Origin of the sequence: Streptomyces sp. NPDC057010, assembly GCF_042673805.1 — a bacterium.
In the GTDB taxonomy this organism is placed as follows: Bacteria; Actinomycetota; Actinomycetes; order Streptomycetales; family Streptomycetaceae; genus Streptomyces.
Genome location: NZ_JBHUSC010000011.1, coordinates 81405 through 139075, shown reverse-complemented (window position 1 = coordinate 139075; position 57671 = coordinate 81405). Strand labels below are relative to the sequence as shown.

At 72.0% G+C, this 57671-nt stretch carries 43 protein-coding genes (1 of these 43 only partly in view); 21 read left to right on the top strand and 22 right to left on the bottom strand.

The genetic code is table 11. The features are described from left to right. On the top strand, positions 1-201 hold the end of the coding sequence (locus ACFTXQ_RS14165) for a tRNA-dependent cyclodipeptide synthase (RefSeq protein ID WP_382640052.1). Its footprint begins 588 nt before the window's first position; 201 of the gene's 789 nt are visible here — the last part of the coding sequence; its start codon lies beyond the left edge, outside the window; it ends in the stop codon at positions 199-201. Next, entirely contained in the window at positions 182-1420 is a 1239-nt protein-coding gene (locus tag ACFTXQ_RS14160) for a cytochrome P450 (protein WP_382640049.1), read from the top strand. Before ACFTXQ_RS14165 ends, ACFTXQ_RS14160 begins: the two co-directional genes overlap by 20 nt. Before the next feature lie 64 nt (positions 1421-1484). On the opposite strand, the gene ACFTXQ_RS14155 is transcribed toward ACFTXQ_RS14160, so the two are convergent. The 6 genes from ACFTXQ_RS14155 to ACFTXQ_RS14130 all read right to left on the bottom strand — a co-directional run bounded on the left by ACFTXQ_RS14155 (position 1485) and on the right by ACFTXQ_RS14130 (position 8103). Further along, a complete protein-coding gene (locus ACFTXQ_RS14155) occupies positions 1485-2672 on the bottom strand; it encodes a YncE family protein (protein WP_382640047.1) in 1188 nt (395 codons plus the stop codon). Next, complete coding sequence (locus tag ACFTXQ_RS14150) at positions 2669-3466, bottom strand: polysaccharide deacetylase family protein (RefSeq protein ID WP_382640045.1); 798 nt, start codon at positions 3464-3466, stop codon at positions 2669-2671. Before ACFTXQ_RS14150 ends, ACFTXQ_RS14155 begins: the two co-directional genes overlap by 4 nt. 394 nt (positions 3467-3860) lie before the next feature. Then, complete coding sequence (locus ACFTXQ_RS14145; protein ID WP_382640042.1) at positions 3861-4373, bottom strand: ATP-binding protein; 513 nt, start codon at positions 4371-4373, stop codon at positions 3861-3863. Between the two features lie 273 nt (positions 4374-4646). Then, positions 4647-5414 carry an enoyl-CoA hydratase/isomerase family protein gene (locus ACFTXQ_RS14140; protein ID WP_382640040.1) on the bottom strand — a complete coding sequence of 256 codons (768 nt, stop codon included), beginning with the start codon at positions 5412-5414 and terminating at the stop codon, positions 4647-4649. 87 nt (positions 5415-5501) lie between these two features. Continuing rightward, positions 5502-6746 (bottom strand): Ig-like domain-containing protein, encoded by a 1245-nt coding sequence (locus ACFTXQ_RS14135; RefSeq protein ID WP_382640038.1) that lies wholly within the window; start codon positions 6744-6746, stop codon positions 5502-5504. A 136-nt stretch (positions 6747-6882) separates the two neighbouring features. Then, on the bottom strand, positions 6883-8103 hold the full coding sequence (locus ACFTXQ_RS14130; RefSeq protein WP_382640135.1) for an Ig-like domain-containing protein: 1221 nt from the start codon (positions 8101-8103) through the stop codon (positions 6883-6885). 273 nt (positions 8104-8376) lie between these two features. Here ACFTXQ_RS14130 and glgX point away from each other — a divergent pair, with 273 nt between their 5' ends. Then, the gene (gene glgX / locus ACFTXQ_RS14125) at positions 8377-10680 is read left to right on the top strand and encodes a glycogen debranching protein GlgX (protein ID WP_382640132.1); all 2304 of its coding nucleotides are present in this window, start codon (positions 8377-8379) and stop codon (positions 10678-10680) included. 52 nt (positions 10681-10732) lie between these two features. Next, complete coding sequence (locus tag ACFTXQ_RS14120; protein ID WP_382640035.1) at positions 10733-11455, top strand: CDP-alcohol phosphatidyltransferase family protein; 723 nt, start codon at positions 10733-10735, stop codon at positions 11453-11455. Here the strand turns inward: ACFTXQ_RS14120 and ACFTXQ_RS14115 are convergent. Next, positions 11436-11939: an adenylyltransferase/cytidyltransferase family protein gene (locus ACFTXQ_RS14115; protein WP_382640032.1), complete on the bottom strand. Its 504-nt coding sequence runs from the start codon at positions 11937-11939 to the stop codon at positions 11436-11438. The two genes, ACFTXQ_RS14120 and ACFTXQ_RS14115, sit on opposite strands and share 20 nt — an antisense overlap. Positions 11940-12110: 171 nt before the next feature. On the opposite strand from ACFTXQ_RS14115, the gene ACFTXQ_RS14110 reads away from it, so the two are divergent. From ACFTXQ_RS14110 to ACFTXQ_RS14100, 3 genes are read left to right on the top strand one after another with little or no spacing between them, the layout of a single operon-like run. Next, a complete protein-coding gene (locus tag ACFTXQ_RS14110; protein ID WP_382640130.1) occupies positions 12111-13316 on the top strand; it encodes a glycosyltransferase family 4 protein in 1206 nt (401 codons plus the stop codon). Then, positions 13313-15070, top strand: a complete 1758-nt coding sequence (locus ACFTXQ_RS14105; RefSeq protein WP_382640029.1) for a lipopolysaccharide biosynthesis protein — start codon at positions 13313-13315, stop codon at positions 15068-15070. The genes ACFTXQ_RS14110 and ACFTXQ_RS14105 overlap by 4 nt, the downstream gene beginning before the upstream one ends. Then, a complete protein-coding gene (locus ACFTXQ_RS14100; RefSeq protein ID WP_382640027.1) occupies positions 15067-16302 on the top strand; it encodes a hypothetical protein in 1236 nt (411 codons plus the stop codon). The genes ACFTXQ_RS14105 and ACFTXQ_RS14100 overlap by 4 nt, the downstream gene beginning before the upstream one ends. A gap of 116 nt (positions 16303-16418) precedes the next feature. Here ACFTXQ_RS14100 and ACFTXQ_RS14095 read toward each other — a convergent pair whose 3' ends face one another. Further along, positions 16419-17894, bottom strand: a complete 1476-nt coding sequence (locus tag ACFTXQ_RS14095) for a hypothetical protein (protein ID WP_382640127.1) — start codon at positions 17892-17894, stop codon at positions 16419-16421. Between the two features lie 145 nt (positions 17895-18039). Between ACFTXQ_RS14095 and ACFTXQ_RS14090 the strand changes: the two genes are divergently transcribed. Both ACFTXQ_RS14090 and ACFTXQ_RS14085 read left to right on the top strand, forming a co-directional pair. Continuing rightward, positions 18040-18579, top strand: coding sequence for a WcaF family extracellular polysaccharide biosynthesis acetyltransferase (locus ACFTXQ_RS14090; protein WP_382640025.1), 540 nt, complete (start codon positions 18040-18042; stop codon positions 18577-18579). Between the two features lie 8 nt (positions 18580-18587). Next, a complete protein-coding gene (locus tag ACFTXQ_RS14085) occupies positions 18588-19706 on the top strand; it encodes a glycosyltransferase (protein WP_382640124.1) in 1119 nt (372 codons plus the stop codon). Between the two features lie 19 nt (positions 19707-19725). Here the strand turns inward: ACFTXQ_RS14085 and ACFTXQ_RS14080 are convergent, their stop codons facing one another. The 4 genes from ACFTXQ_RS14080 to gmd all read right to left on the bottom strand — a co-directional run bounded on the left by ACFTXQ_RS14080 (position 19726) and on the right by gmd (position 24819). After that, positions 19726-19938, bottom strand: coding sequence for a DUF6458 family protein (locus ACFTXQ_RS14080; RefSeq protein WP_382640022.1), 213 nt, complete (start codon positions 19936-19938; stop codon positions 19726-19728). A gap of 131 nt (positions 19939-20069) precedes the next feature. Continuing rightward, complete coding sequence (locus ACFTXQ_RS14075) at positions 20070-20747, bottom strand: hypothetical protein (protein ID WP_382640019.1); 678 nt, start codon at positions 20745-20747, stop codon at positions 20070-20072. Between the two features lie 101 nt (positions 20748-20848). Beyond that, on the bottom strand, positions 20849-23632 hold the full coding sequence (locus tag ACFTXQ_RS14070; RefSeq protein ID WP_382640017.1) for a LamG-like jellyroll fold domain-containing protein: 2784 nt from the start codon (positions 23630-23632) through the stop codon (positions 20849-20851). 173 nt (positions 23633-23805) lie between these two features. Further along, entirely contained in the window at positions 23806-24819 is a 1014-nt protein-coding gene (gene gmd / locus ACFTXQ_RS14065; RefSeq protein ID WP_382640015.1) for a GDP-mannose 4,6-dehydratase, read from the bottom strand. Between the two features lie 382 nt (positions 24820-25201). On the opposite strand from gmd, the gene ACFTXQ_RS14060 reads away from it, so the two are divergent. Continuing rightward, positions 25202-26149 carry a GDP-L-fucose synthase family protein gene (locus tag ACFTXQ_RS14060; RefSeq protein WP_382640012.1) on the top strand — a complete coding sequence of 316 codons (948 nt, stop codon included), beginning with the start codon at positions 25202-25204 and terminating at the stop codon, positions 26147-26149. Between the two features lie 20 nt (positions 26150-26169). Here ACFTXQ_RS14060 and ACFTXQ_RS14055 read toward each other — a convergent pair whose 3' ends face one another. Next, positions 26170-27645, bottom strand: a complete 1476-nt coding sequence (locus ACFTXQ_RS14055) for a sugar transferase (RefSeq protein ID WP_382640010.1) — start codon at positions 27643-27645, stop codon at positions 26170-26172. Positions 27646-28026: 381 nt separating this feature from the next. Between ACFTXQ_RS14055 and ACFTXQ_RS14050 the strand changes: the two genes are divergently transcribed. Then, the gene (locus tag ACFTXQ_RS14050) at positions 28027-30294 is read left to right on the top strand and encodes a M4 family metallopeptidase (RefSeq protein WP_382640007.1); all 2268 of its coding nucleotides are present in this window, start codon (positions 28027-28029) and stop codon (positions 30292-30294) included. Between the two features lie 250 nt (positions 30295-30544). After that, a complete protein-coding gene (locus tag ACFTXQ_RS14045; RefSeq protein ID WP_382640004.1) occupies positions 30545-32002 on the top strand; it encodes a nitronate monooxygenase in 1458 nt (485 codons plus the stop codon). Between the two features lie 71 nt (positions 32003-32073). Here the strand turns inward: ACFTXQ_RS14045 and ACFTXQ_RS14040 are convergent, their stop codons facing one another. Beyond that, positions 32074-32886: a hypothetical protein gene (locus ACFTXQ_RS14040; RefSeq protein WP_382640001.1), complete on the bottom strand. Its 813-nt coding sequence runs from the start codon at positions 32884-32886 to the stop codon at positions 32074-32076. A 156-nt stretch (positions 32887-33042) separates the two neighbouring features. Next, the gene (locus ACFTXQ_RS14035) at positions 33043-34575 is read right to left on the bottom strand and encodes an MFS transporter (RefSeq protein WP_382639999.1); all 1533 of its coding nucleotides are present in this window, start codon (positions 34573-34575) and stop codon (positions 33043-33045) included. 128 nt (positions 34576-34703) lie between these two features. On the opposite strand from ACFTXQ_RS14035, the gene ACFTXQ_RS14030 reads away from it, so the two are divergent. Then, positions 34704-35705 carry an Lrp/AsnC family transcriptional regulator gene (locus ACFTXQ_RS14030; RefSeq protein ID WP_382639996.1) on the top strand — a complete coding sequence of 334 codons (1002 nt, stop codon included), beginning with the start codon at positions 34704-34706 and terminating at the stop codon, positions 35703-35705. A gap of 175 nt (positions 35706-35880) precedes the next feature. On the opposite strand, the gene glgP is transcribed toward ACFTXQ_RS14030, so the two are convergent. Then, complete coding sequence (glgP, locus tag ACFTXQ_RS14025) at positions 35881-38523, bottom strand: alpha-glucan family phosphorylase (protein WP_382639993.1); 2643 nt, start codon at positions 38521-38523, stop codon at positions 35881-35883. Between the two features lie 711 nt (positions 38524-39234). Between glgP and ACFTXQ_RS14020 the strand changes: the two genes are divergently transcribed. The 4 genes from ACFTXQ_RS14020 (at position 39235) to glgB (ending at position 46826) form a co-directional block, all read left to right on the top strand. After that, positions 39235-41229, top strand: a complete 1995-nt coding sequence (locus ACFTXQ_RS14020) for a maltotransferase domain-containing protein (RefSeq protein WP_382639990.1) — start codon at positions 39235-39237, stop codon at positions 41227-41229. After that, positions 41226-42935: a maltose alpha-D-glucosyltransferase gene (gene treS, locus ACFTXQ_RS14015; RefSeq protein ID WP_382639987.1), complete on the top strand. Its 1710-nt coding sequence runs from the start codon at positions 41226-41228 to the stop codon at positions 42933-42935. Before ACFTXQ_RS14020 ends, treS begins: the two co-directional genes overlap by 4 nt. Before the next feature lie 151 nt (positions 42936-43086). Further along, positions 43087-44538 (top strand): maltokinase, encoded by a 1452-nt coding sequence (locus tag ACFTXQ_RS14010; RefSeq protein WP_382639984.1) that lies wholly within the window; start codon positions 43087-43089, stop codon positions 44536-44538. Next, the gene (glgB, locus tag ACFTXQ_RS14005) at positions 44535-46826 is read left to right on the top strand and encodes a 1,4-alpha-glucan branching enzyme (protein WP_382639981.1); all 2292 of its coding nucleotides are present in this window, start codon (positions 44535-44537) and stop codon (positions 46824-46826) included. The genes ACFTXQ_RS14010 and glgB overlap by 4 nt, the downstream gene beginning before the upstream one ends. Here glgB and trxA read toward each other — a convergent pair. Both trxA and ACFTXQ_RS13995 read right to left on the bottom strand, forming a co-directional pair. Then, positions 46816-47163 (bottom strand): thioredoxin, encoded by a 348-nt coding sequence (gene trxA / locus ACFTXQ_RS14000; protein ID WP_382639978.1) that lies wholly within the window; start codon positions 47161-47163, stop codon positions 46816-46818. The two genes, glgB and trxA, sit on opposite strands and share 11 nt — an antisense overlap. Before the next feature lie 32 nt (positions 47164-47195). Then, positions 47196-47588, bottom strand: a complete 393-nt coding sequence (locus tag ACFTXQ_RS13995) for a MerR family transcriptional regulator (protein WP_382639976.1) — start codon at positions 47586-47588, stop codon at positions 47196-47198. A 321-nt stretch (positions 47589-47909) separates the two neighbouring features. Here ACFTXQ_RS13995 and ACFTXQ_RS13990 point away from each other — a divergent pair, with 321 nt between their 5' ends. Next, positions 47910-48533, top strand: coding sequence for a helix-turn-helix domain-containing protein (locus tag ACFTXQ_RS13990; protein WP_382639973.1), 624 nt, complete (start codon positions 47910-47912; stop codon positions 48531-48533). A 136-nt stretch (positions 48534-48669) separates the two neighbouring features. Here ACFTXQ_RS13990 and ACFTXQ_RS13985 read toward each other — a convergent pair whose 3' ends face one another. Then, positions 48670-49695, bottom strand: coding sequence for an ATP-dependent 6-phosphofructokinase (locus tag ACFTXQ_RS13985; protein ID WP_382639970.1), 1026 nt, complete (start codon positions 49693-49695; stop codon positions 48670-48672). A gap of 284 nt (positions 49696-49979) precedes the next feature. On the opposite strand from ACFTXQ_RS13985, the gene pta reads away from it, so the two are divergent. The 3 genes from pta (at position 49980) to pyk (ending at position 54834) form a co-directional block, all read left to right on the top strand. Continuing rightward, complete coding sequence (gene pta / locus ACFTXQ_RS13980; RefSeq protein ID WP_382639967.1) at positions 49980-52064, top strand: phosphate acetyltransferase; 2085 nt, start codon at positions 49980-49982, stop codon at positions 52062-52064. A 62-nt stretch (positions 52065-52126) separates the two neighbouring features. Next, on the top strand, positions 52127-53341 hold the full coding sequence (locus ACFTXQ_RS13975) for an acetate kinase (RefSeq protein WP_382639964.1): 1215 nt from the start codon (positions 52127-52129) through the stop codon (positions 53339-53341). Between the two features lie 62 nt (positions 53342-53403). Next, positions 53404-54834 (top strand): pyruvate kinase, encoded by a 1431-nt coding sequence (gene pyk / locus ACFTXQ_RS13970; RefSeq protein WP_382639961.1) that lies wholly within the window; start codon positions 53404-53406, stop codon positions 54832-54834. An 89-nt stretch (positions 54835-54923) separates the two neighbouring features. On the opposite strand, the gene ACFTXQ_RS13965 is transcribed toward pyk, so the two are convergent. The 3 genes from ACFTXQ_RS13965 to ACFTXQ_RS13955 all read right to left on the bottom strand — a co-directional run bounded on the left by ACFTXQ_RS13965 (position 54924) and on the right by ACFTXQ_RS13955 (position 57575). Beyond that, positions 54924-55490 carry a hypothetical protein gene (locus ACFTXQ_RS13965; RefSeq protein WP_382639958.1) on the bottom strand — a complete coding sequence of 189 codons (567 nt, stop codon included), beginning with the start codon at positions 55488-55490 and terminating at the stop codon, positions 54924-54926. 248 nt (positions 55491-55738) lie between these two features. Then, entirely contained in the window at positions 55739-57010 is a 1272-nt protein-coding gene (locus ACFTXQ_RS13960; protein WP_382639955.1) for a hypothetical protein, read from the bottom strand. Beyond that, complete coding sequence (locus ACFTXQ_RS13955; RefSeq protein ID WP_382639953.1) at positions 57000-57575, bottom strand: DUF6114 domain-containing protein; 576 nt, start codon at positions 57573-57575, stop codon at positions 57000-57002. The genes ACFTXQ_RS13960 and ACFTXQ_RS13955 overlap by 11 nt, the downstream gene beginning before the upstream one ends. Between the last annotated feature and the right edge of the window lie 96 nt (positions 57576-57671).

The window sequence follows — 57671 nt, the reverse complement described above, 5'->3', positions numbered from 1 at the left end:
GCCTACCACGTCAAGATGCCGCTGACGGACGTCCTCTACGCGCGCGGCGGGGGCCTGCGCGCGACCCGCAACCAGGCGTACGCCGTCGTCCGGCCCGAGGCCGCGGACCGGCCCGGGAGCGGCACCCGCACCACGAACACCGTGAACCACGTGAACCACGCACCGACCGAAGGGATCGTCGATGAGCGTCGAGCAGCTTGAGGGCCGGGGGACGCAGGAGCAGCCCCTCCTCGACTTCCCGCTCTCGCGGCGCGGTGACGTGCTCCCGGAGGAGTGCACGTGGCTCCGCGAGAAGGCCCCGGTCGCCAAGGTCCGCACCCTCACCGGTGACCCGGCCTGGCTGGTGAGCAGCTACGCGCTGGCCAAGCAGGTGCTGGAGGACGAGCGGTTCAGCCTCAAGGACACGGCGAACGCCGGCGTCCCGCGCCAGTACGCGCTGACGATCCCGCCCGAGGTCGTCAACAACATGGGCAACATCAACAGCGCGGGCCTGCGCAACGCCGTGATGAAGGCGCTCAACCCCCGCCAGAAGGGGCTCCAGGACTGGCTGCGCGCCACGGCCGGCGAGCTCATCGACCGGCTCGTGGCCGAGGGGGGCCCGGCCGACCTCCGGGCGGGCTTCGCCGACCCCTTCTCGGCGGCGCTGCACTGCCAGGTGCTCGGAGTCCCCTTCGAGGACTGGCGCCGGCTGATGTCGGGGCTGGACGTCGCATTCATGACCGCACGCGAGCCGTTCGCCGACTCGGCCCTCAACTGGTACAAGGACGTCGGCTACTTCGTCGAACAGCTGGGCGCCCAGCTCGCCCGGCCCGCCGAGGAGCGTACGGGGCTCCTCGGAAAGTTCGCCGAGCTGAAGGAGGCGGACCCGGAGTCCGCGCACCTGACCGACGAGATGTTCGCGACCGTCGCCGTCTCGCTCTTCGGGGCGGGCGCGGTGTCCACGTCGGCCTTCCTCACCCTCGCGGTCCTCGCGCTGCTGCAGAAGCCCGAGCTCATCGGGTACCTGCGCAAGCACCCCGAGCGCATGGGCAAGGCGGTCGACGAGCTGCTGCGCTGGAACCTGTCGGTCGGCGACGGCCTGCCGCGCATCGCGCTGGCGGACGTGCAGGTCGGCGACGTGCTGGTGAAGGAGGGCGAGCTCGTTCTCGTGCTCCTGGAGGGGGCCAACTTCGACCCGGAGGCCTTCGAGAACCCGGACGTGCTCGACCTGGAGCGGGAGAGCAGGAACGCCAATCTGGCCTTCGGCGCGGGCCGGCACTTCTGCCCGGCCTCCGCGCTGGGCCGCGCGCACGCCGAGATCGCCCTGGAGGTGCTGGTGGAGCGCCTGGCCGGGCTCCGCCTCGCCGTTCCCGCGGAGAACCTCGTGTGGCGTACGGGCTTCATCAAGCGGCTGCCGGAACGGCTCCCGGTCGCCTGGTGATGACACGACGGTGCCCCGGGAGCTGTGCGAGCTCCCGGGGCACCGCCGTGCTCAGCGGCCGTGCTCAGCGGAAGATGCCGGTGTGGCCGAGCGAGTAGCGGCCGGGCTGCGGGTACACGGCGAGCCCGTGCGGGCCGCCGCCCACCGGGATCCGGGCGAGCTGCTTGCCGGTGGTGGTGTCGATCGCGTAGACCTCGGAGTTGTAGCGGCCCGAGAGCCACAGCACCTTGCCGTCGGCGGAGACGCCGCCCATGTCGGGGCTGCCGCCGTCGGGCAGCTCCCACTTCTTGGTCAGCTTGTTCTGCGGGAAGTCGAAGACGGAGATGCTGCCCTCGCCCCGGTTGGAGACGTACATCTCCTTGGAGTCGCGGCTCACGTAGAGGCCGTGGCAGCCCTTGCCGGTGGGCAGCAGCTTGGGGGTCTCGAACTTGTCCCCGCTGAGCACCCACATGCCGTCGGCCATCATGTCCGCGACGTAGAAGGTCTTTCCGTCCGGGGAGACCTTGACGTCCTGCGGCATGGCGCCCTCGAACGGCAGTTTCTGCTGACCGATGACCTCCATCTTCTCCGTGTCGACCTTGAGCAGTTCGCCGGAGAACTCGCAACTCACGATGAAGTACCGGCCGTCGGCGGAGAAGTCCGCGTGATTGACGCCGTAACAGGTCACGGGGACGGTTTTCACTCGGTCCATAGTGTGCGGATCGCGGAAGACCAGCTCTTTGTCCATGGAGGCCATGACGACCGCGTACTTCCCGTTCGGGGTGAAGTACAGGTTGTACGGGTCGTGCACCTCGACGGCCGGTCCGGCCTCGCCGGTGGCCGGGTTGATCGGGGTGAGCGTGTGGCCGCGGTTGTTGTTGACCCACAGGGTCTTCATGTCCCAGGAGGGGACCACGTGCTGGGGCTGGACGCCGACCGGGATCGTGTCGATGACCTGGTAGGTCGCCGGGTCGATGACGGACACCGTGTTGGAGTTGGTGTTGGGCACGTAGACGCGCGAGGGGAAGTCCTTGACCACCGGGGAGAGCTTGTTCGGGCGGTCCGCCGCGTAGACGTCGTGGGGGTCGAGGAGCGGGGGCATGCCGGCCAGACCCGGCGGGGCGGCCGGAACGGCCTTGGCGGGCTTGGCCGGGCCCTTGGTGCCGAGCGCCTCGGCGGGTCCCTTGTCGGCCGATCCGCAGCCGGCCAGGGCGGCGAGGACCAGACCGGCCAGCAGCACGGTGGCCTTCCGGGGAAGGCGGGTGGTCTTCATGGCGTCAGCAGCTCCGTGGTGGTCACCGCGCGCAGCTTGCGGCGCGCGAGTTCTTCGAGGAGGGGTGGCATCGCGTCGACCGTGTCCGCGTAGCCGAAATGCAGGCTCACCACCGATCCGCCGTGGATCGTCCCGGTGACGGTGCGGATGACGGCCGCGGCGCCGGGCGAGGTGAAGTCGAGGGAGTCCACGTCGTACGAGAGGACGTGCGGGTAGCCGGCCCGCTGGGCCAGCCTCTGGACGAGCGGGGACGCGTACTGGGTCTGCGAGGGCCGGAACCAGGTGCCGATGGATCCCGTCAGGCGCTTGAGCCGCTGGGCGCAGCCGGTGATCTCGGCGTACGCCTCCGCCTCGGGCAGGGCGTTGATCGCGAGGTGGCGCTGGGTGTGGTTGCCGAGCTCGTGGCCGCCGTCGAGGACCCGGCGGGCCATCTCCGGGTGGGCGTCGAGCCAGCTGCCGATCGCCAGTACGGTGACCCGCGCGCCCGCCCTTTCCACCTCGGCCAGCACCGCCCGGGCGATGGCGGGGTCCCCGTTGCCGTGGAAGGTGAGGGCGACCCGGGGGCGGTCGCGCGGGCCGTGGCCGATCTCGACGGGCTGGCCGGGGAAGCGGCGCGGGAGGGCCGGGGCCGCCTGCGCCGGGCGGGCCGGTTTGGCCGGACCCGGGGGCGGGGCGGTGGGCGCGGTACCGGGGCGGCCCGTTCCGCAGGCGGCGGTGAGGCCCGCCGTGGCGGCGCCTGCCACCCCGAGACCGGCCGCGCGCAGGGCCGCCCGGCGGCCTGGATGTGAGAGCACCTGCCCATTTAAGGGCCGGTAGACCCGGAAGGTAATGATTGACCCAATTCGGGACGTTCGCCGAGATGGGGGCCGAGACGAGCCTGTCCGCTATCTGATCAACGAATTACGCACAGCGGTCGCCCGTTGTTCATTGATTGTGAGGCGAGTGGCCCACCTCACCTAGGATTTAGCGCGAAACTCTTACTATTTGCACACTTATGTCCGAGTAGGGACTTTTGGCGTTTGGGGCCTCGTCTGCCATAGTCGGAACCACGGCTTCCCATTGACCCGAGCGAAGTCGCCCTGCCGAGGATCACACACCCCCTTTGATCCTCGGCACACCCATGAAGCCCCCGCACCGCCCCACCACGGCGCCCCGGGGGCTTCAGGCATTTCCGCTCCGGTTCCGGGTTCAGCCGCTCTGGCGGTCCGCGACCCGCATCTCGAACCAGGTGATCTTTCCGCGCGGCAGCAGGTCGGCGCCCCAGCGGTCGGAGAGCTTGTCGACGAGGAAGAGCCCCCGGCCGGTGGTGTCCAGCTCGTGGACCGGCATCAGACACGGCAGCCCGCGCGAGGGATCGCGCACCTCGACCCGGATCCAGCCGCGCCGCCGCAGCATCCGTAAGCCGAAGGAACGGGCGCCGGTGTGCCGGACCGCGTTGCCGACGAGCTCGGAGACCAACAGGACGGCGTGCTCGGCGATCTGCGGGGAGAGGCCCCAGAGGCGGATCACCACGCACTGGGTGAGCCTGCGCGCGGTGCCGGCCGACTCGGGCAGGGACGGCAGCGTCACTTCCGCCTCGGCCGGGTTCCCGTGCAACTCCAGCGCCTTGATGCCCTGTTCGTCCTCAAGTGCCGCCGTGAGCCGTACGGCCGAAGCGCTGCTGCGCTGCCGCGGCTGTTCCACACCCTCCAGGCCCGCCATGCACCCATCATGGACGGCCCGCCCGCCCCTCCGGGCCGTTCCGCAGGAAAACACCCTCCGGGATCAAGGATTCCGAGAGGGTGTCCTGTCATATGCGGAAGGCAACGGGAGGGTGGGTATACCGCAATTGACCTGCTGTTACGTAGCGCATCGTGACGATCACCGTGAGTCGATCACGGATCGCGCTTAAGGTTGCCTTAAGCCCTGGCTAATCCACCCGCAGGGAGGACGGGGCCCGGACGGGGCCCGGACGGGCCCCGAACGGGGCTCCCGCTAGAGGAACTTGGCCTTGCCCGGGCCCTCCTCGACGAAGCTGCGCATGCCGCGCTCGCGGTCCTCGGTGGCGAACAGGCCCGCGAACCAGTTGCGTTCGATGGTGAGGCCGGTGTCGATGTCCGCCTCCAGGCCCGCGTCCACGCACTCCTTGGCGGCGCGCAGCGCGATCGCCGGCCCCTGCGCCAGCTTCGCGGCCCAGGCGTGCGCCTGCTCGTACACCTCGGCGGCGGGGACGACCCGGTCGACCAGGCCCAGGGTGAGCGCCTCGTCGGCCTTGACCATGCGCCCGGTGAAGATCAGGTCCTTGGCCTTGGACGGGCCGATCAGCCGGGACAGCCGCTGGGTGCCGCCGGCGCCCGGGATCAGGCCGAGCAGGATCTCGGGCTGGCCGAGCTTCGCGTTGTCGGCGGCGATCCGGTAGTCGGCGCACAGCGCGAGCTCGCAACCGCCGCCCAGCGCGTAGCCGGTGACGGCCGCGACGACGGGCTTGGGGATGCGGGCCACGGCGGTGAAGGCGTCCTGCAGGGCGCGGGACCGGGCGACCATCGCCGCGTGGTCCATCACCTGCATCTCCTTGATGTCCGCGCCCGCCGCGAACACCTTCTCGCCGCCGTAGAGGATGACCGCGCGGACGTCGGCCCGGTCGGTCGCCTCCGCCGCGAGCTCGCGCAGCCGGTCCTGGGTGGCGATGTCCAGGGCGTTCATGGGCGGCCGGTCCAGGCGGATGGTGCCGACGCCTTCGGAGACTTCGAGAGAGATGGTCATACGGGGAAGGTTAGCGCCGGTTAACCGAAGGTGGCCCGGTGCTGTGGGTCACAGCACCGGGCCACCTGGGCTACGCGACGGACGGGACTACTTGATCCACTCCGCCCAGTCCATGTTCCAGCCGTTGAGGCCGTTGTCCGGGGCGATCTGCTTGTCCTTGGAGTTCTTCACGACGACCACGTCGCCGATCAGGGACTCGTCGAAGAACCAGGCGGCGGGCTGGTTGCCGTCGCCGGCGCCGCGGACGTCCTTCAGGCCGACGCAGCCGTGGCTGACGTTCTCCGAGCCGAACGTGCCGGAGGAGGCCCAGTAGTTGCCGTGGACGAAGGTGCCCGAGTTCGACAGCCGCATGGCGTGCGGGACGTCGGAGATGTCGTACTCGCCGCCGAAGCCGACGGTCGCGCCGTTCATCCGCGTGACCTTGTACTTCTCGCTGATGACCATCTGGCCGTTGTAGGTGGTCGTCGACGGGGCGCCCGCGGTGATGGGGAGGTTCTTGAGCACCTGGCCGTCGCGGACGACCTCCATGGTGTGCGCGCTCGCGTCGACGGTGGAGACCTGGGAGCGGCCGATGGTGAAGGTGACCGTACGGGTCTGCTTGCCGTAGACGCCGGGGCGGCCCTCGACCCCGTCGAGGGCGAGCTTCACGGTGACCTTGGTGCCCGCGGCCCAGTACTTCTCGGGGCGGAAGTCGAGGCGGTCGTTGCCGAACCAGTGGCCCTCGACGGGGACGGACGGCTCGGCCGTCACCGTGATGGCCTTCTCGACGGCCTCGGTGTTGGTGATGCCGCGGGTGAAGTTGATGGAGACGGGCATGCCCACGCCGACGGTCTCGCCGTCCTCGGGCGTGTAGTGCCCGACGAAGGTGTTCTGCGGGGTGAGCGTGGTGAACGTGGTGTCCTTGGCGGACTCCCGCCCGGCCTCGTCCTTGGCGACCGCGTGCACCTTGTACTCGGTGGCGGAGGCCAGGTTGCGGGCGGGCTCCCAGCTCGCGCCGTCGGCGGCGATCTTGCCCTCGACCGCGTTGCCCTTGGTGTCGGCGACGGTCACCGTGGTGAGCTTTCCGCCGGTGCTGGTCACCTTCAGGATGCCGCTGGTGGCGACCTCCTTGGACCCGTCGTCCGGCTTGACGTTGACGACGGCCTTCGACGCCTCGGTGCCCGGCTTCGCGGCACCGCCCCCGGCGTTGTCGCCGCCGCTGCCACTGCTGTTGCCTCCTCCGCCACCGCTGCACGCGGTGGTCAGCAGCAGGGCCGCCCCCAGCAGAAGGGCCGGCAGGCCGGTGCGGGCTCGGCCGCGTATCGGCTGCAGGTTCACTCGTGTTCTCCCCATGTCCCCCGCGCGCGGGCAGTCGCGCGCTTGTCGACAGGTAATCACATGGGGACACTACGAAAAAACACGGTCTTGTCACCGTTCCGTCCCAAGTGCGGGGGCCGGCCGCCGGCGCCGGCCCGGTCACGCGTGACGGTCAGGCGATGGCGGACCCGGCGACCCAGTCGGCCCAGGACATGTTCCACCCGCCCAGACCGTTGTTGGGGGCCACCGTCTTGTCCTGCGAGTTCACGACCTCCACCACGTCCCCGACCAGGGTCCGGTCGAAGAACCAGCCCGCCGGGGTGTCCGAGCCGCCGCCCTTGTCGTCGCGCAGGCCCACGCACCCGTGGCTCATGTTGCTCTTGCCGAAGGTGTCGGGGCTGAGCCAGTAGTTCCCGTGGAGGAAGGTCCCGGAGGAGGTGAGCCGCATGGCGTGCGGGACGTCGGGGATGTCGTACTCGCCGCCGAAGCCCACGGTCTGGCCGTTCATCCGGGTGACGTCGAACATCTCCATCACCACCATCTTCCCGTTGTAGGTGGTGGTCTTGGGCGCACCGGCGCTGATGGGCACGGTCGACAGCAGCTCCCCGTCCCGGCGGACCTCCATGGTGTGCGCGGTCGCGTCCACGGTGGAGATCTGGGACCGCCCGACGGTGAAGGTGACCGTCTTGGCCTGGATCCCGTACGAACCGGGCGCGCCCTCGACGTCGCGGAGGTTGACCTTCACGGTGACCTCGGTGCCTGCCTTCCAGTACTCCTTGGGCCGCAAGTCGAGCCGCTCCTTGCCGAACCAGTGACCGACGACCTGGACGGGCGGGTCGGAGGTGACGGTGATGGCCCGCTCCACCTCGGCGCGGCGCTCGATGGGCCGGCTGAAGTTGAAGGAGACGATCATGCCGGTGCCGACGGTCGAGCGGTGCTCGGGCTTGAAGTAGCCGATGAACCGCTCCTCGGGAACGTAGGTGGTGAAGGTGGTGTGCCGGGCCTGCCGGCGGTTGTGCCCGTCGAGGGCGACGGCGTCCACGGTGTACTTGGCGGCGAGGGCGAGCCGGCCGGCCGACTCGTCGGGGCTCCAACTGAGCCCGTCCTCGGCGATGGCGCCGGGGACCTTCTCCTCCTGCGCGTCCTCCACCTTGGTGACCACGACCCGCTCCAGCCGGCCCTCGGGCACGGTGACCATGAGCCGTCCGTCGGCCGGGACCCCCTTGGCGTTGTCGTCGGGGGTGATCCGGATGGCCTCGTCCGGGGAGCGGGGTTTGCCGGGGAGCTCGATCTCGACCGGCGACCGGCCCCCCTCGGTGCATCCGGCCAGGCCGCCGAGCAGGCCCGCCCACACCGCCACGGCGGCCAAGCCCGCCCCTGCCCGCCTCGTCAGAAGTGTCACGATCCCTCCAACGACGGGGGCCCTCCGGGGGAAACGTGAGCGGGACGCACGTTCCGGGGAGAACAGTCCGGGCAGAACAGTGGGAAGGACCAGACGGGGGCGGGCCCTGGCCGGGACGCCGGGGCCGCACTCGCCTCCCCCGCAGGTACCCAGGAGCCGTGGAGGCGGGCAGTGTCGAGCGCAGCCGAGCAGGAAGAGGCGGTGGAAGCCGTCGGGAACGGCGGGAACGCCGCCGGCGTGGTGCGGGGCGGCCGGGCCGCGCCCGTGCCGCAGACCGACGACCGGCCCGACGGCAGGCCGTACGGGCGGCCGGACGGGCGGCCGGACGGCAGGCCCGACGGGCAGCCGAACGGGCAGCCGAACGGCCAGGTCAGAGGGCAGGTTTTACGTGCCTCCGCGCGCCCGGGCCCACCGGTGTGGCCGGGATCCTCGCATCCCCTCGGGGCGCGCTTCCACCACGGCCCCGACGGGACGCCGGGCACCAACTTCGCGCTGTGGGCCCAGGGCGCCGAGGCGGTGGAGCTGTGCCTCTTCGACGAGGGCGGGGCGGAGACCCGCTGCTCCCTGACGGAGCTCACGCACGAGATCTGGCACGGCTTCGTGCCGGGCGTGCGCCCCGGGCAGCGCTACGGATTTCGCGTGCACGGCCGCTGGGATCCCTGGACGGGCGTGCGCCACAACCCGGCGAAGCTGCTGCTGGACCCGTACGCCCGGGCCGTGGACGGCGACTTCGCCCTGCCGCCGGAGGTCTACGGGCACGTCCGCGACTGGCCGCAGCAGTACATCGCCGACACCGTGCGCGACGACCGGGATTCGGCCCCCTTCGTCCCCAAGGGGGTCGTCGTCCACGATGACGACGACTGGGCGGACGACGTCCGGCCGAAGACCCCGTGGGCCGATTCGGTGATCTACGAGCTGCACGTGCGCGGCTTCACGATGCGCCATCCGGGTGTTCCCGAGGAGCTGCGCGGCACGTACGCGGGCCTCGCCCATCCGGCGGCGGTCGAGCACCTGGTGAAGCTGGGCGTGACGGCCGTCGAGCTGCTGCCGGTGCACCAGTTCGCGCACGAGGACCACCTGCTGCGCCGGGGCCTGCGCAACTACTGGGGCTACAACTCGATCGGCTACTTCGCCCCGCACGCGGGCTACTCGGCGAGCGGCACCGCCGGGCAGCAGGTCGGGGAGTTCAAGCGGATGGTGCGCGCCCTGCACGCGGCCGGCATCGAGGTGATCCTCGACGTGGTCTACAACCACACGGCGGAGGCCGGCGAGCTCGGCCCGACGCTGTCGCTGCGCGGGATCGACAACCGGGGGTACTACCGGCTCCAGTCGGACCAGCGCCGCTACGCCGACTACACGGGCTGCGGGAACACCCTGCACGCCGGTCGCCCGCACGTGCTGCGCCTCATCACGGACTCGCTGCGCTACTGGGTCACCGAGATGGGGGTGGACGGCTTCCGCTTCGACCTGGCGGCGGCGCTGGCCCGCTCGATGCACGACGTGGACATGCTGTCGCCGTTCCTCGCGGTCATCGCCCAGGACCCGGTGCTGCGGCGGGTCAAGCTGATCGCGGAGCCGTGGGACGTGGGCTCGGGCGGCTATCAGGTGGGGGCCTTCCCGCCGCTGTGGACGGAGTGGAACGACCGGTACCGGGACGCCGTACGGGACTTCTGGCGGGGCGCGCTGCCCGACGTACGGGATCTGGGGTACCGGCTGTCGGGGTCGAGCGACCTGTACGCGTGGGGCGGGCGGCGGCCGTACGCCTCGGTGAACTTCGTGACGGCGCACGACGGGTTCACGCTGCGGGACCTGGTCAGCTACGAGCGCAAGCACAACGAGGCGAACGGGGAGGCGGGCCGGGACGGGACCAATGACAACCGGTCGTGGAACTGCGGGGCGGAGGGCGAGAGCGACGACCCGCGGATCGGGGTGCTGCGGCGCCGTCAGCTGCGCAACCTGCTCACGACCCTCCTGCTGTCCACGGGCGTGCCGATGCTCGTGGCGGGGGACGAGTTCGGGCGCACCCAGGGCGGCAACAACAACGCGTACTGCCAGGACAACGAGACGGGCTGGGTGGACTGGCGGCTGCTGGAGGACCCGGCGTGGCGGGAGCTGTTCGCGCTGACGGCGCGGCTGATCTCGCTGCGCCAGGCCCATCCGGTGCTGCGCCGGCGGGCCTTCTTCTCGGGCCGACCCCAGGGTGCGGACGGCCTGCGGGACCTGGCCTGGTTCACCCCGGCGGGCGCGGAGATGACGGAGCGGGACTGGTACGCGCCGGCCGCCTCGCTGGGCATGTACCTGTCCGGGCGGGACATTCCGGGCCGGGACGAGCGGGGCCGGCAGGTGGTGGACGACAGTTTCCTGGCCGTGCTGCACACCGGGGACCGGCCGGTGGCGTGGCTGCTGCCGGGTGCGCCCTGGGCCGAGGCGTACGAACTCGTCCTGGACACCTCGCGGGAGGACCAGGCCACGCCCCCGGGCACCCGGCACCGGGGCGGGGAGACGCTGACGGTCCCGGCGCGCTCGGTGGTGCTGCTGCGGGTGGTGGTGTCCGCGGGCCTGCAATGATGTGGCCTTCCTGCGAACACATGAGCACACGAACACACGAACAGGGGCACGCATGGCGAGTGTCGGTACGGCGCTGCGGGAGCTGCGCGGGGCGCAGAAGTCGGCGAAGGGCGTCTCGCTCTACTCCCGGTTCGTCAACCGGCCTGCCGGGCGGTTCCTGGCCGCGGGGTCGTACGCGCTCGGGCTCACGCCGAACCAGGTGACGCTGGTCAGCGCCGCCTTCAGCTTCGCCGCCGTGGCCGCGGTCGCGCTGGCCGCGCCGTCGTGGGGGCTGGGGCTCGCCGTGTGGGCGGCGCTCGCCGTCGGGTTCGCGTTCGACTCGGCCGACGGACAGCTGGCCCGGCTGCGCGGGGGCGGCAGCCCGGCGGGCGAGTGGCTCGACCACGTCGTGGACTGCGCCAAGCTGACCGCGCTGCACACCTGCGTGCTGATCGCCTTCTACCGCTTCCCGGACGCCTACGGGACGCAGGCGCACGGCTGGCTCCTGGTGCCGCTCGGCTTCCAACTGGCGGCGGTCGTCACCTTCTTCGGCGGGCTGCTGACCGAGAAGCTCAAGCCGAAGGCGGCCCCCGGAAGCCCCGCCGCGGCGCCCTCGACCGTGCGCGCGGTGGCGCTGCTGCCCGTGGACTACGGGGTGTTCTGCGGGGTGTTCCTGCTCCTCGGCGGCGGGACGCTGTTCCGCTGGGCCTACGCCGGCTTCGGGGTGGTCGCCGCCCTGTTCCTGGTGGCGTTCCTCGCGAAGTGGTTCCGGGAGCTCAGCGCCGTTCCGCGGTGAGCGGCCCGTCCGCCGGGGCGAGCGGTTCCGCGAGCGCGTCCAGCGCCCGGCGCAGCTGGGTGCTGGACGTGTGCACGGTGTAGGGGAAGTAGACGACGTCGACCCCGTGGGCGGCGAAGTCCTTCTCCAGCTTGTCTCCCTTGGGGGTGCCCCGCCAGTCGTCGCCCTTGAAGATGACGTCGAAGCGGACCTGCCGCCAGGTCTCCACCTTGTCGGGGACCGTCTCGACGAAGGCGGCGTCGACGTACTTCACGCTGCGCACGATTTCGAGGCGTTCGACCAGCGGGATCATCGGGCGCCGGCCCTTGGCGAGCTCGGCCATCTCGTCGGAGACCACTCCGGCCACCAGGTAGTCGCACTGACTGCGGGCGTGCCGAAGGATGTTGAGGTGCCCGATGTGGAAGAGGTCGTACGCGCCCGGCGCGTAGCCGATTCTGTACGCCCGCTGCGCGCCCGTCCGCGCGGGCGCGCCAAGGTCCGACATGTCCCGCTCCGTCATCTGTTACCCCCAGCAGCCGCACCCCCCGGTGCGGCGGATTAGCAGACAATAGCGTGCACGTTCCGCACCATGCCGGTGAACGAATAGGGTGACGTGCGCATCATCCAGGGGAGAAGGGGACGCTCAGTGTCCAGATCCGGTCACCGGCGCCTGCTGCTGGTTTCCACCAATTACGCTCCGGAGCACGCGGGGATCGGGCCGTACGCCACCCAGATCGCGGAGCATTGGGCGGATCTCGGCCACGAGACCCACGTCCTCGCCGGCATGCCGCACTACCCGGCGTGGTCGCTCGAACCGGAGTACAAGGGGGCGCTCCGGCGCACGGAACAGCGCGCGGGGGTCACCGTGCACCGGCGTGCGCACACCGTGCCGCCGCGCCAGACCGCCGTGAAGCGGGCCATGTTCGAAGGATCGATTCTGCTGCACGGCGCCGTGGCCCCGCCCCGGATGCCGAAGCCGGACGCCGTCCTCGCCCAGATGCCCAGCCTGGCGGGCGGCGTGCTCGCCGCCAGGCTCGCGGCACGGTGGAAGGTCCCCTACGTCCCGGTCGTCCAGGACCTGATGGGCGCCGCCGCCGCGCAGAGCGGCATAAGCGGCGGCGACAAGGCGGCCGCGATAGCCGGCCGCGCCGAGGCGTACGCCCTCAAGCGGGCCACGCTCGTCGGCGTCATCCACGAGACCTTCGTGGACCGGGTCGTCGGCATGGGCGTGGACCCCGGCCGGATCCGCCTCGTCCCCAACTGGTCCCACGTGGCCGTGCCCACCACACCGCGCGGCGAGACCCGCCGCCACCTCGGCTGGGCCCCGGACCAGACGGTGGTCCTGCACTCCGGCAACATGGGCCTGAAGCAGGGCCTGGAGGTCCTCGTGGAGGCCGCCCGCCTGGAGCCCGAGGTCCGCTTCGTCCTCATGGGCGACGGCAGCCAGCGCTCCGCCCTCGCCGAGCTCGCGGCCGACGTGCCCAACCTAGACATCATCCCCCCTGCCGCCGACGGCGAGTTCCCCGATATCCTCGCGGCGGCGGACGTGCTCGCGGTCACGCAGCACGCGGCGGTGATGGACATGAGCGTGCCGTCCAAGCTCACCTCCTACTTCCAGGCCGGCCGGCCCGTCGTCGCCTCCGTGGCGGCGGAGGGCGGAACCGCCCAGGAGGTGGAGCGCTCGGGCGCGGGGGTGCTCGTACCGCCGGAGGACCCCGAGGCCCTACTGAAGGCCGTACGGGCCCTGGCCGAGGACCCGGAGGGCGCGGACGCGCTCGGAGCGGCCGGGCCCCGCCACGTCGCGGCCCACCTGAGCCGCGAAGCGGGCCTGGCCCGCATCGACGCACTGATGGACGAGGCACTTGGGGGTCCCCGCCCGTGATCGAGACGAACCGCCCCGCAGCGGCACCGGCCGACGACGAACCCGACCTCCTCAGAGACCAGTTCCGCCAGCTCCTGCGCTACCGCAGGCTCATCGGCGCCGGCATCGGGATCGGCCTGCTGGGCGGCGTCTACCTGGGCATCTCCACGGCCGACACCTACGTCGCGACCACCGACGTCGTCCTGCGCGCGCCCACCGACGACCCCTTCAACCCGAGCCTCGCCCCCGACAAGGCGATCAACATCGGCTCGGAGCGGCAGGTCGCGCTCAGCTCCTCCATAGCCAACGAGGCCGCGAAGAAGCTCGGTGTCGGCCCCTCCGACTTCGCCGCCCTGCGCAGCGGGCTCCAGGTCACCAACCCGCCGCAGACGATGGTGCTCCGCTTCACCTACACCGCGGACTCCCCCCAGGAGGCCGCCAAGCGCGCCAACGCCCTGACCGAGGCCTACCTGCTCAAGCGGCAGGAGGCCCTCGACGCCACCCGCGACAAGATGGTCAAGGGCTACAAGGACCAGCGCGACCCGATCGCCAAGCAGCTCGACGAGCTCACCAAGGAGATCGCCCGGATGCCGGCCGGCGCCCCGCGCGACGCCGCCACCTCCACCAAGACCGACCTCCAGAGCGAGGTCGGCGGCTACAACACCAAGATCACCAAGCTGGAGACCCTGGACATGACCCCGGGCCGGGTCACCAGCGCCGCGACCCCGCCCCACTCGCCCGACGGCCCCGGCATCCCCATGTCGCTTGCGCTCGGCGCGGCCGTGGGCCTGGCCCTCGGCCTGCTCGCCGCCTGGGTCCGGCTCGTCTTCGACCCGGCGCCGCGCTCCGAGGGCGATGTGGCGCGGGCCCTGCGCGCGCCCGTACTCGGCTACCTGCCGCGGGACAAGACGGGCGGCGGGCCGATCCTCGCGGCCGGGGAGGCCGACCCACGGCTGGCGGAGGAGTACCGCTCGGTGGCGTTCCGGCTCGCCTACGACTCCCGCTTCGCCGACCGGCGCCGGCTGCTCGTCGTCGCCCCGCGCGGCAGCAGCGAGACGGCCGCCGCGGTCGCCGTGAACCTCGGCGCCTCCTTCGCGGAGACCGGCAAGGACGTCCTGCTCATCGAGGCCGACCTGCGCACCCCGGTGCTGGCCAGCCAGCTGCCGACCGACGCCGGCGCCCGGCCCCGCTGGAGCCAGTCCGGCGGCGGCCCGGACACCGGCAAGCGCCCGGCGCAGCACGCGGACACCGAGTGGCCCGACGGGCGCCAACTGGTCGTGGACGCGGGCGAGTCCGGCGCCTTCGACCTGATCCCGGGCGAGCGGGTGCGCAACGTCGCCCGCGCGCTGACCTCCCCGCGCGCCACCCGGCTGATCTCCGAGGCCGACTCCCCCAACTCCACCGTCGTCGTGCTCGCGCCGCCCGTGCTCTCGTACGCCGACGCCCTCGCCCTCGTGGACCGCGTCGACGGCGTCCTGGTGGTGTGCGACCCGCGCGCCGTGCACCGCAGCGACCTGTCGCGGATCCGCGAACTGATCAGCGGCGCCGGCGGTACCGTGCTGGGCGCGGTGCTGCACGCGCCGCTGCCCGGCGAGAAGCGCGGCCGCGGCAAGGGCGGCCGCGGCGGTCCGGAGGCCGGCGGTCCGCCGCCGTCCGCGCCGACGCGGTCCGCGCCGCAGCCGATCCCCTACGAGGTCGCCGCGGCCGAGCAGCACATCCCGGGCGACGGTACGGACACGGTCGCGCTGCGGACCGTACGCATGGGCAGGCGGTGAGCCGGCGCGGCCTCGCGGCGGTCGCGTCGGTCCTCGACCAGGCGGCGTCCAGCGCCACGAACATCCTGGTGCTGGTGCTGGCCGCCCGGCTGTCCTCGGCGTCCGGCTTCGCCGACTTCTCGATGGTGTACGTGGCCTTCAGCGTGCTCCTCGGACTGAACATGGCCTACGTCGGCCAGAGCCTGGTCCTGGAGAAGGGCGGGGCCGAACGGCTGGGCGCGGTCTGCCGGTCGGCGGCCGCCTTCACCGGCGCGGCCTCGGCGGTGGCCGGTGCGGTGCTGGCCCTCGTGGGCCTGGTGCTCCCCGGGGCCACGGGGCGGGCCTTCCTGGCGCTGGGCCTCGTCCTGCCGTTGGTCCTGGTGCAGGACGGGCTGCGGTACTGCTTCTCCGCGCTGCGGGCCCCCGAACGGGCGCTGGCCGCCGACGGGTTGCGGCTGGTGTGCGTGGTCGCGGCGCTGGCCGTGCAGCCCGCCGGCGCGTCCGCGGGGCGGCTGGTGCTGGTCTGGGGGCTCTCCGCGCTGCCCGCGCTGGGGGCCGGGCTGTGGCTGCTGCGGCCGTACGTACGCGGTTCCCGCGCCGATCTGCGGCCGTACCTGCGGCGGGGGCACCTCGGGCAGCGGTTCGTGGTCGAGTTCGCGGTGGGCAACGGCTCCAGCCAGCTCGCCGTGCTGGGCCTGGGCGTCTTCGCGACGCCGCTCGCGGTCGGCGCACTGCGGGGTGCGACCACGTTGTCCGGCCCGCTGAACGTGCTGTTCAACTCGGCGAACTCCTTCGGGCCGCCGGTGCTCGGGCGCCTCGGCGGCAAGCGGGCCACGATCCGGGCGACGGCCCTGCTGGGCGCACTGCTGGCGGCGGTCGCCGCGGCCTGGGCCACGGCCCTCTCCCTCCTCCCGGACCACCTGGGCCGCGAACTCCTGGGCGACACCTGGACGGCGGCGTCCGCGCTGCTGCCGGCGACGGGGGCGCAGTACGCGGTGATGGGGCTCGGCACGGCCGCCCTCCTCACCCTGCGGGTGCTGGCCCCGAAGTCCACCCTCTCCCTGCAGGTGGTCTTCTCCCTCCTGTCGGTGGGGCTGCTCCTGGGCGGGTACGTGCTCGGCGGCGCCCTGGGCGCCGCCTGGGGCCTGGCGGCCGGCTCCACCCTCAAGGCCGCGGCGGCCTGGTACCGAGCCGCCCGCCTCGACGCCGCCACTCCGCAGGACGAGACCCGGCCGGCCGCCGCAGCGGCCTGACCCGCACCAAGCGGACCACAGGAGCGAAATCCAGCCCCGCCGGCGTTTGAGGCGCGGGGTCCGGGGCGGAGCCCCGGCAGCGGCGCCGCACCCGTTGCGGGGCGGTGCGGGGCGCGTCAGCGGAGGGTCGTGGCGCGGTCCTGGCGGTACGTGGCGACCAGCCAGAGGCACAGGGCGGCGATCGCGACCCGCCCCGACGCCTGGAGCAGGGGGCCCCGGAGCAGGATGAAGGAGTAGCCCGCGACCAGCGGGACCACCACCGAGATCAGGCTGCCCGGCGGCGACCGCCGAGTGGCCCGCTTCGCGTAGCGGCGGTCGACCCGCGCCGACGCGTAGCCCATCGCCAGCAGCCCGCCGCCCATCCCCAGCGGCCCGAAGTCGAGCCACAGTTCGGCCCAGATCGGGGAGGACAGGTTGGTGTTGACCGTGCCCATCCACTGCCCGACCATCACGCCCGTGTCCCTCGGCTTGCCGGGCCACACCGAGCGCGGCACCGCGAAGAGCACCGACCCGGCCAGCTGGCGCCCGTAGTAGTGGCCGGGCCCGGAGTTCGAGAAGGTGATCGTGTTCGCGAACATGCCGATCTGGTCGTAGTCCTTGAGCGCCATCGGCTCCAGGAAGGAAGTCGTCTCGACCGGCTTGTAGTTCTTCTCGTCGTAGCGGAAGCGGTCCGCGAACGGGAAGATCAGGAGGGCGACGACCACCGCCATCGACAGCGCCACCCGGTACATCGCCGCGCTCACCGGGAAGACGGTGAACAGCAGCGCGAACATGACCGTCAGGAACCAGTAGCGCGGGTTCGAGATGGGGTTGTTGACCACCAGGTTCAGCGCGGCGAGCGCCGCCCAGGTGACGATGATCGACACCTTGCGGCGGGCGAACTTCGAGGTGATCAGCCAGCGCGTGTAGAGCAGCAGCGAGAGCAGTGCCGGGACCGTGCCGAAGCCGCGCAGCAGCGCCTGGCCGGCCTGGCCGTCGCCGTTGGAGACGCCGGCCTCCTCGATGCCCGCGATGATCTCCTGGCGGCTGGAGAAGAACACGGCCGGGCCGCCGAGTTTCATGACGAAGGCGGCGCTGCACAGGAAGGAGAGCGCCGTCAGGAGCTGGAGGCGGCGCCGGTGTGCCATGACCGGCCGCGGCTCCTTCTGCGAGCCGCCCGCACGCCCGGCCGGCCGGTGACGGGCCAGCAGCACGCCGACGTCGAAGGCGGTGCAGCCGAGCAGCACCAGCCCGATCGCGGCGGTGAGGTCGGAGCGCGGTCCGACGACGGGCGTGGGGACCTGGCCGAGGACGGCCTGCGCGAGCGGGGCCACGCCCATGGCCATGTAGACGAAGAGCCAGAAGGAGCCCTGGAGCAGCTTGCGCCGGCTGGTGAGGACCATCGCGGAGAGGCGGGCGCCCGCGTACATGGTGAGCAGGAGCTGGAGCCAGAAGGCCGCGTCGCGGACGCCGGCGCCGGTCTGGACGGCGACGAACAGCGGCAGGAAGACGGTGAATCCGAGGGCGAGGGGGACGGACAGCGCCCGCGAGAGGAGGGTGCGCGGGGAGGTGACCCTGCCCCAGATCGTCTCGTCCTCGAAGGGCGACGGCACGGGCGGCTTCGCGGGCGGGACGGTGGGCTTGCGTATGTCCGTCGTCACTGCCGCCCCCACCCCATGTGCCTGGTCCGCGCGCAGTCTAGTCTGAGCGGGCCGTGCCCGGGGAGGCGCCGGTGTGGGTGCACGATGGGGGCTACAGGTGCGTGATCTTCCTTCCTTCACGCTGGCCGGATACGACAAGGGGCGCGGGCTGCTGACCCAGGCGCTCTGGTTCGCCGTGATGAACACGCTGTTCACGAGCTGGTTCTGTCCGGCGCGGCTGCGGGTCGCACTGCTGCGGGCCTTCGGGGCGGAGATCGGCGAGGGCGTGCTGATCCGGCACAGGGTGCGGGTGCTGTGGCCGTGGAAGCTGACGGTCGGGGACCACGCCTGGATCGGTGAGGGCGTCTGGGTGCTGAACCTGGAGCCGGTGACGATCGGTTCGCACGTGTGCCTCTCGCAGGAGGCCATGCTGTGCACCGGCTCGCACGACCACCGGGCCGCCGACTTCCGCTACCGCAACGCGCCGATCACCGTCGAGGACGGCGCGTGGGTGGCGGTACGGGCGACCGTGCTGGCCGGGGTGACCGTGGGCCGCTGCGCGGTCGCGGGCGCCGGGGCCGTCGTGCACAAGGACCTGCCGGAGCTGACCCTGCAGACCCAGGACGGGCGGCGCCGCCCGGTGGAGGAGCCCAAGTGAGTGCCGCTTTGCGAGTCCTGCACGCCGTCACCCTGCACTCCCCGTCGCACGCCTTCGGCGGTCCGGTCCGGGTCGCGCTGAACCTGGCCGGGGGGCTGCGGGCGCGCGGCCACCAGGCGCGGCTGCTGGCGCTGGGCGAGGGCTTCCCGGACCCGTGGCCGACCTCCGTGGAGGGCGTCCCGGCCACGCTGTTCCCGGCGCGGCGGCTGCTGCCCCTGGGCTTCAGCGGAATGACCTCTCCGGCCCTGCTGGCCTCGGCGGGCCGCCTGGTGCGGGAGGCGGACGTGGTCCACGTCCACCTCGCGCGGGACCTGGTGACCCTGCCGGTGGCCCTCGCCGCGCTGCGGGCCGGCAAGCCGCTGGTGCTGCAGACCCACGGGATGGTGGACCCGAGCGGGAAGCTGCTGGCCAAGGTGCTGGACGCGGTGGCCGTACGGCGGCTGCTGCGCGGGGCGGACGCGGTGCTGTACCTGACCCCGCACGAGCGGGAGGGCCTGGACGCGGTGGTCGGCGCCCCGCTGGCGAACGCGGTCCGCCTGGTCAACGGCACCCCGCCGCAGGAGGAGCGGCCCGCCCCGAGCGGGCCGCCGCGCATCCTGTACTCGGCGCGCCTGCAGGCCCGCAAACGGCCCGTGGATTTCGTGGACGCGGCCCCGGCGGTGCTCGCGGCGCACCCGGACGCGGAGTTCGTGGTGGCGGGCCCCGACGAGGGCGAACTGGCGGCGGTCCGCGCGCGGATCGCGGCGCTCGGCCTGACGGACCGCTTCACGGTGCCGGGGGCGCTGTCCACGGACGGGGTGCTCGCGGAGCTGCGCCGTGCGCACGTCTACGTCCTGCCGTCGGTGGACGAGCCGTTCCCGATGTCGGTCCTGGAGGCGCTGTCGGTGGGCGTCCCGTCGGTGGTGACGCACTCGAACGGGCTGGCCCGGGACATCGCCTCGGCCGGCGCCGGGCGGGCGGTCGAGCCGGGTCCCTCCGGGGTGGCGTCGGCGGTGCTGTCCCTGCTGGAGCCGGCGTCCGGCGCGGCCGCCTCGCGCGCCGCGCGCAAGCTGGCCGCGGAGTCCTTCTCGATGGACTCCGTCCTGGACACCCTGCTCCCGGTGTACGAACGCGCGCTGCGACGCTAGGCGCCGGGCCGGGCCGGGCTTACGGTTCGCGGCGGGTTTCGTCCACCACCGGGAGGGCCGCGGTGCGGCGGCGCTTGAAGACGCTCGCGTAGACCGCGAGGCCGATCGCGCCCGCCGCCATCATGATCAGGCCCACCATGTCGAGGTTGACGCTCTCCATCTCCCAGTCGCTCGCGAAGGTGAGGATGGCCCCCACCACGATCAGCGCGATGCAGCCGCCGATGCCTCCCATGTGATTCGCCTCCGCAGTCGTGGTCGTCTGACCACGCGGCTACCCGGGGAGGTCGTACGAAAACGCCGCCACCGGCCCGGTGTTCGGGCACGGTGGCGGCGTCGTCGTGGTCGTACGGGGGCGGGTGCGGGTTACGCCGGTATCCAGGCGTAGCAGCCCGACGAGGTGAACTCGGCCGTGCCCGCGGGGATCGTCGCCACGATCTTGTCGCCGGCCTTGGGCTGGGTCTCCGGGCCGGAGGCCAGGGCCGCGCCGTCCTTGCCCTTCGCCTCCCACTTGCAGGTGGTGTCCTGCGTCAGCGCCCGGTAGGAGCCCGCCGCGGGCGACTGGCGGGTGCCGTCGGGGAAGCCCTTCTCGGCCGCCGCCAGGACCGGCTGCTGGGCCGGGCACAGGAGGGTGATCGCGTCCTTCGCGCCCGGGATCTCCCCGGTGATGACCGCCCCGGTCGCCGCGTCCTTGTCGCGCTTCGCGGTGCGTTCCACGCGCTGGCAGGCGTCCTGGCCGCCCTGCAGGACGGCCGCCGGGTCCATCTTCTCCGGCACCCGCCCGCTCAGGTACTTCTTCTCCTGCGGCGTGAAGCTGCCCGTCTTCGGGGTGAGCTTCGCGTCGGGCAGGACGGGGCCCGTCGGCTTCGCCCCGGGGTCGGCCGACGGCGGCGGGGTGTCCGCCGGGTCGGGGGCGGGCGAGGCGGCCGGGGGCTTCGCCTTCGCCTCCGCGCCGGAGTCGGCCTTGCCCCCGTCCGAACTGCAGGCGGTCAGCGTCAGGGCGGCGGCCAGCAGGACAGCAGCCGCTGCGGAGCGTCGGTACATCGGATGGCTCCCGTACTTGCTTACTGGGTGGGACAGAGGTGCGGGGCCCGGCCACGTGGATCCGGGCCCCGCACGTCGTGAGGCGGTTACCGCTCGGCGTACTACTTGGCGCCGAAGGTGAGGACCAGCTGCGGGGCGCCCTCGGCCGCCGTGGACTCCGAGGACCAGATCCACAGCGGGTCGGTGCCCGTGCTCGTCAGGCCCAGGCTGTAGCTGCTGCCCAGCACCGCGGAGAGCGCGGCGGTGTCCAGGGGGACGGACTGGACCGCGGAGCCGTCCGGCACGCTCGCGAAGGAGCCGAGCGGGGTGGTGCCGAGGGTGGGCTTGGTGTTGAAGGTGGTGCCCGTGCCGCTCCAGGTACCGGTGACCGGGACCACGGACACCTTGTCGGCGGTGCCCGCGCCCGTCTGCGTGGTCGTCTTGACCTGCAGCGAGGCGGACTTCAGGACCTGGCCGGCCGGGGCGGCCGGAAGGCTGAAGCGCAGGTACGTCTCGTACGCCGAGGTGCCGCGCACCGCGAGCGAGGTGGACGTGCCGTAGGCGGTGCTCGGGGCGCCCTGGTTGATGTAGGTGTCCTCGGTCGCCTTGACCGTGGAGACCGTGTCGGTGGGGGCGCCGGCCAGGTCGAAGTGGTTCTTGACCTGGGCCGCGGTGAGGGCCGTCGGGTAGACGGCGGTCTCGTCGAGCTGCCCGGCGAAGAAGTTGCTCGTCGGGCGGTTCGGCCAGTTGGCGAGGTTGTCGCCGCCGACGTGCCAGTAGCCCGCGTAGTCCTGCGCGCTGGTCACGTTCAGCGTGCCCTTGCTCTGGCCGTCGACGTACAGGGCCATGCCGCCGGCGCCCTGGGTGCCGACCACGTGGTGCCACTTGTTGTCGTTGTACGTGTCGAGCAGACCGGTGGTGATGGTCTTGGTGGAGCCGGCGTAGACGCCGAAGACCAGACGACCGGTGTTGGTCATGTAGATCTGCCGGTCGTACGAGCCGCTGTTGCGGCTCTGGTTGCTGCCGAAGCCGATCAGCTTGCCGCCACGGACGGTGTTCGTCTTGAACCAGGTCTCGATGGTGTACGTGTTGCCGGCCGACTGGCGGCGGTCGCTGTACACCTGCTGGCTGGTGCCGTTGAAGCCCATGGCGGTGCTGGCGCCGGAGACGGCGCCGGGCGACTGGCGCAGGGCGGGGGCGTTGAGCTGGATGCCGCTCCTGTTGCCGCTGACCGAGGAGTCGGCGACGTACGGGCTGACGGTGTCGTCGTAGCGCCAGTACAGCTGGGCGCCGTCCGCGCGGACCTGGTTCGGGTACGCCTGGACCGCGGTCGGGACCGTCACCGATGCGGTGGCGGACAGGGCGCTGGTGTTGCCGGCGCCGTCGGTCGCGGTCACGCGGTAGGTGTAGGTCTGGCCCGCCTTGACGGTGGTGTCGACCCAGGAGGCCTGCGGGCGCTCCCACTCCAGCGAGTTGGCGCTCACGGAGGCGATCGGGGTGGCCGAGCCGTTGCGGTAGATGCGGTACGTCAGCTTGTCGTCGTCCGCGTCGTAGCTGGTGCGCCAGCGGACCTGGGCCTCGCCGGCCTTGACGCTGGCGGCGCTGACCACCGGGGTGGTGGGGGCGCCGCGGTCGCCGGTGGAGGCGAAGCGGGTCAGGCCCCACTGGGTCTTGCCGTTGATGAGGGTGAACTCACCGCCGACCCACATGTACTTGACGTCGTTCTTCTCGGCCACGGCCATGACGCGCGGGCCGATGCCCTCGGTGCCCTCCATGCCGTCGTTGGCCGTGGGGTGCCAGCCGAGCTTGCCCGGGCTGCGGACGAAGCCGTCCACCGGCGCGGGGGCGGCGCCTTCCCAGTTGGTCTTCTGGGCCAGCAGGAAGTTGCGCTTGCCGTCGGGGAACTCCAGCTCGGTGGAGCAGTCGTGCGCGTGCGAGGAGCTGTACAGCACGCCCTCGTACGGCAGGACGGCCTGGGTCGCGCCGAGGCAGCGGTCGCGCCACTTCTCGTTGAAGTCGCTGAGGTTCAGGCCGATACGGCCGTCGAAGACACCGCCGCCGGAGCCCTCGTTGCCCGTGTAGAAACCGGTGGCGTCGGTGGCGATGTCCTTGACGACCGAGTTCGACGGGATGTTGGTGTAGGTCTTGGTGACCGCGCCGGTGGTCGCGTTGACCACGGCCAGGGCGTGGCTGGTCTTGCCGTTGACGGTGAAGAAGTCACCGCCGAGCAGGACGTTCTTGCCGTCGGGGGTGACCTCGACCGCGCGGCCGGGCTCGTCGACGTTGGCGACGAAGGGCTTGAGCGCACCGGAGGCGGCGTCGATCGCGGCGAACCGCTCGCGGGTCTGGCCTTCGACGGTGCCGAAGTCGCCACCCGCGTACAGGGTGTCGTCGGTGACGGCGAGCGCGCGCACGGTGGCGGGGAAGCTCGGGTGGAACGCGGCCTTGGGGGTGCAGCTCGCGATGTCGATCGCCGCGAGGCTGGAGACCGGGGTGCCGTTGACGGCGCCGAAGGAACCGCCCGCGTAGAGGGTCTTCTTGTCCTTGGAAACCACCAGCGTCCGCACGGTCGCCGTGCCCTCGCCGATGGTGAAGGCCAGCTTGCAGGAAGTGGGGTTGCCCGTCGCGGCGTCGAGCGCGGCGAAGTTCACCGCTTCCTGCTCGGCACCGGCGGTGCCCTCGGGCGGGCGCACGGCGGAGAAGGTGCCGCCGGCGAAGACGGTGCCGTTCGCCTGGGCCATCGCGAAGACGACGCCGTTGGTCTGCCAGGTCGGCAGTTCGTCCGCGGTGAATGCCACCGGCGGCGTGATGGCGGACGCCTCGGGCATCAGCACCAGGCCTATACCGGTGCCGGCACCGGCCAGTGACAGGACGAGGGCGGCAGTCAGCCCTCTGGATCTACGCATGAGCCCCCCAGGGCAATCGCCCGGTTTTGATGGCTGGAACTATCCGAACAGCCATATGTACGGGCGCAGACCAGGGCTCACGCGAGGACATACGGCAGGTTTGCCCCGGTCACACCGGCAGAGAACTGCGCGAACGACCGGGACACGGCAAATCGTAGGCGAAATATAAGGCCTCAGCGGTCGATACGGACGGTCGCGCCCGCCAGTTGGTCCTCGACCTGGCGGATGTCGGCGTCGACCATGATCTGCGCCAGTTCGGCCACCAGGACCGTCGGCTTCCAGCCAAGCAGGTCATGGGCCTTGGAGGCGTCGCCGATCAGCGCGTCGACCTCGCTGGGGCGCTCGTACTTGGGGTCGTAGCGCACGTGCTCGTTCCAGTCGAGACCGGCGTGGCCGAAGGAGGCCTCGACGAACTCGCGGACGGTCGCGGCGACACCGGTGGCGACGACGTAGTCGGTGGGCTCGTCCTGCTGGAGCATCCGCCACATGGCGTCCACGTACTCGGGGGCGTAGCCCCAGTCGCGGACCGCGTCGAGGTTGCCGAGGTAGAGCTTCTCCTGGAGGCCGGCCTTGATGCGGGCGACCGCGCGGGTGATCTTGCGGGTCACGAAGGTCTCGCCGCGGCGCGGGGACTCGTGGTTGAAGAGGATCCCGTTGACGGCGAACATGTCGTACGCCTCGCGGTAGTTCACCGTGGTCCAGTACGCGAACACCTTCGCGGCGCCGTACGGGCTGCGCGGGTGGAACGGGGTCCCCTCGTTCTGCGGGGGCGGGGTGGCACCGAACATCTCGGACGACGAGGCCTGGTAGATCCGGGTGTCCACGCCACTGGCCCGAATGGCCTCCAGCAGCCGCAGCGCCCCGAGCCCGGTCACGTCGCCGGTGTACAGCGGGGCGTCGAACGACACCCGCACATGCGACTGCGCGCCGAGGTTGTAGACCTCGTCGGGCCGTATCTCACGCAGCAGGTTCACCAGGGCCACACCGTCCGACAGATCGGCGTGGTGCAGCACGAAGGAGCGGTTGGCGGTCTGCGGGTCCTGGTAGATGTGGTCGATCCGCTCCGTGTTGAAGCTGGAGGACCGCCGCACGAGCCCGTGCACCGTGTAGCCCTTGGAGAGCAGCAACTCGGCGAGGTACGAGCCGTCCTGCCCCGTCACGCCGGTGATCAGTGCCGTTTTACCCATGCGGTCCCCCTGAGGTGCGTTGTGTTCGTAGTTCTGAGCGTGCTTCCCCTGCCCGCCCGAGGACTGGATGCGTACCGTACACGGCCCCGCCGGGGCCGGGTGTGTGCCGGGGTGCCCCCGCAGGGCGCCGAACGCTGTCCCGCATCCCTGTCCGGCCGCTGGCCACGTTCGGCGCCCGAGGAGGTACCCCGGCGCGCGCCCGGCCCCGGCGGAACCGGCCCTTGGCGGCTTCGCCGCGTGGGGCTCCGCCCCACACCCCGCGCCTCAAACGCCGGCGGGGCTGGATTCGGCCAGGTGCGGCCACAAGGCCCGGGCCGGCGCCGGACCGGGAAGGTCCGGACTGCCGCCACCCCCGCGGGAGCACACTGGCATGATCGGCGGTATGACAAGTTCGCTGCCGCTCCTCCCCCCGACCGCCCGCGTCTTCGTCGCCGGCCACCGCGGCCTCGTGGGGTCCGCGGTCGCCCGCCGGCTCACCGCCGACGGCCACGAGGTGCTCACCCGCGGCCGCGCCGACCTCGACCTGCGCGACGCCGCCGCGACCGAGGCGTACCTGCGCGACGTCCGCCCGGACGCGGTCGTGCTGGCCGCCGCCAAGGTCGGCGGGATCATGGCCAACAGCACCTACCCGGTGCAGTTCCTGGAGGACAACCTCAGGATCCAGCTCAGCGTCATCGCCGGCGCGCACGCCGCCGGCGTCGGCCGCCTGCTGTTCCTCGGCTCCTCCTGCATCTACCCCAAGCTGGCCCCGCAGCCCATCAGCGAGGACGCCCTGCTGACCGGCCCGCTGGAGCCGACCAACGAGGCCTACGCCCTCGCCAAGATCGCCGGCATCGTCCAGGTCCAGTCGTACCGCAAGCAGTACGGGGCCTCGTACATCTCGGCCATGCCGACGAACCTCTACGGCCCGGGCGACAACTTCGACCTGGAGTCCTCGCACGTCCTGCCCGCCCTCATCCGCCGCTTCCACGAAGCCGCCGCCGAGGGCCGCGAGGAGGTCACCCTGTGGGGCTCGGGCACCCCGCGCCGGGAGTTCCTGCACGTGGACGACCTCGCGGCCGCCTGCGCCGTACTGCTGAGCACCTACGACGGCGACGAGCCCGTCAACATCGGCTGCGGCGAGGACCTGACCATCAGGGAACTGGCCGAGACCGTCGCCGAGGTGACCGGCTTCCGGGGCCGTCTCACCTGGGACACCTCCAAGCCGGACGGCACCCCCCGCAAGCTCCTGGACGTCGGCCGGCTCACCTCGCTCGGCTGGAAGCCCGGCATCCCGCTGCGGGACGGCATCGCCTCCACCTACCAGTGGTGGCTGGGCGAGCAGGGCTGACCGCACGGGCCCGCGGCCCCTCAGTACGCCCCGCGACCGTCGACGACGGCGCGGAGCGTACGGCCCATGACGTCGACGTCACTGGTGAACGACCAGTTGTCGACGTACTGGAGGTCCAGCTGGATCGTTTCGTCCCAGGACAGGTCCGACCGCCCGCTGATCTGCCACAGCCCCGTCATCCCGGGCCGCACGGTGAGCCGGCGCAGTTCGACCTCGTCGTACCGGGCCACCTCCTCCGGCAGCGGCGGCCGCGGGCCGACCAGCGACATGTGGCCCGTCAGTACGTTGATCAGCTGGGGCAGTTCGTCCAGCGAGGTGCGGCGCAGCAGCCGGCCCACGCGGGTCACCCGCGGGTCCCGGCGGATCTTGAACATCAGGCCGTCGTTCTCGTTGGCCCCGGAGAGCTCGGCCTTGCGCGCGTCGGCGTCGACGACCATGGTGCGGAACTTCCACATCACGAACGGGACGCCGTCGCGGCCGATGCGCCGCTGCCGGTAGAAGGCCGGGCCGCGCGAGCCGAGGCGTATGGCCAGGACGATCCCGAGGAAGAGCGGGGAGAGCAGCAGCAGCCCGACCGCGGCCCCCGCCCGGTCCAGCACCGACTTGAGCAGGGTCTGCACGCCCCGGCTGACCGGCGGCACCACCCGCAGCACGGCCAGGCCGCCCGCGGACAGGGTCTCCAGCCGCTTGACGGAGACCTCCACCAGCCCGGGGAAGACGGCCAGTTCCAGCCCGGCGTCGTGCAGGGCCCAGGCGACCCGGCGCAGCCGCTCGCCCGCGATCCGCGCGCCGGGGGCCACCAGTACCAGGTCGGCGTGGTGGCGGGCGACGGCTCCGAGCACGGCCGCGGAGTCGCCGTTCGCGGCCTCCGGCATCACCGTGTCGAGCCGGGCCGCGACCGGCACGCCGCTGACGAGGGATCCGGTGCCGACCGGAACCACGCCGACGACCACGTAGGGGTGGTCGGTGCGCGCGGCGAGGTGGGCGATGACGTCCTCGGCGGCGTCGGGCTCGCCGATCACCAGCACCCGGCTGACGGCCTGGGCCTCGCGGCGGGCGGCCGAGAGGTGACGGTAGGTCAGCTTGTGGCAGGCCACGGTGATCAGCAGGGCGGGCAGCAGGGCCCCGAGGGCGGACAGCCGGGGGGTGTCCTCCTCCGTCACCACCCGGGCGACGGCCAGGACGCCGATCAGAATCAGCCAGTCGTGGAGGACGGGCAGCACTCCGCGGGACTCGCCGAGCGCCCGCGCCGTGTAGCGCCTGCGCAGCGCCTGCACCCCGGTCCACGCCAGGGCGGCGCCCAGGGCGCAGTAGACGGGCCGGACCTGCTGCGCGGCCTCGAAGACGAGGCCCACGGGTACGCCGGCGCCGAGGATGTCGGCGGTGACGGCGGCGGGCAGGTACCAACGGGCCTTGTCACCCAGGCGCCGTGCGGGCAGAACGGACCCCTTGGCCGTTCCGGCCACTCTCTGCGCAGGAAAATGGACATGCCTCATGGGCCCCCCTGGCACGTGGTCTATGACAGCGGCGACAGCCCGGGCTTCCCCAAACCTCGGACGCCTGTCGCACCGGGAAACAGTACGACAAACACCCGTACGGTAAGTGCCGTTTGACTTTACCCGACCTCTTGTTGCTCAAGCGTTAGCAACCGGTACCAGGCGTTCCGAATGACGGGGTCCGCAGGGTGCCACACCAAGGTGAAGGGTTCGGATACCGGATACGTCTCTTCGGACAACGAACCGTTTCCGGCCAATCCTTTGACGCGGCCCTGACATCGCGCCGCGTAAGTGGCACTCTTCGACCGTTCATCGCACCAGCCCTGATCTGCCCGGAGGCCCACCCAGCCGTCCGGAACCCCCTTGCAGAAGGAGTCTGCGTTGAGTCCCACCCCCCACAGGCGTGCCACCGCGGCCGGCGCGCTCGTTGCCGCGGCAGCCATGCTCGCCGTAGGCATACAGACCGGCACCGCATCCGCCGACGCCACCGCGTCGCAGGCCCGCACGGCCGCCAAGCCCAACCCGGGCGCGGCCAACCGCGCACTCAGCGCCTCGGAGCGTGCGACGCTCCTCGCAGAGGCCAACTCCACCACCGCGCAGGCCGCCAAGGCCCTGGGTCTCGGCAGCGGCGAGAAGCTCGTCGTCCGCGACGTGGTCCAGGACGCGGACGGCACCACGCACACCACGTACGAGCGGACCTACGACGGTCTGCCCGTACTCGGCGGCGACCTGACGGTCCACGCCAAGGACGGCGTCACCAAGAGCGTCACCAAGGCCACCAACCACGAGATCAAGGTCGCCGACACCAGCGCCTCGGTCACCCCGGCGGCCGCCGAGGGCCAGGCGGTCTCCGCCGCGAACGCCGAGGGTGCGAAGGAGGCCAAGGCCTCCAAGGGTGCCCGCAAGGTGATCTGGGCGGCCGAGGGCGTTCCCGTCCTCGCCTTCGAGACCGTCGTCGGCGGGCTGCAGCACGACGGCACGCCGAGCGAGCTGCACGTGGTCACCAACGCCAAGACCGGCGCCAAGATCACCTCGTGGCAGGCCATCGAGACCGGCACCGGCAACACCATGTACAGCGGCCAGGTCACCCTCGGCAGCTCCCAGTCGGGCAGCACCTACAACCTGACCGACACCGGGCGCGGCAACCACAAGACGTACAACCTGAACCACGGCACCTCCGGCACCGGCACGCTCTTCTCCGGCCCGGACGACATCTGGGGCAACGGCACTCCGCAGAACCTGGAGACGGCCGGCGGTGACGCGCACTACGGCGCCGCGGTCACGTGGGACTACTACAAGAACGTGCACGGCCGCAACGGCCTGCGCAACGACGGCGTCGCGCCCTACAGCCGCGTGCACTACGGCAACAACTACGTGAACGCCTTCTGGGACGACTCCTGCTTCTGCATGACCTACGGCGACGGCGACGGCAACGTCAAGCCGCTCACCTCCACCGACGTGGCCGCGCACGAGATGACCCACGGTCTGACCTCGGTCACCGGCAACATGACCTACTCCGGCGAGCCGGGCGGTCTGAACGAGGCCACCTCGGACATCATGGCCGCGGCCGTCGAGTTCTACGCCAACAACCCGCAGGACGTCGGCGACTACCTGGTCGGCGAGAAGATCGACATCAACGGCGACGGCACCCCGCTGCGCTACATGGACAAGCCGAGCAAGGACGGGGCGTCCAAGGACGCCTGGTACTCCGGCATCGGCGGCGTCGACGTCCACTACTCCTCGGGCCCGGCCAACCACTGGTACTACCTGGCCTCCGAGGGCTCCGGCGCCAAGGTCATCAACGGCGTGAGCTACAACTCGCCGACCTCCGACGGCCTCCCGGTCACCGCGATCGGCCGCGACGCCGCGTCCAAGATCTGGTTCCGCGCACTGACGGTGGGCTACTTCAAGTCGAACACCAACTACGCCGACGCCCGCGTCCAGACGCTGAAGGCCGCCGCCGACCTGTACGGCGCCGGCTCGGCGACCTACAACAACGTCGCGAACGCCTGGGCCGCCATCAACGTCGGCCCGCGCATCAACGACGGCGTCACCGTCACCGCGATCCCGAACCAGACCACCCAGATCAACACCGCGGTGAGCCTCCAGGTCCAGGCCACCAGCACCAACCCGGGCGCCCTGAGCTACGCGGCGACCGGCCTGCCGGCCGGCCTGTCGATCAACTCCTCGACCGGTCTGATCTCGGGTACGGCGACCACCGCGGGCACGTCCAACGTGACCGTCACGGTGACCGACTCCGCGTCCAAGACGGGCACGGCGTCCTTCACCTGGACCGTCGGCACCTCCCAGCAGAACGTGTTCGAGAACACGGCCGACTACGCGATCGCGGACAACGCGACCGTCGAGTCCCCGATCACGGTGACCCGTACCGGCAACGCCCCGAGCACCCTCAAGGTGGACGTCAACATCGTCCACACCTACATCGGTGACCTGAAGGTCGACCTGGTGGCCCCCGACGGCAGCGTCTACAACCTGCACAACCGCAGTGGCGGCAGTGCGGACAACATCGTCAAGAGCTACACGGTCAACGCCTCCTCCGAGGTCGCCAACGGAGTCTGGAAGCTGCGGGTCAACGACAACGCCGCCCTCGACACCGGCAAGATCGACAGCTGGAAGCTCACCTTCTGACCCCACCGGGACAGAACGTGAACCACCGCTGAACCGCTAGATCACGGGGCCGCCCGGGAGAAGACCTCCCCGGGCGGCCCTGTTCCACGTCCGCCGCGCGGCGCCGTTGGACCGTGCCCGTACGGGACCACCTCCCCCCGGGCAGGGGACCTTCGGCGCCGGTCCGCGCGTCCTCGTGCGGGGAGACTGGATCCGAGCGAACCTACGGAAGCGTAGGTTCCGGTGACCCACCGAGTGACGGACGTGCCCCATGCCGCAGCCCCCCACGACCGCTCCCGCCGCCGCCCGGCGCCCCTGGCTGATCCAGGGCGGCATGGGCGTCGGGGTCTCCGGCTGGCGGCTGGCGCGGGCCGTGTCCCGGACCGGGCAGCTGGGCGTGGTCTCCGGCACCGCGCTGGACGTCGTCCTGGCCCGCGTGCTCCAGACCGGCGACCCGGGCGGGCACGTCCGCCGGGCCCTGGCCGCCTTCCCGCTGCCCGAGCTCGCGCAGACCGCGCTCGACTGCTACTTCCGCGAGGACGGCCTCGACGAGGGCGTCCCGATGCGGACCACCCCCCGGCTGCGCGCGGCCGGCGGGTCCCAGGCCGAAATCCTCACCGTCCTCGGCAACTTCGCCGAGGTCTGGCTAGCGAAGGAGGGACATGACGGCGTCGTCGGCATCAACTACCTGGAGAAGATCCAACTGGCCACCGCGCCCGCCATGTTCGGCGCGATCCTGGCAGGCGTCGACCACGTGCTCGTGGGCGCGGGAGTCCCCGGTCAGATCCCGGCCCTCGCCTCGCGGCTGGCGCGCTACGAAGCCTGCGTGACGCGGATCGCGGTCGCGGACGAGGAGGAGCCGCTGGACCACCTCTTCGACCCGGCCGCGCTCCTCGCCGGCCACCTGCCGGGCCCCCTGCGCCGCCCGGACGTGCTGGCCATCGTGTCGCTGCCGGTACTGGCCGCCTACCTGGCCCGCGACGCGGCGACCCGCCCCGACGGCTTCGTGATCGAGACCAGCGGGGCCGGCGGGCACAGCGCCCCGCCGCGCGGGCCGATGAGGCTCGACGAGCGCGGCGAGCCGGTCTACGGCCCGCGCGACCATCCCGATCTCGCCACCGTGGCGGCGCTCGGACTGCCGTTCTGGCTCGCCGGCGGCCAGGCCTCCCCGGAGGCCGTCGCCGCCGCCCGGGCCCAGGGGGCCGCCGGGGTGCAGATCGGCAGCGCCTTCGCCCTGTGCGAGGAGTCCGGGATGGACCCGCGCCTGCGCGCGGAGCTGCGCGGCCGGTCCCTGGCCGGCACCCTCACCGTGCGCAACGACCCCGAGGCCTCGCCGACGGCGTTCCCCTTCAAGGTGGCGGAGCTGCCCGGCACGCTCTCCGAGCCCGAAGTGGCCGCGGCCCGCCGCCGGGTGTGCGACCTGGGCTTCCTGCGGACTCCCGTACGGGGGCCGCGCGCTCTCGCCTACCGGTGTGCCGCCGAGCCGGTGGAGGCGTACGTACGCAAGGGCGGTGACGCGGCCGACACGAAGGGGCGCCGATGCCTGTGCAACGGGCTGCTGGCCACCATCGGGCTGGCGCAGCGGCGGCCGGGCGGCCGGGTGGAACCCCCGCTGGTGACGATCGGCAAGGACCTGTCCTTCCTGCCCGAACTCTCCCCCCACGCGCGGCCCTACACGGCGGCGGAGGTCGTGGACTGGCTGGCGCCCGGGGCGGCACGCGCCTCCTGACGCACGGGGGCCCGGCACCCGCCTGCGGGGTGCCGGGCCCGGTCCGTCCGAAGGGGTCGCAGGTGCGGGGGTCAGCCGATGGTGCGGAAGATCGTGCTGAAGATGTCCTCCGGCCCTTCCTCCTCCGACTCCTCGCCGGCGGCTCCGTCCGGGCGGCCGCCGTTGTCCGGGGACCAGGCCTGGTCCTCGCGGGCGCCGTTGTCCGGACGGCCCTGCTCGTCGCGGCCCTGCTCGTCGCGGCCCTGCTCTTCCCCGGCCTGGTCGCCCTGGTCGTCGCGGCCCTGCTCGCCACGTCCCTGGTCGTCGCGGCCCTGGTCGTCGCGACCCTGCTCGCCACGTCCCTGGTCGTCGCGACCCTGGTCGTCACCGCCCTGGTCGCCACGGCCCTGGTCGTCGCGGCCGTGCTCGCCGCGTCCCTGGTCGTCGCGGCCTTCCTCGTCGCCGCGGCCCTGGTCCCCGCGGCCCTCGTCGTCACGGCCGTTCCATTCGCCGCGGCCCTCGTCCGGACGGCCCGAACCGTCCTCGTCGACCGGCTTGAAGAGGACCGAGACGGCCTCCACGCTGCGCGCCCGCTCGCCCGGGCGCAGCGTCCGCTCCGCCTTGCCGTCGCAGCTGCGGTTGTCGAAGAGCACCGCGAGGGACTCCGTCTCGTTCGCCACCTCGACGGCCGGCTCGTTCTCGGAGGCGCGCGTGAGCACGTAGCAGGTGTCGTTCTCCGCGGGGCGGATCTGCGCGGTGCGCTCGCCGCCGTTGCCGTCGGCGAACCGGTAGTGGAGCGTGCCCAGGCTGCGGCCGCCGTGGTCGTCGGCCAGCGAGGGACCGGCGGTGGGCAGGACGAGCGCGAGCGCGCCGGCGAACACGGCGGCGGTGGTGCTAAGACGCATAAGGATTCCGTTTCTCGGGTTCCGCGGATACCGGGTCCGGTGGCATCCGCGGGCAGCGTAGGAGCGGACCCCTGCGCCGAAACGATTCGGCATGCGCAGCGCGTTCGAAGGTTCACCCGTCAGATGCCCGGCCACCCGCCTTATGGCCGGGTCGTGTTACGAGCGTGCCGCCGCCGTGCGCTCCGCCGTCGGAGCCCCGGCCGGGCGCGGCACGGCCGCCGTGCGGGAGGTTCCGCGGATCAGCAGGAAGACCGCGAGGGCGCCGGCCAGGCCCATCGCCGCCGAGACGAGGAAGGTGTCCCGCAGGCCGCTCGCGAAGGCCGCGTCCACCAGCCCGTTCAGGGTCTCGCGGGCCGCCCCCGCCGGCGCCTCGGCCAGCAACCGCCCGGCGCCGCCCGCGGCCAGCGGCTCCGACAGCCCCCGCCCGGCCCCGCCCAGGCCCGAGCGCAGCCCGGCGTGGAAGACCGCGCCGAGCACGGCGATGCCGAGGGCGGTGCCCAACTGCCGGGCGGTGTTCAGGGCCCCGCCGGCCATGCCCGCCCGGGCCGGGGTCACGGCCGCCATCGCGGTCGCGGCCAGCGCCGGGGTCGCGGCGCCCACCCCCACGCCGGTCACGAGCAGCCCCGGGACCAGCGCGGTCCAGCCGTCCCCGGCGTCCAGCATCCAGGCCTGGAGCAGTGCGCCCACGCCGATCAGCAGCAGCCCGACGCCGATCGTCAGCCGGGGCGAGACCCCGTGCAGCAGCCGCCCGGCCGCCGCGGCGACGACGAATCCCGCCGCGCTCAGCGGCAGCAGCACCAGGCCCGCGGCGACGGGGCTCATCCCCTCGGCCGACTGCAGCCAGAGGGACACGTACATCAGGTACGAGAACGCGGCCCCGGACAGCAGCAGTCCGGCGGCCATGACGGCGACGAAGGTACGACTGCGGAAGAGGGAGAGGTCCAGCATCGGGTGGGGGCTGCGCAGTTCGACGAGCACGAAGCCGGCGAGGGCGGCCGCGGCGAAGGCGAGCAGGCCGAGGGTGGTGGCGGAGGTCCAGCCGTTCTCGCCGCCGCGGATCACGGCGTACGTGACGGCCCCCGCGCCCGCGGTGAAGGTGGCCATGCCGGGCAGGTCGAGGCGGCCCGCGTGCGGAGCACGGGACTCGGCGACCGCCTTGAGGGTGACGTAGACGGCCAGCGCGCAGACGGGCAGGTTGATGAAGAAGATCCAGCGCCACCCGAAGTGCTCGGTCAGCAGCCCGCCGATGATGGGTCCGGCCGCGGCGGCGGCGCCGTTGACCGCGCCCCACACGCCGAACGCCACCCCGCGGTCGCGGCCCTGGTAGGCCCCGCTGAGCAGGGCCATGGTGGTGGCGAACATGGCGGCTCCGCCCACGCCCTGGACGGCGCGGAAGGCGACCAGCGCGGCCGGGCCGGTCGCCAGGCCGCAGGCCAGCGAGGCGGCGGCGAACAGCCCGAGGCCGCCCAGGTAGACGCGCCGCCGGCCGATCCGGTCGGCGAGCGAGCCCGCGCCGAGCAGCAGGGCGGCCAGGGCGAGCGCGTAGACGTCCATGACCCACTGGAGGCCGGCGAATCCGCTGTGCATGTCGGCGGCCATGTCGGGCAGGGCGACGGTCACGATCGTGACATCGATCAGGAGCATGAATGCCCCTAGGCAGACGGCCGTCAGCGGCAGCCATTTGCGCATGGGAGTTCTCCTCGGGTCATCAGGGCGGAGCCGGTGACCCCAAGGTCTCAGCCCCCGCCCCCATCCCCCACCCACCGGCCCCTCCCTGGCGGATTTCCCTCACAGACACCCCTGACATGATGGAAACCATGAACGACACGGAGCTGGACCTGCTCGACCAGTGCCTGGTCCACGCCCTCGTGGTCGACGGCCGGGCCCCCTTCAGCCGGATCGCCGAGGTGCTGGAGGTCTCCGACCAGACCGTCGTACGCCGCTACCGGCGGCTGCGGACCACCGGCCTGATCCGCGTCGTCGGACTGCCCCAGGGCAGCCGCGTCGGGCTGTTCGAGTCCTGGCTGCGGGTGCAGTGCGCGCCCGACGCGGCGCTCCCGGTGGCCGAGGCGCTCGCCCGGCGCCCGGACATCGCGTGGGTGACCCTGAACTCGGGCGGTACGGAGATCCACTGCATGACCCGGGCCCGTACCCGCCAGGACCGGGACGCCCTGCTGCTGGACAAACTGCCGCGCACCCGCCGGGTGACCGGCATCAGCGCCCACACCATCCTGCGGAAGTTCTTCGGCGGATCCGACGCGTGGACGGGTACCGCCCTGCTGCGCCCGGACCAGGTCGCGGCCCTGGCCCGGCCGCCGGCCGAACCCGGGCCGGAGCGTTACGTACTGGACGAGGCCGAGTCCGCGCTGCTCGCCGTGCTGCGCCGGGACGGCCGCGCCGGGTACCCGGAACTGGCGCGCGCCACCGGGCTGTCGGAGTCCACGGCCCGCCGCAGGCTGGAGCGGCTGCGCGAGGTCGGGGCCCTCTTCTTCGACGTGGAGTTCGTCCCGACGCACTTCGGCTACGAGGCGGAGGCGACGCTGGTGCTCACCGTCCCGCCGGCCCGGCTGGCGGAGGTGGGGGCGGCGCTGGCGAGCCACCGCGAGGTGGCGTTCGCGGCGGCCGTGACGGGCGCCGCCTCCCTGATGGCGGTGGTGGTGTGCCGGGACACCGACGCCCTCTACACGTATCTGACCGAGCGGATCGGCGCGGTGGACGGCGTGGGCCAGGTGGAGCTGATCCCGACCCTGCGCAGCGTCAAGCGGGCCGGGATGCTGGTGGAGGACGGCCGCCTGGTGGACCCCCCACCGACCCCCTGACGGGACGCCCCCGCCGCCGGTTTCGGCGGGGCCGGGTGTGTGCCGGGGTGCCCCCGCAGGGCGCCGAACGCTGTCCCGCCGCCACTGTCCGGCCCCTTGCCACGTTCGGCGCCCGAGGAGGTACCCCGGCGCGCGCCCGGCACCGCCGGAACCGGCCCCGCCCGGCCCCCGGCACCTACCGCAGCAGTACGCCACCTCCCGCATCGGTGTCCACCGGCCCGGCGACCAGCCCCAGTTCGGCCGGGGTGGCCAGCAGTGGGTGCGCCGGCAGGATGCGCACCGTGTACCCGAAGGGCCCCGTACGGTCGAGGGCGAGCGGCCCCTCGTACACCCAGCGCCCCTCCATGTCGGGCCCGGCGGCCGGCTTGAGCGGGAAGGCCCGGCCGTCCCGGATCACGTCGTGCGGGTCGACCCGCCCGGCGACGGCCTGGACCTCCACGTCCTCGGGCGCGAGCGCGTCCAGGGACACCTGCACGCGCAGCGTGAGGGTGGCCCCCAGCTCGGCGGTGCCGTCGACGGGAGCCGCCGCGAGGGCCTCGACGTGCTCGACGCCGACCCGCGGCCAGGCCGCCCGGACCCGGCCCTTCCACCAGGCGAGATCGCGTGCCGCCTCCGGAGTGAGCGCGCGGTGGGCGAGCGCGGCCGGCGCGTAGAGCCGCTCCACGTACTCCCGCACCATCCGGCCGGCCAGCACCTTCGGCCCGAGCGAGACCAGGGTGCGCCGCACCATCTCGATCCACCGCACGGGGAGCCCGGTGCGCCCGACCCGGTCGTAGAAGCGCGGCGCGACCCGGCCCTCGATCAGCTCGTAGAGGGCGTTCGCCTCCAGGTGGTCGCGGCGGTCCTCGTCCGCGCCGAGCCCGTCGGCGGTCGGGATGGCCCAGCCGAAGTCGGGCTCGAACCATTCGTCCCACCAGCCGTCCAGCACGGACAGGTTGAGGCAGCCGTTCAGGGCGGCCTTCATCCCGCTGGTCCCGCACGCCTCCAGCGGCCGCAGCGGGTTGTTCAGCCAGACGTCGCAGCCCGGATAGAGCTTCTGTGCCATGGCCATGCCGTAGTCGGGGAGGAAGACGATGCGGTGCCGCACCCGCGGGTCGTCGGCGAACCGCACGAGCTCCTGCACGAGCCGCTTGCCGCCGTCGTCCGCCGGGTGCGCCTTGCCCGCGACCACGATCTGCACCGGCCGGTCCGGGTCGAGCAGCAGCCTGCGCAGGCGGTCCGGGTCGCGCAGCATCAGGGTGAGCCGCTTGTACGAGGGCACCCGGCGGGCGAAGCCGATGGTGAGCACGTCCGGGTCCAGGACGGAGTCCACCCAGCCCAGTTCGGCGTCGGCGGCCCCGCGCTGGCGCCAGGAGGCGCGCAGCCGGTCCCGTACCTCCTGGACCAGCTGTTCGCGCAGCACGCGGCGCAGGTCCCACACGTCCTGGTCCGGGATGTCGGCGACCGCGTCCCAGCGCGGTGAGCCGCCGACGGACAGCGCGTCCTCCGTGCGCCCGGGGCCGATCTGGCGGGCGCCGAGCCGGACGACCTCGGGGGCCACCCAGGTCGGGGCGTGGACCCCGTTGGTGACCGAGGTGATGGGCACGTCGGCCGGGTCGAAGCCGGGCCACAGCCCGGCGAACATCTCCCGGCTGACGGCGCCGTGCAGGGTGGACACGCCGTTGGCCCGCTGGGCCAGGCGCAGTCCCATGACGGCCATGTTGAAGACGCCGGGGTCGCCGCCGGGGTAGGACTCGGCGCCGAGCTCCAGGATCCGGTCGACGGGGACGCCGTCCAGTTCCCCGCCCTCCCCGAAGTGCCGGGCGACCAGGGCCCGCTCGAAGCGGTCGATGCCGGCCGGGACGGGGGTGTGCGTGGTGAACACGGTCCCGGCGCGGACCGCCTCGACGGCGGCGTCGAAACCGAGCCCCTGCTCCCGCTCCAGTTCCCTTATGCGCTCCAGCCCCAGGAACCCGGCGTGGCCCTCGTTGGTGTGGAACACCTCGGGCTCCGGGTGCCCGGTGATCCGGCAGTACGCGCGCACCGCGCGCACCCCGCCGATCCCCAGCAGCATCTCCTGCAGCAGCCGGTGGTCGCTGCCGCCGCCGTAGAGCCGGTCGGTCACCTCCCGGGCGGCGGCGTCGTTGTCCTCGACGTCGGAGTCCAGGAGCAGCAGCGGGACGCGCCCGACGCGGGCCTGCCAGACGTGCGCGTGCAGGGCGCGGCCGCCGGGCAGGGTCAGCGAGACCCGGGCCGGGGTCCCGTCCTCGTGGCGGACCAGGTCGAGCGGGAGTTCGTTGGGGTCGAGGACCGGATAGTGCTCCTGCTGCCAGCCGTCGCGGGAGAGGGACTGGCGGAAGTAGCCGTGCCGGTAGAGCAGCCCGACGCCGATGAGCGGGACGCCGAGGTCGCTGGCGGCCTTCAGGTGGTCCCCGGCGAGGATGCCGAGGCCGCCGGAGTACTGGGGCAGGGCGGCGGTGATGCCGAATTCGGGGGAGAAGTAGGCCAGGGCGGCGGGCAGTTCCGGGCCGTTCTCCTGACTCTGGCTCTGGTACCACCTCCCGCCGTTGACGTAGTCATCGAGGTCGGCGGCGACGACGGCGAGCCGCCGCAGGAACCGCCGGTCGGCGGCCAGCTCCGCGAGCCGGTCGGCGGAGACGGCACCGAGCAGCCGGACGGGATCGCCGCCGGCGGCCTGCCAGCCCTCGGGGTCGACGGTTTGGAAGAGTTCGCGGGTCTCGGCATGCCACGACCAGCGCAGATTGCGCGCGAGGTCGGCGAGCGGCAGCAGGGTCTCCGGGAGGACGGGGCGCACGGTGAATCGACGGATAGCCTTCACGTGTTCCACCTTCGCAGGGGATGACGGATCGGAGCGGCCGCACCACGCTGTGCATCCGCGCATCGACCCCCGGAAGGCTAGCGCCGCCCGCCCGCACCGACCATGCCGCCTCCGCCCGGCCCGGCGGGTCGGCCGCCCGGTCGCCGCCCGCGCCGCCGGCTCCGCGTTCCACATGCTGAGACCGACGGGTGCCGGAGTGAGGGGCCGCTGATGGCGGCGCGGGGTCGATCCGGACAACTGCGGCGGGCGCGCCCGGCGGTGCGGGCCGGCTTCGGGGGTGGGCATTTGTGCGACTCCTCCCTCTTTGGGGCCGGCGTGGGGTGGGCCTGGAGGGGGACGAGTGACGGGCGGGGTCCGCGTGGCGTGTCCCTACATCAGGTAGTCCTGAGCGACTTGACGGAGCCCCGGCGGATGTCGGCCAGGCGCTGTCCATCGGCCCCGCCACTACGTACGAGTAGTTAACCCAGAGCGCGGATTGGGCGGGGTGAGAGTGGGAAGGGCTCCCCGGGTACACGTGGTACACGCACGGCGCACCCGCCCCCAACCTCTCCCCGCCACCCGAGTGAACGCGGACAGGAGCGGCCATGCCCGCAGCCCAGCCGTCCACCGAGCGGCTAGAAACAGAGCGAACAGAGCGTGCACTACCAGCCGTGATTCCGGCTGGCCTGTTGTCACCCCGAGCCCTGCGAACTGCCCCCAGGTGATCCCATCATGATCGGTCGCATTCCCGTGCTGGACGTCCGCCCCGCCGTCGACTGCGGCGCCAGACCCGCCAAGGCGGTGGTGGACGAGGTGTTCGAGATCTCCGCCACCGTGTTCCGCGAAGGACACGACGCCGTCGCCGCGCACGTCGTGCTCCGAGACCCGAGCGGGCGGCTGCGGCCCCCCGTGCCGATGCGCGAGCTCGCCCCGGGCACCGACCGGTGGGGGGCCCGGGTCTCCGCCGAGGTCGAGGGGAGGTGGACGTACACCGTCGAGGCGTGGAGCGATCCGGTGGCCACCTGGCGGGCCTGTGCCGCCGTGAAGATCCCCGCCGGGATCGACACGGGCCTCACCCTCCTCGAAGGCGCCGAGGTCTACGAGCGCGCCGGCGCCCGGATCCCCAAGCGCGACGGCCGCGGGGCCGTGCTCGCCGCCGCCGAGACCATGCGCGACGAGGACCTGGAGCCGGCCCACCGGTACGCCGCCGCCCTCGATCCCGCCGTCGACGCCGCCTTCGCGAGGCGCCCGTACCGCGAGCTGGTCTCGGCCGCCAAGCCCCTCCCGCTGCTGGTCGAGCGCAAGCGCGCCCTCTTCGGCTCCTGGTACGAGATGTTCCCGCGGTCCGAGGGGGCCGTGGTCGAGCCGGGCCGGGCGCCGGTCAGCGGAACCTTCCGGACCGCCGCCGAGCGGCTGCCGGCGATCGCCGCCATGGGCTTCGACGTGGTCTACCTGCCGCCCATCCACCCCATCGGGAGCACGTACCGCAAGGGCCCCAACAACACGCTGTCCGCGGGCAGTTGGGACCCAGGGGTGCCGTGGGCCATCGGTTCCACCGAGGGCGGTCACGACGCCGTCCACCCCGACCTGGGCACCATCGAGGACTTCGACGCCTTCGTCGCCCGCGCCCGCGCGCTGGGCATGGAGATCGCCCTGGACTTCGCCCTCCAGTGCTCCCCTGACCACCCCTGGGTGGAGAAGAACCCGCAGTGGTTCCGCCACCGCGCCGACGGGACGATCGCGTACGCCGAGAACCCGCCGAAGAAGTACCAGGACATCCACCCCATCCACTTCGACACCGACATGGCCGGCCTCGTCCAGGAGACCTGCCGGATCCTGCGGCACTGGATGGACCACGGCGTCCGCATCTTCCGCGTGGACAACCCGCACACCAAGCCCGTGGTCTTCTGGCAGAAGGTGATCGCGGACATCAACAAGTCCGACCCGGACGTCATCTTCCTGGCCGAGGCCTTCACGCGGCCCGCGATGATGCGCGCGCTGGCGGCCGTCGGCTTCCAGCAGTCGTACACCTACTTCACCTGGCGCAACACCAAGGCCGAGCTCACCGAGTACCTGACCGAGCTCGCGGACACCCCCTCGGCCTCCGTCATGCGGCCGAACTTCTTCGTCAACACCCCGGACATCCTGCACGCCTACCTCCAGCACGGCGGCCGTCCCGCCTTCGAGGTGCGTGCGGTGCTCGCCGCCACCCTCTCCCCCGCCTGGGGTGTCTACGCCGGCTACGAGCTCTGCGAGAACGAGCCCGTCCGCGAGGGCAGCGAGGAGTACCTGAACTCCGAGAAGTACGAGTACCGGCCGCGCGACTGGGCGGCCGCCGACCGCGAGGGCCGCACCATCGCCCCGCTCATCACCGCCCTGAACCGGATGCGCCGCCGCAACCCCGCGCTCCAGCAGCTGCGCGACATCCACTTCCACACGACCGACAACGAACAGGTGATCGCCTATTCGAAGCACGCGGGCGCCAATTCCGTACTGGTGGTCGTCAACCTCGATCCGCACCACACCCAGGAGGCGACGGTCTCGTTGGACATGCCGGTACTCGGCCTCGACTGGCACGGGTCCCTCGCGGTGCGCGACGAGCTCACCGGCGAGACCTATCACTGGGGCAGGGCGAACTACGTGCGTCTGGAACCGGGCCGCACGCCCGCGCACGTACTTGCCGCTCTGCGACCGTCCCCGCCCACCGGAGGGTCACCCACCACATGATGATCAACGACCCCGTCCACGACACGTTCGAGGACACCCCCGCCAAGGACCGCGATCCCGACTGGTTCAAGCGGGCCGTCTTCTACGAGGTCCTCGTCCGCTCCTTCCACGACAGCAACGGGGACGGAGTGGGGGACCTCAAGGGGCTCACCGCCAAACTGGACTACCTCCAGTGGCTCGGCGTCGACTGCCTCTGGCTGCCGCCGTTCTTCGCCTCACCCCTGCGCGACGGGGGCTACGACGTCTCCGACTACACCTCCGTGCTCCCCGAGTTCGGCGACCTCGCCGACTTCGTGGAGTTCGTGGACGCGGCGCACACCCGCGGCATGCGGGTGATCATCGACTTCGTCATGAACCACACCAGCGACCAGCACGAGTGGTTCCAGCAGTCGCGCAAGGACCCGGAAGGGCCGTACGGCGACTACTACATGTGGGCGGACAACGACAAGCAGTACCAGGACGCCCGCATCATCTTCGTCGACACCGAGACCTCGAACTGGACGTACGACCCCGTACGCAAGCAGTACTACTGGCACCGCTTCTTCTCGCACCAGCCGGACCTGAACTTCGAGAACCCGGCCGTGCAGGAGGAGATCATCTCCGCCCTGCGCTTCTGGCTGGACCTCGGCATCGACGGCTTCCGCCTCGACGCCGTGCCCTACCTCTACGCCGAGGAGGGCACCAACTGCGAGAACCTGCCCCGCACCCACGAGCTCCTCAAGCGGGTCCGGGCCGAGATCGACGCGCACTACCCGGACACCGTGCTGCTCGCCGAGGCCAACCAGTGGCCCGAGGACGTCGTCGACTACTTCGGCGACTTCGCGAAGGGCGGGGACGAATGCCACATGGCCTTCCATTTCCCCGTCATGCCCCGCATCTTCATGGCGGTCCGAAGAGAGTCCCGCTACCCGGTCTCCGAAATCCTGGCCAAGACCCCGGCGATCCCGGAGCGCTGCCAGTGGGGGATCTTCCTGCGCAACCACGACGAGCTGACCCTCGAAATGGTCACCGACGAAGAGCGCGACTACATGTACGCCGAATACGCCAAGGACCCGCGGATGCGGGCCAACATCGGCATCCGGCGCCGGCTCGCCTCGCTCCTGGACAACGACCGCAACCAGATGGAGCTGTTCACCGCCCTGCTGCTGTCGCTGCCCGGTTCGCCGGTGCTCTACTACGGCGACGAGATCGGCATGGGCGACAACATCTGGCTGGGCGACCGCGACGGCGTCCGCACGCCCATGCAGTGGACCCCGGACCGCAACGCCGGTTTCTCCTCCTGCGATCCGGGCAGGCTGAACCTGCCGGTCATCATGGACCCGGTCTACGGGTATCAGGTCACCAATGTCGAGGCCGCGATGGCATCGCCCTCCTCACTGCTGCACTGGACCCGCCGGCTGATCGAGATCCGCAAGGCGAACCCCGCCTTCGGACTCGGCTCGTACACCGAACTGCCCTCGTCCAACCCGGCGGTGCTCGCGTTCCTGCGCGAGTTCGGGGACGACTTGGTGCTGTGCGTGCACAACTTCTCGCGCTTCGCGCAGCCCACCGAACTGGACCTGAGGTCGTTCAACGGACGGGTCCCGGTGGAGCTCACGGGTGATGTGCGCTTCCCGCCGATCGGCGAGTGGCCGTACCTGCTGACCCTGGCGGGCCACGGCTTCTACTGGTTCCGGCTGCGTACGGAGCAGCGCGCCGAGCAGTAGCCGGGTACGGGGCGGGCAGCTCGAACGGGTCAACCGCCCGCCCCTGTACGGACCATCCTGACCCGACACCCGCACATACCGGAGAAGCAACTGCCGCGCATCCGGGACACTCTGCGCACTTCGTGACGGCCCGGGGAAAGGACGCGACGCCATGTCGGAGGCTGCATCCGCCCGGAGCCGTCTGACGGCCGACCGGGCCGCCGGGATCGGCCCGCTGGAACCCATGCTGCGGGCCTGGCTGCCCGCGCAGCGCTGGTTCGCGGGCAAGGGCCGCCCCATCAGCAGGCTCAGGGCCGTCTCGACGGCCGACCTGCTGCCGCCGGGATCCACCCCCGGACTGCTGCACCTGCTCCTCGACGTGGACGGGGACTGCTACCAACTCCTCCTGGGAATCCGGCCGTCGCTGCCGCCCGCCCTCGCGCCCACCCTGATCGGCCACGCCGAGGACGGCCCGTACGCGGGCCGCGCCGTGTACGAGGCACTCGGTGATCCCCGCCTCGCGGCGATACTGCTGGAACGGTTGCGCGCCCCCGGCACGCTCGGTCCGCTGCGCTTCGACCGGGACCCGGACGCGCCGATCCCGGCCGGTCTCGCTCCCCGCCCGCTGTCCGGCGAGCAGACCAACTCCTCGCTGATCTACGGGGATTCGCACATCCTGAAGGTGTTCCGCCGGGTCGGCCCCGGGGTCAACCCGGACCTGGAGCTGCCCAGAGCCCTGGCCGCCGCCGGCTGCGCCCGCGTCCCGGCGCCCGTCGCCTGGTACGAGGCCGAGCTGCCCGGCAGCGAGTCGATGACGCTGGGCGTGCTCCAGCCCTACCTGCGCGGCTCCGACGACGGCTGGCAGCTCGCGCTGCGCCGGCTCGACGCCGGGGGCGACTTCACCTCCGAGGCCCACGCCCTGGGGCGGGCCACCGCCGAGGTGCACAGCGCGCTCGCCGCCGCCCTGCCCACCCTGGCGCTGGGCCCGGAGCAGACGGCCCGGCTCGCCGCCGGGATGACGGCACGGCTGGCCGCCACGGCCCGGGAGGTGCCCGCGCTGCGGCCCTACGAGCCGGGGCTGCGGGGTGCCTTCGACGCGCTGGCCGCCTCCCGGGGCAGCGGGGTGCCCGCCCAGCGGATCCACGGGGACCTCCATCTGGGTCAGACCCTGCGCACCCTCGACGGCAGCTGGTCGTTGATCGATTTCGAGGGCGAGCCGGCCCGGCCGCTGGCCGACCGGCGCCGCCCCGAGCCGGCGGTGCGGGACATCGCCGGGATACTGCGCTCCTTCGACTACGCCGCCCGCTCGCACCGGCCGTTCGCCCCCGCCTGGGCGGACGACTGCCGGGCCGCCTTCTGCGAGGGCTACGCCCGCACCACGGGCCGCGACCCGCGCGAGGACCCCGTACTGCTGCGGGCGTACGAGACCGACAAGGCGGTGTACGAGGCGCGCTACGAATCCCGGCACCGCCCCGACTGGCTGCACGTCCCGATGGCCGCGATCCGGCGGCTCTCGGAGCCCCAGCGGCCCGCCCACCGGATGCCGCCGACCCCGCCCGCCCCCGGCTCCATCGCCCCGCACCCCACCCCCCATCAGAAGCCCCCGAGGAGGCCGCTCGCGTGAGCGCCGCACGACAGCCGTCACCGACCGTCAGGGACGAAGCCGCACCCACCGCCCCGGCCCCGGCGCGCAAACCGCGCGCGCCCCGGGCCCGCCGCGCCGCCCCGCCCCGCGGGGTCCGGCCGGCGCCGGCGCTCGGCGGGGAGGAGCGGGCCCGGCTGCTGGAGGGCCGGCACCACGATCCGCACGCGGTACTGGGCGCCCGCACCCAGCGGGGCGGGGTGGCCTTCCGCGTGCTGCGCCCCTACGCCAAGGCGGTCACGATCCTCGCCAAGGGGCTGCGGGCCGAGCTCCACGACGACGGCGACGGGCTGTTCTCCGGGCTGCTGCCGCTGACCGGCGTGCCGGACTACCGGCTGCTGGTCGCGTACGACAGCGACGAGATCGAGGTCCACGACCCGTACCGGTTCCTGCCCTCCCTCGGCGAGCTGGACCTGCACCTGATCGGCGAGGGCCGGCACGAGCAGCTGTGGAAGGCGCTGGGCGCCGAGCCGATCGAGCACCAGGGGGTGGCCGGGACCCGGTTCACGGTGTGGGCGCCGAACGCCCAGGGGGTGCGGGTCACCGGGGACTTCTCGTACTGGGACTCCGTCGCCTACCCGATGCGCTCGCTCGGCGCGAGCGGCGTGTGGGAGCTCTTCCTGCCGGGGGTCGGCGCCGGGGCGCTGTACAAGTACGACATCACGCGCCCCGACGGCAGCCACACCCTGCGCGCCGACCCGATGGCCCGCTCCGCCGAGGTCCCCCCGGCGAACGCCTCGGTGGTCACGGCCTCCCGGTACGCGTGGCAGGACGCGGAGTGGATGGCGAACCGCGGCGCGCGGCCCCCGCACCAGGCCCCCTTCTCGGTGTACGAGCTGCACCTGGCCTCCTGGCGGCCCGGGCTCTCGTACCGGCAGCTCGCGGAGCAGCTCCCGGCGTACGTGAAGGAGCTCGGCTTCACGCACGTGGAGCTGATGCCGGTCGCCGAGCACCCCTTCGGGGGGTCGTGGGGCTACCAGGTCACCGGCTTCTACGCGCCGACCTCGCGGATGGGCACCCCGGACGACTTCCGCTTCCTGGTGGACTCGCTGCACCGGGCGGGGATCGGGGTGATCGTCGACTGGGTGCCCGCGCACTTCCCGCGCGACGACTGGGCGCTCGCCGAGTTCGACGGGCGTCCGCTGTACGAGCACCAGGACCCGCGGCGGGCCGCGCACCCGGACTGGGGGACGCTGGAGTTCGACTACGGGCGCAAGGAGGTCCGCAACTTCCTCGTCGCCAACGCCGTGTACTGGTGCGAGGAGTTCCACGTGGACGGGCTGCGCGTGGACGCGGTGGCCTCGATGCTCTACCTCGACTACTCGCGCGGCGAGGGCGAGTGGACGCCCAACGAGCACGGCGGGCGGGAGAACCTGGACGCGGTGGCGCTGCTCCAGGAGATGAACGCGACGGTGTACCGGCGCTGCCCGGGCGTGGTGACGATCGCGGAGGAGTCCACGGCCTGGAACGGCGTCACCCGCCCGACGGACGCGGGCGGGCTGGGCTTCGGCCTGAAGTGGAACATGGGCTGGATGCACGACACCCTGCGCTACATGTCGAAGGAGTCGGTGCACCGCAAGTACCACCACCACGACATGACCTTCGGGATGGTCTACGCCTTCAGCGAGAACTACGTGCTGCCGATCTCGCACGACGAGGTGGTGCACGGCAAGCGCTCGCTGGTGTCGAAGATGCCCGGCGGGGACTGGTGGCAGCAGCGGGCGGCGCACCGGGCGTACCTGGGGTTCATGTGGGCCCACCCGGGCAAGCAGCTGCTGTTCATGGGGCAGGAGTTCGCCCAGGGGTCGGAGTGGTCGGAGGTGTACGGGCCGGACTGGTGGCTGCTGGACTCCTCCTACGCGGCGGCCGGCGACCACCGGGGCGTGCGCACGCTCGTCGGCGACCTGAACCGCACCTATACGGCGGCGCCCGCCCTGTGGGAGCGGGACACCGTGCCGGAGGGCTTCGCCTGGGTGGAGGCGGACGCCGCGGAGGACAACGTGTTCGCCTTCCTGCGGTACGCGCAGGACGGCTCGCAGCTGCTGTGCGTGTCGAACTTCTCGCCGGTGGTCCGGCACGGCTACCGGATCGGGGTGCCGGAGGAGGTCCCGCTGTGGCGGGAGGTCCTCAACACCGACCAGGAGCAGTACGGGGGCAGTGGCGTGCGCCATCTGCAGCCGCTGCGCCCCGAGCCGGTGCCGGCGCAGGGCCGGCCGGCGAGCCTGCGGATGACGCTCCCGCCGCTGGCGACGGTCTGGCTCAGGCCATGACGCCGGTGACCTCCTCCAGTTCCTGAAGCAGCTTGCGCTTGGCGCGGGCCCCGACCATCTGCTTGACGGGCTCGCCATCGCGGAAGACGAGCAGGGTCGGCATGGACAGCACCCCGTACCGCGTGACGGTCCCCGGGTTGCTGTCCGCGTCGATCTGCACGACCTTGAGGCGGTCGGCCTCCTCGGCGGCGACCGCGGACAGCACGGGTGCGAGCTGGCGGCAGGGGCCGCACCAGTCCGCCGTGAACTCCACGAGGACGGGCCTGCCGCGCTCGCCGAGCACCTCGGCCTCGAAGTCCGCGTCGGTCACCTCTGCCACACCGTGGGCGTGGATCATGTCGTTTCCCCTCTCACGTCTCTCACGTCATCTCAGCCGGTCATCTCGCAGCGCGGCGCCGCATCCGGGCCGGCGGTCTCCTCGGCGGCGGCCAGCTGCCGGGCGACCTGGTCCCGTACGTCGGCCAGCTGGCCGATGAGCCCGTCCAGCTCGGCGAGCTTGCGCCGGTAGACGGCGAGCGAGGCCGGGCAGGAGTCCCCGGCCGGGTGGCCGGCCCGCAGGCAGTCCACGAACGGGCGGGTCTCCTCCAGTTCGAAGCCGAAGTCCTGGAGCATCCGGATCTGGCGCAGCAGGCGCAGGTCGTCCTCGTCGTACGTGCGGTAGCCGTTGTCCGCGCGCCGTGCGGGCAGCAGCCCGCGCGACTCGTAGTACCGAAGGGTCCGCGTGCTGGTCCCGGCCCGCTCCGCCAGTTCGCCGATTCGCATGCCCCGACGCTAGTCCTTGACGCCGACGTCAAGGCAAGGGGAGGGTCCGGGTCCACAATGTGGAGGGGCTGTGAGGAGCCTTGCGCCGTGGGCTCGTGGCTGGAACCGTACGCAGTAGTCGATCTTCGAGTGCACCGATTACCGGACAGTCGCCGGGAAACCCGCGAAAAAACCCGAACTCCAATGGACTTTCCTACGAGTTATGGGCTTGTTTGTTTGGTCTGTAGTCGGCGAACCCTGGCCACTTCTACGGTGAGCCGTGTGCACTCCAGCCCACCTTTCAATGCCCCCGCCGCGCGTCGTCTGCGTGCGGCCCTGGGCATGGCTCCCGGTCATGTCGCCTATGGCCTGAGCGCCCAGTACGGACTGATCGTCGCCCCCGAGACCGTGATGGCGTGGGAGCGTGGCGAGATTTCGCCCACCCAGGCCGAGCTCACGGCGCTCGCCGGGGTCCTGTGGTGCTCGCCCGGCGAGCTGCTCGCCGAGCCGGTCACCCTGCGGGAGCACCGCATCGCCAGGGGGCTGTCCGTCGACGACCTCGCCCGGCGCCTCGGCCTGGAGACGTACGCGTACCAGAAGATGGAGGACACCGGTCGCTGGAAGGGCAACGAGCGGCAGTCCGCCGCCCTCGCGACGGTACTGGGGCTGACGCTGGCCCAGTTCGTGACGGCCACCGGCAAGGACGACGAGCTGGCGGACCTGCTGCGCAGCGCGGTGACCACCCGCTGGCAGGCGTACGTCAAGCCGCTGGCCAAGCTGCTGCCGATCCCCAAGGGCCACCTGGAGGCCGTACTGGAGCAGCTGCACGGGGAGTACCAGTCGCGGATGGTGGCCACCCTGAGCTGGGGCGGCGGCGGGGGCGGGGCCGCGAGCGGGGACGCGGGGCGGGAGTTCCTCGCCGAGATCGTGGAGCGCTTCTGGTACGTCGCGGGCGGTGCGTCGTAGGACACACAGGGACGGACCGGGCGCCTGTGGAAACAGCCCCGGACCGTCCGCGCGGGGACGGGACCGGGGCCGTTCGGCCGGCGGATAGGGGCCGGAAGTCCCGGGGGCCCGGGGATTCCCGCCCGTTCCTGGGCGTCTAGAAGACCGACTCGGCCTCGTACATGCGGTTCTCGGGGACCGTCTTCAGCTCGGTGACGGCGGAGGCCAGCGGGGCCATCACGATGTCGGTGCCGCGCAGGGCGGTCATGTTGCCGTACTCGCCGCGGTGGACGGCCTCGACGGCGTGCCAGCCGAACCGGGTCGCGAGGACGCGGTCGTAGGCGGTGGGTACGCCGCCGCGCTGGACGTGGCCGAGGATGACCGGGCGGGCCTCCTTGCCGAGGCGGTGCTCCAGCTCGATGGCCAGGCGGTTGCCGATGCCGGCGAAGCGCTCGTGGCCGTACTGGTCGATGGCGCCCTTCTCGTACGGCATGGAGCCCTCGGCCGGGTGCGCGCCTTCGGCGACGCAGATGACGGCGAACTTCTTACCGCGGGCGAATCGTTCCTCCACCATCTTCACCAGGGCGTCCACCTCGAAGGGGCGCTCCGGCAGGCAGATCCCGTGGGCGCCGCCGGCCATGCCGGACTCCAGGGCGATCCAGCCCGCGTGGCGGCCCATGACCTCGACGACCATCACGCGCTGGTGCGATTCGGCGGTGGTCTTGAGGCGGTCGATGGCCTCGGTGGCGACCATGACGGCGGTGTCGAAGCCGAAGGTGCGGTCGGTGGAGGAGATGTCGTTGTCGATGGTCTTCGGCACGCCGACGACGGGCATCCCGGCGTCCGACAGCATCCGGGCGGCGGTCAGCGTGCCCTCGCCGCCGATCGGGATGAGCGCGTCGATGCCGTAGCGCTTCGCCAGCTCGTGCGCGTTCTCCGCGGCCTCGTGGAGGCGGGCGCGCTCCATGCGCGCCGAACCGAGGATCGTGCCGCCGCGAGCGAGAATGCCACTGACCGCATTGATGTCGAGGGGGCGGAAGTGGCCGTCGAGCAGACCTTTGAAGCCGTCCTCGAAACCGATGACCTCGTCCCCGTGACCGACCAGCGCGCGGTGTACGACCGACCGGATGACAGCGTTGAGGCCCGGGCAGTCGCCGCCTGCGGTGAGAACTCCGATACGCATCGTGCTGTGTCTCCTGCTCCTGGTCGTACCTGGCCGTTCGCGTGGGTTGCACGCGGCCGTCCAGCCGTACATATGAAGGGCGTATTCGTGAAGCCTGTCCGATTGTTCCACGGGCCCGGGGTGCGGCGCGCTTCGTGCCACTCCCCCCACAGGGCCTTTCGACCCCGCCGGCCAGGCCTTATTCCTGGCGGGCGCCCTATCCATCCGCAGAGGTATTGTCAAGAGGTCAAGCCCACCCTAACTGGGTCAATCGACTCCCAGACACACATGGACGGAGAGCACGCGTGACGCGCAGCGTGTACGTGACCGGTATCGAGCGGGGGGACGGCCGCCAGGTCGTCGAACTGGGGATCATGGAGCTCCTGACCCGGCAGACCGGCCGGGTCGGCGTCTACCGTCCGCTGCTCCACGACGCACCGGACCGGCTCTTCGATCTGCTCAAGGCGCGCTACCGGATCGACCAGGACGCCGCGACCGCCTTCGGCATGGAGTACCAGGAGGCCTCGGCGATCCTCGCCGAGAAGGGCACCGACGAGCTCGTCTCGCGACTGGTCGACCGCTACCACCGCGTGGCCCGCGACTACGAGGTCATGCTGGTCCTGGGCACCGACTACGCCGACACCAACCTCCCCGACGAGCTGGCGCTCAACGCCCGCCTCGCCAACGAGCTGGGGGCGGTCGTCGTGCCCGTCGTGGGCGGCACCAAGCACCCCGCCGAGGCCGTGCGCGCCGAGACCCGCAACGCCTACCGCGCCTACGAGAGCCTGGGCTGCCACGTCGTCGCGATGGTGGTCAACCGGGTGGCCCCCGAGGACCGGGACCCCATAGCCGAGCGGCTGGCCGCCCGGCTGCCCGTGCCCTGCTACGTGCTGCCGGACGACAAGTCGCTCTCCGCTCCGACCGTCGCCCAGATCACCCGGGCGCTCGGCGGCGAGGTGCTCCTCGGCGACGAGGCCGGGCTGGCCCGCGACGCGCTGGACTTCGTCTTCGGCGGCGCCATGCTGCCGAACTTCCTGAACGCCCTGACCCCCGGCTGTCTCGTCGTCACCCCCGGGGACCGCTCCGACCTGGTGGTCGGCGCGCTGGCCGCGCACACCTCGGGGACCCCGCCGATCGCGGGTGTGCTGCTGACCCTGAACGAGCGGCCCGCCCCGCACATCCTGCAGATGGCCTCGAAGCTGGCGCCGGGCACGCCGGTGGTGTCGGTGGCCGGCAACAGCTTCCCGACCGCCGGCGAACTCTTCGCCCTGCAGAGCAGGTTGAACTCCGCTACCCCGCGGAAGCTGGAGACCGCGCTCGGCCTCTTCGAGCGGCACGTGGACACCACCGAGCTGCGCGGCCTGCTGTCGGTGGCCCGCTCGGAGCGCGTCACCCCGATGATGTTCGAGCACGAGCTGCTGGAGCGGGCCCGGTCCGACCGCCGCCGCGTCGTACTGCCGGAGGGCACCGAGGAGCGGGTACTGCGCGCCGCGGACGTGGTGCTGCGCCGGGGCGTCTGCGACCTGACCCTGCTGGGCGAGGAGCAGGCGATCCTGAAGAGGGCCGGCGACCTCGGCATCGACATCTCGGGCGCCGAGCTCATCGACCCGGCCACCTCCCCCCTGCGGGAACGTTTCGCCGAGTACTACGCCAAGGCCCGCGCCCACAAGGGCATGACCGTCGAGCTCGCCAACGACGTCGTCACCGACGTCAATTACTTCGGCACCCTGATGGTCCAGGAGGGCCTGGCCGACGGCATGGTCTCCGGCTCGGTGCACTCCACGGCCGCGACCATCCGCCCGGCCTTCGAGATCATCAAGACCAAGCCCGAGGCCTCCATCGTCTCCTCGGTCTTCTTCATGTGCCTGCCCGACCAGGTCCTGGTCTACGGCGACTGCGCCGTCAACCCGGACCCCGACGCCGAGCAGCTCGGCGACATCGCCGTCCAGTCGGCCGCCACCGCGGCCGCCTTCGGCGTCGAGCCGCGGATCGCGATGCTCTCGTACTCGACCGGCACCTCGGGCAGCGGCGCGGACGTGGAGAAGGTCCGCAAGGCCACCGAGATCGTCCGCGAGCAGCGCCCCGACCTGCTCGTCGAGGGCCCGATCCAGTACGACGCGGCCGTGGAGCCCTCGGTCGCCGCGACCAAGCTGCCCGGGTCCGAGGTGGCCGGCCGCGCCAGCGTGCTGATCTTCCCCGACCTCAACACCGGCAACAACACGTACAAGGCGGTGCAGCGCTCGGCGGGCGCGGTGGCGGTCGGCCCGGTCCTCCAGGGTCTGCGCAAGCCCGTCAACGACCTCTCGCGCGGCGCACTGGTGCAGGACATCGTCATCACCGTGGCCATCACCGCGATCCAGGCGCAGGGCGCGCCGGCGCCGACCGCCTGACCGGACCGACCACCCACCCACTCACTCACTCACTCACTCACCGAAAAGGGAAGATCCCCACCGTGACCGCATCGCGCGTACTCGTCCTCAACTCCGGCTCCTCGTCGGTGAAGTACCAGCTCCTCGACATGGCGGACCGGTCCCGTCTCGCGGTGGGCCTGGTGGAGCGCATCGGCGAGGAGACCTCACGGCTCGTGCACGAGCCGCTCGCCGGCCCGGGCGCCGCGGGCGGCAAGCGCGAGACGCTCGGGCGGATCGCGGACCACGAGGCGGCGCTCAAGGCGGTGGCGGCGGAGCTGGCCGCCGACGGGATGGGGCTGGACTCCCCCGAACTGGCCGCGGTGGGGCACCGGGTGGTGCACGGCGGGACGCGGTTCACGCAGCCGGCCGTCATCGACGACGAGGTGCTGGCGGAGATCAGGAACCTCATCCCCCTGGCCCCGCTGCACAACCCGGCGAACGTGACGGGCATCGAGGTGGCGCGCGAGCTGCGCGGGGACATCCCGCAGGTCGCCGTCTTCGACACGGCCTTCCACTCGACGATGCCGGAGTACGTGGCGCGGTACGCCATCGACGCCGCGACGGCCGACAAGTACTCCATCCGGCGGTACGGCTTCCACGGGACCTCGCACGCCTACGTCTCGCGGGCGACGGCCGCACTGCTGGGCCGGCCGGTGGAGGACGTGAACGTGATCGTGCTGCACCTGGGAAACGGCGCCTCGGCCTCGGCCGTGCGCGGCGGGGTGTGCGTGGAGACGTCCATGGGCCTGACCCCGCTGGAGGGTCTGGTCATGGGAACCCGTTCGGGCGATCTGGATCCGGCGGTCATCTTCCACCTGGCGCGGGTGGGGGGCCTCTCGGTGGATGAGATCGATTCGCTCCTGAACAAGAAGAGCGGTCTGCTGGGCATGTGCGGCGACAACGACATGCGCGAAGTGCTGCGGCGGGCGGGCGAGGGCGACGAGGCGGCGAGCACCGCCTTCGCGGCGTACGTCCACCGTCTGAAGAAGTACATCGGCGCCTACTCGGCGGTCCTCGGCAGGGTGGACGCGGTGGCGTTCACGGCCGGGGTCGGCGAGAACGCGCACCAGGTCCGGGAGGCTGCCGTGGAGGGCCTCGCCGAGCTGGGCCTGGCGCTGGACCTGGAGGCCAACGCGGTGCGCTCCCCGGAGCCGCGGCTGGTCTCGGCGGAGTACGCGCGGGTGGCGGTGGCCGTGGTCCCGACGGATGAGGAACTGGAGATCGCCACCCAGGCGTACGCGCTGGTTACTCAGTAGTCACTTGGACTTTCCGCCAGACGGAATATTCCGCTACGAAACAAACGGATAGGATCCGCTCCATGCGCCGTTCCAAAATTGTCTGCACACTGGGCCCCGCCGTCGACTCGTATGAGCAGCTGAAAGCACTCATCGAGGCAGGCATGAACGTGGCCCGATTCAACTTCAGCCACGGATCCCAGGCAGAACACCAGGAGCGGTACGACCGCGTCCGGAAGGTCTCCGAGGACACCGGGCGCGCCGTCGGCGTCCTCGCCGACCTCCAGGGCCCGAAGATCCGTCTGGAGACCTTCGCCGAGGGTCCCGTCGAGCTGGTGCGCGGTGACGAGTTCACCATCACCACCGAGGACGTCCCGGGTGACAAGTCCATCTGCGGTACCACCTACAAGGGCCTGCCCGGCGACGTCGCCAAGGGTGACCAGGTCCTGATCAACGACGGCAACGTCGAGCTCCGGGTGACCGAGGTCGACGGCCCGCGGGTCAAGACCATCGTCATCGAGGGCGGTGTCATCTCGGACCACAAGGGCATCAACCTGCCGGGTGCCGCCGTCAACGTCCCCGCGCTGTCGGAGAAGGACGTCGACGACCTCCGCTTCGCCCTGCGGATGGGCTGCGACATGGTCGCCCTGTCCTTCGTCCGCGACGCCAATGACGTCAAGGACGTGCACAAGGTCATGGACGAGGAGGGCCGCCGGGTCCCCGTCATCGCCAAGGTGGAGAAGCCGCAGGCCGTCGAGAACATGGAGGCCGTGGTCGCGGCCTTCGACGCGGTCATGGTGGCCCGTGGTGACCTGGCCGTCGAGTACCCGCTCGAGAAGGTCCCGATGGTCCAGAAGCGGCTCATCGAGATGTGCCGCCGCAACGCCAAGCCGGTGATCGTCGCGACCCAGATGATGGAGTCGATGATCACCAACTCCCGCCCGACCCGCGCGGAGGCGTCCGACGTCGCCAACGCCATCCTCGACGGCGCCGACGCGGTCATGCTGTCCGCCGAGTCCTCGGTGGGCGCCTACCCGATCGAGACCGTCAAGACGATGTCGAAGATCGTCGCGGCGGCCGAGGAGGAGCTCCTGTCCAAGGGCCTGCAGCCGCTGGTCCCGGGCAAGAAGCCCCGTACCCAGGGCGGCTCCGTCGCCCGCGCGGCCTGCGAGATCGCGGAGTTCCTCGACGGCAAGGCGCTCATCGCCTTCACGCAGTCCGGTGACACCGCCCGCCGCCTGTCGCGCTACCGCGCCACGCAGCCGATCCTGGCCTTCACCACCGACCCGCACACCCGCAACCAGCTCACGCTGAGCTGGGGCGTCGAGTCGTACATCGTCCCGCACGTGGACACCACCGACGCGATGGTCGACCTGGTGGACGGCGAGCTGCTCAAGCTCGGCCGCAACAACGAGGGCGACACCGTGGTGATCACGGCCGGCTCGCCCCCCGGTGTCCCCGGCACCACCAACATGGTCCGGGTCCACCACCTGGGCGGCGGCGAGCGCGACTGACCCCGCCCCACCGCACGAACTCTGCCGCACAGAGGCCGAGGGCGGCACCCCCACCGGGGGTGCCGCCCTCGGCGTGTGGAGGGGGCGCGTCAGTCCGCCGGATCCGGTCCGACGTCGATCCCCCCGTCCTCCACGACGCACTCGTCGTACCCGAGCCTCTCGCCGAGATCCCGGAAACGCGCGAGACGGGATGCGCTGATCGTGATCTGGTACGCCTTCAGGACCCTGAGGAGCATCCTGAACCCCAGATCCGGATCGACGTCCGTCACCACCTTCTCCAGCGTGCGCACCACGTCCGGCACCCCGTAGTGCGCGTGCCCCTCTACGGAGCGCACGGCGTCGGCGACGGACTCGACCTCAGCCAGCACCTCGTCCGCGAACCACGCCGCCGGGGCAGGACTCGAAAGGGTGACCGTGAAGGACGGATCGTCCTGCCGGATCCGCTCCGCACAGACATCCGCGACCTGCCGCAGCCACGCCCGCCCCTCGACGCCGAAGAAATCGGGTCGGTAGGAGCGCTTCGAGGCCGCGCACCACAGGATGTCCACCTCCCTGGAGGAGAGGTCCGACTCCAGCACGCGGAGCGCGTCCTCCAGGAGGGTGGGGGCATACACGCCGTCACCCCAGTCCGCGACGGCCGCCACGATCTCCAGCAAGGTCGTGCCGGAACTCCACCCGGCGTCAACCATCCTGGTGAGACCGCTGAGGCCGAAGTCGATGTAGAACTGCCTTCGATTTTGCCCGCGTCGCGCACGTCGCCGTTGCGCTTGTAGATCTCGCCGAGCGAGCCGGGGGTGTTCACGGGAGTCACGAGCGGGCGTGCCACAGGCACACAGGTGGCCCACCCCTCGGCCATGAAGGGCGGGCCACCACAGGTACGGTCCGTTCACCTGGGTTGATGCGTCTACTCCGGCGGGCCGATGTAGTTCTTGAGGCCCGGGACCGTGAGGGTGCCGCCGAACTGGCCGGCCTGGACGACCTTGACGTTCGTGAAGAAGGCGAACGGGACGTTCAGGGGCGGCGGGCTGTTCGGGGTGAACTCGATCGGGATCAGGCCGAAGAGGTTGCCCTTGAGGCTCTCGGTGTACATCGTCACCGTGCCGCCGCGGATCTTGGAGGTGGAGCCCGGACGGGATTTCAGGTGGGCGACGTTCCCCTCCTTGCCGACCGTCTGGTAGAGGTCCTTGATGTCCAGCGAGTCCGCGGTGAACTTCAGGACCTTCTTGGTCTTGCCGCCGGCCGTCTTCACCTCGACGATGCCGTGGTAGTCCAGGCCGTAGAGGGTCAGCAGGGAGCTGTCGAGGTACCAGGGCTCGTCCGGCAGGAGCGGGATGCCCGGCTCCAGCTCGGCGTCGGCCAGGGCCTGGGCGTCGTAGGTCGGACAGGGGAAGGGTTCCTTCCCGTCCGCGTCCTTCTTCGCCCCGTCCTCGTCGGGGGTCTTGGCCTCGTCGTCGCCCGCCGTCGTGCCCGTCTCGTCCTTCGGGGTCTTGGTGGTGTCCTTGACCTCGTCGGGGAGCTCCTCGACGGATGCGCCCGCCTTCTTCGCGGCCTCGCGGATCGCGTCGGCGGCCGGGTCGGGCGCCGGGGTCTTCGGGGCTGCCGTGGTGGGCGTGGGGGTGGGCGTCGGGGTCGCCGTCGGCTTCGTGAGGGGCTTGCCGAGGCCGTCGACGAGGCCCTTGAGCGCGTCGCCGACACCCAGCGGGTCCAGCGGGTTCGTGGACTTGGTCGGCGCCGGGGACGGCGCGGTGGCCTGTGCCGGGGTCTTGGAGTCCGCCGCGGGCTTGGTGGCCGTCGCGGACGGGGACGGGGAGGTGCTCGGCTTCGGCTTCGCGGACGCGGAGGGCGAAGGGCTCGCACCGGGCGAGGCGCTCGCGCTCGCACTGGGCGAAGGCGAGGTCGAGGCGGTCGGGGACGGCGACTGCGTCGGCTCGTCGGACCGCGTCACACACGGCCCGGGGGCGAACGGGATGTCCGTCTCGTCGGCGACGGCCAGCTTCGGCGCCATGCCCATCCCGACGAACACGGCCGTCGGCATCGCAGCGAGCGCCATCGTCTTGCCGACGGGTATCTGGAGCTTGTTCAGCAGCGACTTCCTGGGCGCCGCGTGCCGCGGCCCCTTGATCTCACGGGACCCTGCGCCGGGGGCCACGCCCCGCTGCGTCTCGTCACCCCGCACTGTTCCTCCCGCCATCGGCGTGGGCAGTCGTCTCGCTCGCGTATGCAGGCGTTTCCGTTTCGCGCTGTCCCGGGACGCCGTGGGGGTCCGTCATCGCCTCCGCCTTGCCCAGGTGGACCGCGGCCGGCCGCTGGTCCGCCGGAGCCTCCTGCGCCGGCTGCCCCGGGACCCAGGCGAGCGCGAGGGCTCCGCCGAGGAGCGCGGGGACGAAGCCCAGCCCGAAGCCTCCGAGGTTGGACACCGGCAGGGACACCAGGGCCAGCAGGATCGAGGCGACGCCGGCGAAGACCCGGATCGCCTGCTGGAACCAGAGGGCGAGCCCCAGCGTGATCAGCAGGATGCCGATGATCAGTGCGCCCGCGCCGCCCGTGGTGGCCATCGCGAGGCTGAGGTTGCCGAGCCGGAGGTCCGCGTACGGGAAGTACGCGATCGGGAAGCCGCTGATCAGGGTGAACAGCCCGGCCCAGAAAGGACGGCGGCCGCGCCAGGCGTAGAAGCGATACCACACCATGGTCAGCCAGGCGTCGTCTTCGGCGCGAACGTAAACCGGGGCCTGGGGGTTCATGGACAACAGCTCCCTGGAAACGGTGGTACGGAAATCTGTGGAGCCCGGACGGACGGTCGGCGGCGGGAACCGCCGCCGACCGGCCTCCGGGGACAC

Excerpts from the sequence above, each read along its gene's own strand:
- ACFTXQ_RS14160 (WP_382640049.1), top strand. The coding sequence starts at position 182 with ATGAGCGTCGAGCAGCTTGAGGGCCGGGGGACGCAGGAGCAGCCCCTC.
- ACFTXQ_RS14155 (WP_382640047.1), bottom strand. The coding sequence starts at position 2,672 with ATGAAGACCACCCGCCTTCCCCGGAAGGCCACCGTGCTGCTGGCCGGT.
- ACFTXQ_RS14145 (WP_382640042.1), bottom strand. The coding sequence starts at position 4,373 with ATGGCGGGCCTGGAGGGTGTGGAACAGCCGCGGCAGCGCAGCAGCGCT.
- ACFTXQ_RS14140 (WP_382640040.1), bottom strand. The coding sequence starts at position 5,414 with ATGACCATCTCTCTCGAAGTCTCCGAAGGCGTCGGCACCATCCGCCTG.
- ACFTXQ_RS14135 (WP_382640038.1), bottom strand. The coding sequence starts at position 6,746 with ATGGGGAGAACACGAGTGAACCTGCAGCCGATACGCGGCCGAGCCCGC.
- ACFTXQ_RS14120 (WP_382640035.1), top strand. The coding sequence starts at position 10,733 with ATGGCGAGTGTCGGTACGGCGCTGCGGGAGCTGCGCGGGGCGCAGAAG.
- ACFTXQ_RS14115 (WP_382640032.1), bottom strand. The coding sequence starts at position 11,939 with ATGTCGGACCTTGGCGCGCCCGCGCGGACGGGCGCGCAGCGGGCGTAC.
- ACFTXQ_RS14080 (WP_382640022.1), bottom strand. The coding sequence starts at position 19,938 with ATGGGAGGCATCGGCGGCTGCATCGCGCTGATCGTGGTGGGGGCCATC.
- ACFTXQ_RS14075 (WP_382640019.1), bottom strand. The coding sequence starts at position 20,747 with ATGTACCGACGCTCCGCAGCGGCTGCTGTCCTGCTGGCCGCCGCCCTG.
- ACFTXQ_RS14070 (WP_382640017.1), bottom strand. The coding sequence starts at position 23,632 with ATGCGTAGATCCAGAGGGCTGACTGCCGCCCTCGTCCTGTCACTGGCC.
- gmd (WP_382640015.1), bottom strand. The coding sequence starts at position 24,819 with ATGGGTAAAACGGCACTGATCACCGGCGTGACGGGGCAGGACGGCTCG.
- ACFTXQ_RS14060 (WP_382640012.1), top strand. The coding sequence starts at position 25,202 with ATGACAAGTTCGCTGCCGCTCCTCCCCCCGACCGCCCGCGTCTTCGTC.
- ACFTXQ_RS14055 (WP_382640010.1), bottom strand. The coding sequence starts at position 27,645 with ATGAGGCATGTCCATTTTCCTGCGCAGAGAGTGGCCGGAACGGCCAAG.
- ACFTXQ_RS14045 (WP_382640004.1), top strand. The coding sequence starts at position 30,545 with ATGCCGCAGCCCCCCACGACCGCTCCCGCCGCCGCCCGGCGCCCCTGG.
- ACFTXQ_RS14040 (WP_382640001.1), bottom strand. The coding sequence starts at position 32,886 with ATGCGTCTTAGCACCACCGCCGCCGTGTTCGCCGGCGCGCTCGCGCTC.
- ACFTXQ_RS14035 (WP_382639999.1), bottom strand. The coding sequence starts at position 34,575 with ATGCGCAAATGGCTGCCGCTGACGGCCGTCTGCCTAGGGGCATTCATG.
- ACFTXQ_RS14030 (WP_382639996.1), top strand. The coding sequence starts at position 34,704 with ATGAACGACACGGAGCTGGACCTGCTCGACCAGTGCCTGGTCCACGCC.
- ACFTXQ_RS14020 (WP_382639990.1), top strand. The coding sequence starts at position 39,235 with ATGATCGGTCGCATTCCCGTGCTGGACGTCCGCCCCGCCGTCGACTGC.
- treS (WP_382639987.1), top strand. The coding sequence starts at position 41,226 with ATGATGATCAACGACCCCGTCCACGACACGTTCGAGGACACCCCCGCC.
- ACFTXQ_RS14010 (WP_382639984.1), top strand. The coding sequence starts at position 43,087 with ATGTCGGAGGCTGCATCCGCCCGGAGCCGTCTGACGGCCGACCGGGCC.
- trxA (WP_382639978.1), bottom strand. The coding sequence starts at position 47,163 with ATGATCCACGCCCACGGTGTGGCAGAGGTGACCGACGCGGACTTCGAG.
- ACFTXQ_RS13995 (WP_382639976.1), bottom strand. The coding sequence starts at position 47,588 with ATGCGAATCGGCGAACTGGCGGAGCGGGCCGGGACCAGCACGCGGACC.
- ACFTXQ_RS13990 (WP_382639973.1), top strand. The coding sequence starts at position 47,910 with ATGGCTCCCGGTCATGTCGCCTATGGCCTGAGCGCCCAGTACGGACTG.
- ACFTXQ_RS13985 (WP_382639970.1), bottom strand. The coding sequence starts at position 49,695 with ATGCGTATCGGAGTTCTCACCGCAGGCGGCGACTGCCCGGGCCTCAAC.
- pyk (WP_382639961.1), top strand. The coding sequence starts at position 53,404 with ATGCGCCGTTCCAAAATTGTCTGCACACTGGGCCCCGCCGTCGACTCG.
- ACFTXQ_RS13955 (WP_382639953.1), bottom strand. The coding sequence starts at position 57,575 with ATGAACCCCCAGGCCCCGGTTTACGTTCGCGCCGAAGACGACGCCTGG.